This is a genomic window from Pseudomonas sp. NPDC098740 (assembly GCF_044760065.1).
GTDB classification, from domain to species: Bacteria; Pseudomonadota; Gammaproteobacteria; order Pseudomonadales; family Pseudomonadaceae; genus Aquipseudomonas; species Aquipseudomonas rossensis.
The window spans coordinates 1-57,671 of sequence record NZ_JBIWAM010000004.1 but is presented as its reverse complement, the minus strand read 5'-3'; the positions used below and the strand labels follow the sequence as shown (position 1 = coordinate 57,671).

At 58.0% G+C, this 57,671-nt stretch carries 47 protein-coding genes, 1 tRNA gene and 6 pseudogenes (1 of these 54 running past the window's edge); 23 read left to right on the top strand and 31 right to left on the bottom strand.

Features of this window, described 5'->3' with window-relative positions; translation table 11 throughout:
• The 11 genes from ACIQU2_RS06365 to ACIQU2_RS06315 form a co-directional block, all read right to left on the bottom strand.
• Positions 1 to 264, bottom strand: the beginning of a protein-coding gene (locus ACIQU2_RS06365) for a 3-hydroxybutyrate dehydrogenase (RefSeq protein ID WP_347804327.1). Its footprint begins 522 nt before the window's first position; only the first 264 of its 786 coding nucleotides appear in the window; it begins with the start codon at positions 262 to 264; its stop codon lies off the left edge, out of view.
• A 7-nt stretch (positions 265 to 271) separates the two neighbouring features.
• Positions 272 to 1,663, bottom strand: a complete 1,392-nt coding sequence (locus tag ACIQU2_RS06360; RefSeq protein ID WP_347804328.1) for a GntP family permease — start codon at positions 1,661 to 1,663, stop codon at positions 272 to 274.
• A 276-nt stretch (positions 1,664 to 1,939) separates the two neighbouring features.
• Positions 1,940 to 3,355, bottom strand: a complete 1,416-nt coding sequence (locus tag ACIQU2_RS06355; protein WP_403139452.1) for a sigma-54 interaction domain-containing protein — start codon at positions 3,353 to 3,355, stop codon at positions 1,940 to 1,942.
• A gap of 162 nt (positions 3,356 to 3,517) precedes the next feature.
• Entirely contained in the window at positions 3,518 to 5,092 is a 1,575-nt protein-coding gene (locus tag ACIQU2_RS06350) for an ABC transporter ATP-binding protein (RefSeq protein ID WP_403139450.1), read from the bottom strand.
• A gap of 14 nt (positions 5,093 to 5,106) precedes the next feature.
• On the bottom strand, positions 5,107 to 6,129 hold the full coding sequence (locus ACIQU2_RS06345) for an ABC transporter permease (protein WP_403139448.1): 1,023 nt from the start codon (positions 6,127 to 6,129) through the stop codon (positions 5,107 to 5,109).
• The gene (locus ACIQU2_RS06340; RefSeq protein ID WP_403139447.1) at positions 6,129 to 7,190 is read right to left on the bottom strand and encodes a microcin C ABC transporter permease YejB; all 1,062 of its coding nucleotides are present in this window, start codon (positions 7,188 to 7,190) and stop codon (positions 6,129 to 6,131) included. Before ACIQU2_RS06340 ends, ACIQU2_RS06345 begins: the two co-directional genes overlap by 1 nt.
• Positions 7,190 to 9,058: an extracellular solute-binding protein gene (locus ACIQU2_RS06335; RefSeq protein ID WP_403139445.1), complete on the bottom strand. Its 1,869-nt coding sequence runs from the start codon at positions 9,056 to 9,058 to the stop codon at positions 7,190 to 7,192. The genes ACIQU2_RS06340 and ACIQU2_RS06335 overlap by 1 nt, the downstream gene beginning before the upstream one ends.
• 135 nt (positions 9,059 to 9,193) lie before the next feature.
• On the bottom strand, positions 9,194 to 9,475 hold the full coding sequence (locus ACIQU2_RS06330) for a peptidylprolyl isomerase (protein WP_403139443.1): 282 nt from the start codon (positions 9,473 to 9,475) through the stop codon (positions 9,194 to 9,196).
• 108 nt (positions 9,476 to 9,583) lie between these two features.
• A complete protein-coding gene (locus tag ACIQU2_RS06325; protein WP_403139441.1) occupies positions 9,584 to 10,465 on the bottom strand; it encodes an esterase/lipase family protein in 882 nt (293 codons plus the stop codon).
• Positions 10,466 to 10,753: 288 nt separating this feature from the next.
• A complete protein-coding gene (locus tag ACIQU2_RS06320) occupies positions 10,754 to 11,842 on the bottom strand; it encodes a 3-deoxy-7-phosphoheptulonate synthase (protein ID WP_403139440.1) in 1,089 nt (362 codons plus the stop codon).
• Positions 11,843 to 12,178: 336 nt separating this feature from the next.
• The gene (locus tag ACIQU2_RS06315) at positions 12,179 to 12,307 is read right to left on the bottom strand and encodes a hypothetical protein (protein WP_347806549.1); all 129 of its coding nucleotides are present in this window, start codon (positions 12,305 to 12,307) and stop codon (positions 12,179 to 12,181) included.
• 160 nt (positions 12,308 to 12,467) lie between these two features.
• Between ACIQU2_RS06315 and ACIQU2_RS06310 the strand changes: the two genes are divergently transcribed.
• From ACIQU2_RS06310 to ACIQU2_RS06280, 7 genes are all read left to right on the top strand, one after another.
• Positions 12,468 to 13,226: a carbon-nitrogen hydrolase family protein gene (locus ACIQU2_RS06310; RefSeq protein WP_403139438.1), complete on the top strand. Its 759-nt coding sequence runs from the start codon at positions 12,468 to 12,470 to the stop codon at positions 13,224 to 13,226.
• On the top strand, positions 13,226 to 13,669 hold the full coding sequence (locus ACIQU2_RS06305) for a GNAT family N-acetyltransferase (protein WP_403139437.1): 444 nt from the start codon (positions 13,226 to 13,228) through the stop codon (positions 13,667 to 13,669). Before ACIQU2_RS06310 ends, ACIQU2_RS06305 begins: the two co-directional genes overlap by 1 nt.
• Before the next feature lie 126 nt (positions 13,670 to 13,795).
• A complete protein-coding gene (uvrY, locus tag ACIQU2_RS06300; protein ID WP_008015884.1) occupies positions 13,796 to 14,437 on the top strand; it encodes a UvrY/SirA/GacA family response regulator transcription factor in 642 nt (213 codons plus the stop codon).
• Between the two features lie 2 nt (positions 14,438 to 14,439).
• On the top strand, positions 14,440 to 16,263 hold the full coding sequence (gene uvrC / locus ACIQU2_RS06295; protein ID WP_129443717.1) for an excinuclease ABC subunit UvrC: 1,824 nt from the start codon (positions 14,440 to 14,442) through the stop codon (positions 16,261 to 16,263).
• 32 nt (positions 16,264 to 16,295) lie between these two features.
• Entirely contained in the window at positions 16,296 to 16,856 is a 561-nt protein-coding gene (pgsA, locus tag ACIQU2_RS06290; protein WP_008150904.1) for a CDP-diacylglycerol--glycerol-3-phosphate 3-phosphatidyltransferase, read from the top strand.
• Between the two features lie 62 nt (positions 16,857 to 16,918).
• Positions 16,919 to 16,994, top strand: a tRNA-Gly gene (locus ACIQU2_RS06285).
• A 225-nt stretch (positions 16,995 to 17,219) separates the two neighbouring features.
• A complete protein-coding gene (locus tag ACIQU2_RS06280; protein ID WP_403139434.1) occupies positions 17,220 to 17,363 on the top strand; it encodes an Arm DNA-binding domain-containing protein in 144 nt (47 codons plus the stop codon).
• 126 nt (positions 17,364 to 17,489) lie between these two features.
• Here the strand turns inward: ACIQU2_RS06280 and ACIQU2_RS06275 are convergent, their stop codons facing one another.
• The 14 genes and pseudogenes from ACIQU2_RS06275 to ACIQU2_RS06210 all read right to left on the bottom strand — a co-directional run bounded on the left by ACIQU2_RS06275 (position 17,490) and on the right by ACIQU2_RS06210 (position 30,712).
• Entirely contained in the window at positions 17,490 to 17,891 is a 402-nt protein-coding gene (locus ACIQU2_RS06275) for a type II toxin-antitoxin system RelE/ParE family toxin (protein ID WP_403139433.1), read from the bottom strand.
• Between the two features lie 2 nt (positions 17,892 to 17,893).
• Entirely contained in the window at positions 17,894 to 18,184 is a 291-nt protein-coding gene (locus ACIQU2_RS06270) for a type II toxin-antitoxin system ParD family antitoxin (protein ID WP_024698769.1), read from the bottom strand.
• A 203-nt stretch (positions 18,185 to 18,387) separates the two neighbouring features.
• Positions 18,388 to 18,602 (bottom strand): annotated as a pseudogene (locus ACIQU2_RS06265) (hypothetical protein).
• A gap of 32 nt (positions 18,603 to 18,634) precedes the next feature.
• Positions 18,635 to 19,177, bottom strand: coding sequence for a transposase (locus ACIQU2_RS06260; protein WP_403139430.1), 543 nt, complete (start codon positions 19,175 to 19,177; stop codon positions 18,635 to 18,637).
• 278 nt (positions 19,178 to 19,455) lie between these two features.
• Complete coding sequence (locus ACIQU2_RS06255) at positions 19,456 to 20,313, bottom strand: hypothetical protein (RefSeq protein WP_403139428.1); 858 nt, start codon at positions 20,311 to 20,313, stop codon at positions 19,456 to 19,458.
• Positions 20,314 to 20,397: 84 nt separating this feature from the next.
• Positions 20,398 to 21,564, bottom strand: coding sequence for an XdhC family protein (locus ACIQU2_RS06250; protein ID WP_403139426.1), 1,167 nt, complete (start codon positions 21,562 to 21,564; stop codon positions 20,398 to 20,400).
• Between the two features lie 89 nt (positions 21,565 to 21,653).
• Positions 21,654 to 23,042, bottom strand: coding sequence for an amidohydrolase family protein (locus tag ACIQU2_RS06245; protein ID WP_403139425.1), 1,389 nt, complete (start codon positions 23,040 to 23,042; stop codon positions 21,654 to 21,656).
• Between the two features lie 12 nt (positions 23,043 to 23,054).
• A complete protein-coding gene (locus ACIQU2_RS06240) occupies positions 23,055 to 24,422 on the bottom strand; it encodes a nucleobase:cation symporter-2 family protein (RefSeq protein WP_403139423.1) in 1,368 nt (455 codons plus the stop codon).
• 92 nt (positions 24,423 to 24,514) lie between these two features.
• Entirely contained in the window at positions 24,515 to 25,552 is a 1,038-nt protein-coding gene (locus tag ACIQU2_RS06235) for a CobW family GTP-binding protein (RefSeq protein WP_403139422.1), read from the bottom strand.
• On the bottom strand, positions 25,549 to 26,145 hold the full coding sequence (locus ACIQU2_RS06230) for a UbiX family flavin prenyltransferase (RefSeq protein ID WP_403139786.1): 597 nt from the start codon (positions 26,143 to 26,145) through the stop codon (positions 25,549 to 25,551). Before ACIQU2_RS06230 ends, ACIQU2_RS06235 begins: the two co-directional genes overlap by 4 nt.
• A gap of 11 nt (positions 26,146 to 26,156) precedes the next feature.
• A complete protein-coding gene (locus ACIQU2_RS06225; RefSeq protein WP_403139420.1) occupies positions 26,157 to 27,542 on the bottom strand; it encodes a UbiD family decarboxylase in 1,386 nt (461 codons plus the stop codon).
• Between the two features lie 134 nt (positions 27,543 to 27,676).
• Positions 27,677 to 28,582 carry an amidohydrolase family protein gene (locus tag ACIQU2_RS06220; RefSeq protein WP_133102824.1) on the bottom strand — a complete coding sequence of 302 codons (906 nt, stop codon included), beginning with the start codon at positions 28,580 to 28,582 and terminating at the stop codon, positions 27,677 to 27,679.
• A gap of 4 nt (positions 28,583 to 28,586) precedes the next feature.
• Positions 28,587 to 29,516 (bottom strand): amidohydrolase family protein, encoded by a 930-nt coding sequence (locus ACIQU2_RS06215; protein WP_150732737.1) that lies wholly within the window; start codon positions 29,514 to 29,516, stop codon positions 28,587 to 28,589.
• A 305-nt stretch (positions 29,517 to 29,821) separates the two neighbouring features.
• Positions 29,822 to 30,712 (bottom strand): LysR substrate-binding domain-containing protein, encoded by an 891-nt coding sequence (locus tag ACIQU2_RS06210; protein ID WP_347804930.1) that lies wholly within the window; start codon positions 30,710 to 30,712, stop codon positions 29,822 to 29,824.
• Between the two features lie 118 nt (positions 30,713 to 30,830).
• Here ACIQU2_RS06210 and ACIQU2_RS06205 point away from each other — a divergent pair, with 118 nt between their 5' ends.
• From ACIQU2_RS06205 to ACIQU2_RS06195, 3 genes are read left to right on the top strand one after another with little or no spacing between them, the layout of a single operon-like run.
• Positions 30,831 to 31,295, top strand: a complete 465-nt coding sequence (locus tag ACIQU2_RS06205) for a (2Fe-2S)-binding protein (RefSeq protein ID WP_403139416.1) — start codon at positions 30,831 to 30,833, stop codon at positions 31,293 to 31,295.
• The gene (locus ACIQU2_RS06200) at positions 31,295 to 33,508 is read left to right on the top strand and encodes a molybdopterin cofactor-binding domain-containing protein (RefSeq protein WP_403139414.1); all 2,214 of its coding nucleotides are present in this window, start codon (positions 31,295 to 31,297) and stop codon (positions 33,506 to 33,508) included. Before ACIQU2_RS06205 ends, ACIQU2_RS06200 begins: the two co-directional genes overlap by 1 nt.
• A 5-nt stretch (positions 33,509 to 33,513) precedes the next feature.
• Positions 33,514 to 34,452 (top strand): LysR substrate-binding domain-containing protein, encoded by a 939-nt coding sequence (locus ACIQU2_RS06195; protein ID WP_403139413.1) that lies wholly within the window; start codon positions 33,514 to 33,516, stop codon positions 34,450 to 34,452.
• Between the two features lie 36 nt (positions 34,453 to 34,488).
• Here ACIQU2_RS06195 and ACIQU2_RS06190 read toward each other — a convergent pair.
• From ACIQU2_RS06190 to ACIQU2_RS06180, 3 genes and pseudogenes are all read right to left on the bottom strand, one after another.
• A pseudogene (locus tag ACIQU2_RS06190) lies at positions 34,489 to 34,996 on the bottom strand (transposase); the annotation flags it as partial.
• Positions 34,997 to 35,301: 305 nt separating this feature from the next.
• Positions 35,302 to 35,745: pseudogene (locus ACIQU2_RS06185) on the bottom strand (transposase); the annotation flags it as partial.
• A 126-nt stretch (positions 35,746 to 35,871) separates the two neighbouring features.
• Positions 35,872 to 36,429: an ATP-dependent Clp protease proteolytic subunit gene (locus tag ACIQU2_RS06180; protein WP_347804934.1), complete on the bottom strand. Its 558-nt coding sequence runs from the start codon at positions 36,427 to 36,429 to the stop codon at positions 35,872 to 35,874.
• Positions 36,430 to 36,694: 265 nt separating this feature from the next.
• Here ACIQU2_RS06180 and ACIQU2_RS06175 point away from each other — a divergent pair, with 265 nt between their 5' ends.
• From ACIQU2_RS06175 to ACIQU2_RS06155, 5 genes are all read left to right on the top strand, one after another.
• Positions 36,695 to 37,126: a general stress protein gene (locus ACIQU2_RS06175; RefSeq protein WP_403139411.1), complete on the top strand. Its 432-nt coding sequence runs from the start codon at positions 36,695 to 36,697 to the stop codon at positions 37,124 to 37,126.
• A 972-nt stretch (positions 37,127 to 38,098) separates the two neighbouring features.
• Positions 38,099 to 39,835: a putative bifunctional diguanylate cyclase/phosphodiesterase gene (locus tag ACIQU2_RS06170; RefSeq protein WP_403139409.1), complete on the top strand. Its 1,737-nt coding sequence runs from the start codon at positions 38,099 to 38,101 to the stop codon at positions 39,833 to 39,835.
• Between the two features lie 42 nt (positions 39,836 to 39,877).
• Positions 39,878 to 44,428 carry a PAS domain S-box protein gene (locus tag ACIQU2_RS06165; RefSeq protein WP_403139784.1) on the top strand — a complete coding sequence of 1,517 codons (4,551 nt, stop codon included), beginning with the start codon at positions 39,878 to 39,880 and terminating at the stop codon, positions 44,426 to 44,428.
• Positions 44,428 to 45,381, top strand: a complete 954-nt coding sequence (locus ACIQU2_RS06160) for a PleD family two-component system response regulator (protein ID WP_347804936.1) — start codon at positions 44,428 to 44,430, stop codon at positions 45,379 to 45,381. Before ACIQU2_RS06165 ends, ACIQU2_RS06160 begins: the two co-directional genes overlap by 1 nt.
• A 357-nt stretch (positions 45,382 to 45,738) precedes the next feature.
• Positions 45,739 to 46,866 carry a GGDEF domain-containing protein gene (locus tag ACIQU2_RS06155; RefSeq protein ID WP_347804937.1) on the top strand — a complete coding sequence of 376 codons (1,128 nt, stop codon included), beginning with the start codon at positions 45,739 to 45,741 and terminating at the stop codon, positions 46,864 to 46,866.
• A gap of 311 nt (positions 46,867 to 47,177) precedes the next feature.
• Here ACIQU2_RS06155 and ACIQU2_RS06150 read toward each other — a convergent pair whose 3' ends face one another.
• Entirely contained in the window at positions 47,178 to 47,303 is a 126-nt protein-coding gene (locus ACIQU2_RS06150) for a hypothetical protein (protein ID WP_403139408.1), read from the bottom strand.
• A gap of 697 nt (positions 47,304 to 48,000) precedes the next feature.
• Between ACIQU2_RS06150 and ACIQU2_RS06145 the strand changes: the two genes are divergently transcribed.
• From ACIQU2_RS06145 to ACIQU2_RS06135, 3 genes are all read left to right on the top strand, one after another.
• A complete protein-coding gene (locus tag ACIQU2_RS06145) occupies positions 48,001 to 49,377 on the top strand; it encodes a cytochrome ubiquinol oxidase subunit I (RefSeq protein WP_403139406.1) in 1,377 nt (458 codons plus the stop codon).
• Between the two features lie 12 nt (positions 49,378 to 49,389).
• On the top strand, positions 49,390 to 50,391 hold the full coding sequence (gene cydB, locus ACIQU2_RS06140) for a cytochrome d ubiquinol oxidase subunit II (protein WP_347804940.1): 1,002 nt from the start codon (positions 49,390 to 49,392) through the stop codon (positions 50,389 to 50,391).
• Between the two features lie 310 nt (positions 50,392 to 50,701).
• Entirely contained in the window at positions 50,702 to 50,938 is a 237-nt protein-coding gene (locus ACIQU2_RS06135; RefSeq protein WP_403139404.1) for a hypothetical protein, read from the top strand.
• Positions 50,939 to 51,315: 377 nt separating this feature from the next.
• On the opposite strand, the pseudogene proP reads toward ACIQU2_RS06135, so the two are convergent.
• A pseudogene (gene proP, locus ACIQU2_RS06130) lies at positions 51,316 to 52,820 on the bottom strand (glycine betaine/L-proline transporter ProP).
• Between the two features lie 182 nt (positions 52,821 to 53,002).
• Positions 53,003 to 53,228 (bottom strand): annotated as a pseudogene (locus tag ACIQU2_RS06125) (LLM class flavin-dependent oxidoreductase); the annotation flags it as partial.
• Between the two features lie 92 nt (positions 53,229 to 53,320).
• Here ACIQU2_RS06125 and ACIQU2_RS06120 point away from each other — a divergent pair.
• The 5 genes and pseudogenes from ACIQU2_RS06120 to ACIQU2_RS06100 form a co-directional block, all read left to right on the top strand.
• Positions 53,321 to 53,631 (top strand): annotated as a pseudogene (locus tag ACIQU2_RS06120) (OprD family outer membrane porin); the annotation flags it as partial.
• Positions 53,632 to 53,651: 20 nt separating this feature from the next.
• The gene (locus ACIQU2_RS06115; protein WP_347805978.1) at positions 53,652 to 53,897 is read left to right on the top strand and encodes a hypothetical protein; all 246 of its coding nucleotides are present in this window, start codon (positions 53,652 to 53,654) and stop codon (positions 53,895 to 53,897) included.
• Positions 53,898 to 53,992: 95 nt separating this feature from the next.
• Positions 53,993 to 56,554: a nitrite reductase large subunit NirB gene (gene nirB / locus ACIQU2_RS06110; RefSeq protein ID WP_347805979.1), complete on the top strand. Its 2,562-nt coding sequence runs from the start codon at positions 53,993 to 53,995 to the stop codon at positions 56,552 to 56,554.
• Positions 56,554 to 56,931, top strand: coding sequence for a nitrite reductase small subunit NirD (gene nirD, locus ACIQU2_RS06105; protein ID WP_347805980.1), 378 nt, complete (start codon positions 56,554 to 56,556; stop codon positions 56,929 to 56,931). The genes nirB and nirD overlap by 1 nt, the downstream gene beginning before the upstream one ends.
• Positions 56,932 to 56,971: 40 nt before the next feature.
• Positions 56,972 to 57,412 carry a CBS domain-containing protein gene (locus tag ACIQU2_RS06100; RefSeq protein ID WP_129444742.1) on the top strand — a complete coding sequence of 147 codons (441 nt, stop codon included), beginning with the start codon at positions 56,972 to 56,974 and terminating at the stop codon, positions 57,410 to 57,412.
• Positions 57,413 to 57,671: the final 259 nt, after the last annotated feature.

The window sequence follows — 57,671 nt, the reverse complement described above, 5'->3', positions numbered from 1 at the left end:
GATGTCCACGCCGCCGAACTCGCGCTCGGCGTAGGCAATCATGTCGGCGATCTGTGCCGGGTCGCTGACGTCGGCCGGGTGATGGCCAACCTTGCCTCCGCTTTTGTTATTGAGCAGCTCGACCTCGGCAATCACTTTGGACGCATCACCGAAACCGTTGAGGATCAGATTGGCGCCAGCCTTGGCCAGGCTGAGGGCGATGCCCAGGCCGATGCCGCTGGTGGAACCGGTGACCAGTGCAGTCTTGCCCGAAAGAGTCGTCATGAATACCTCACACAATGCCAGTGGCGTAGAAAGTACCGATCACCACAAAAACCGCCAGGGTCTTGATCAGCGTAATACAGAAAATGTCTTTGTAGGCTTCGCGGTGGGTCAGGCCGGTCACCGCCAGCAAGGTAATCACCGCGCCGTTGTGTGGCAGGGTGTCCATGCCGCCACTGGCCATCGCGGCCACCCGGTGCAGCACTTCCAGCGGGATGTTGGCGGCGTGGGCCGCTGCGATGAAGTCATTGGCCATGGCCGCCAGCGCAATGCTCATACCGCCCGAAGCGGAACCGGTAATGCCGGCCAGCAGGGTTACGGTAATCGCTTCGTTGACCAGCGGATTGGGAATGCTCTTGAGCCAGTCGGCCAGCACCAGGAAGCCTGGCAAGGAAGCGATCACCGCACCAAAGCCGTACTCCGACGCGGTGTTCATCGCCGCCAGCAACGAACCGCTGACCGCACTTCTACTACCCTCGGCGAGTTTGCCGCGAATCGCCTGGAAGCCGAACACCAACACCATGATGATGCCGACCAGCAAGGCTGCCTGAACGGCCCAGATCGCCGTGAGCTTGGCGATTTCAGTGGTCACCGGCGCGGTCATGCCCGGCAGCGCGAGGCTATGGGTTTTGCCGTACCACTGTGGAATCCACTGGGTAAACAGCAGGTTCATGATGCCGACGGCCAGCAGCGGCGACACGGCGATCCACGGGTTGGGCAGTTTGATGTCGGCCGCAGTTTCCGGCTCGTTGCGCAGATCGGTGCCATACCCTTCACCGGCGTGCTGCGCTTTGTTGCGCTGGCGCTGCAGAAACAGCATGCCGGCGCTAAACACGAAGATCGCGCCGATCAGGCCCAGCCAAGGCGCGGCCCAGGCGGTGGTGTTGAAGAAGGTGCTGGGGATGATGTTCTGGATTTGCGGGGTGCCGGGCAGGGCGTCCATGGTGAACGAGAATGCGCCGAGGGCGATGGTCGCCGGGATGAGTCGCTTGGGAATATTACTCTGGCGGAACATTTCAGCAGCAAACGGGTAGACCGCGAACACCACCACGAACAGCGACACGCCGCCGTAAGTCAGCAGAGCGCAGACCAGTACGATCACCAGCATCGCCTGACTCGTGCCGAGGAGGCGAATCGCCGCTGCGACGATGGAGCGCGAAAAGCCCGACAGCTCGATCAGCTTGCCGAACACTGCACCGAGCAGGAACACCGGGAAATACAGTTTGATGAAGCCGACCATTTTCTCCATGAACACCCCGGTGAAGGCGGGGGCGACGGCGGAAGGGTCGGTGAGCAGAACGGCGCCGAGGGCGGCAATCGGGGCAAAGAGGATAACGCTGTAGCCACGGTAGGCCGCGAGCATTAGCAGCGTGAGGGCTGCCAAGGCAATGATCACACTCATGGTGTGTCTCCTGGATTGTTATTTTTTTAGGGTGGATCTGTTGTGGGAGAGGGCTATAGCGAGTTTCGTGCCAGACGGTTAAGGCGTTGAAATGTATGGATTTTTTTCAGATTTTCATGGCGCGTTTGAGGCTTGTGTCTCTCTTCGGAGACATGTGTAGATTTAGAAGGCCTCATCGCGAGCAAGCTCGCTCCCACAGGTTGACCGAGTTGCGGGGCAAAGGTGGGAGCGAGCTTGCTCGCGATGTTCTGTCTAACAATGGAGATTCATGTCTCTTTATAGAGACTCAGCAATCCCCAACGCCACCATCTTCTTGTACAACGTCGACCGCCCCAGCCCCAACCGCGCCGCCGCTTCAACAACCTTCCCGCCGCATTGCGCGAGGGTGGCCTCAATCAACTGTCGATCAAATCGCTCCCGAGCCTCACTAAAAGTCTGGTGCGCTACCGGCACAATCGTCACTGGTGCGATGCGCTCTACCGGTGTGAACGTACCAATCGCCGCGCGGATATCCGTGGCATTCAGCACCAAGTCATCACTGAGTAATGCCGCGCGCTCCAGCACATTGCGCAGCTCACGAATATTCCCCGGCCAGGCATGTTGACCCAGCAGTTCCAGCGCTTCACGGTTCAATTCGTGTTGACTGCGCAGTTCTTCCAGAATCGCTTCACTGAGGGCTGGCAGGTCATCGAGTCGATCACGCAGCGGCGGGACCTGGATCGGCAGTACGTTGAGGCGGTAATACAGGTCGGCGCGAAATTCGCCGCGCTTGATCGCGGCTTCCAAATCCGTGGAGGTCGCGGCAATCACCCGCACATCACTCTGGATCACTTCGTTGGAACCCACCGGCTCGAATTCTTTCTCCTGCAGTACCCGCAGCAGTTTGCTTTGCAGTGGCAACGGCATGTCGCCGATTTCATCGAGAAACAGTGTGCCACCCAGGGCGATCTGCAACTTGCCGGCACGGCCCTTGCGATCAGCACCGGTAAACGCGCCGGGCGCGGTGCCGAAGAATTCCGCTTCCAGCAACGATTCGGGAATCGCCGCGCTGTTGATGCTGACGAAGGCTTTGTGTGCGCGCGGCGAAGCGCCGTGGATCGCCTGGGCCAGCAGCTCTTTGCCGGTGCCGGTTTCACCGAGCAGCAACACCGGAGACTCGGCGCTCGCGCTGCGCCGGGCGCGGCGTTTGACTTCCAGGCTGGCGGCGCTGGTGCCGATAAAATGGGCGAAGTTGTATTTGGTCTGCCGCGCTCGCAGCAGCGAGCGGGTGGAGGCCAGTTCTTCCTGCATGCTCATGTAGCGCTTGAGCATCGGCGAGAGGCTGCGTAATTCATCGAACAGCGCAAACCCGATGGCGCCGATCACCACACCGGCGTCGTCATGAATCGGCAGGCGCATCACCACCAGTGGTTCTTTGGGGGTGTCTTGCATGTCGAGCAAAATCGGCCGACCGGTGCGCACCACCTCGCGCAAAAGACTGCCAGGGATCACACTTTCGCAGGCCTTGCCGATGGCCACTTCCGCCGACTCCAGGCCGAAGCGTCGGGCATAACGCTCGTTCATCCAGACGATGTTCGCATCGCGGTCGACAATCACCGTGCCTTCGCTGGACTGCTCGATGATCTCGAACAACGAACGGATCGCCAGCAGGCGAACGCTTTGGTAGTCCTTTAGGCTTTCGGTGGTGTTCATGGGCGTCATGTCCAAAATGTGTAGTGTCTGTGCGGGCCGCATCGCGAGCAAGCTCCCACATTTGATCTATGTCGTTCACAAATCTCCTGTGGGAGCGAGCTTGCTCCGGGCGGCGTTCCGACGATGGCCGTTACGCGGTCCAACTGCATAGCGCGATTATGACTATCGCGGATGCGCCGCCGCCAACAGCTCCTTGGTATACGGATGCTGCGGCGAATCGAACACGTCGTGGCTGGCACCGCTTTCCACGACTTTGCCGTCCTTGATCACGATCATGTCGTGAGCCAGCGCGCGCACCACCGCCAGGTCGTGGCTGATGAACAGGTAAGTCAGGCCGTGTTTTTCCTGAAGTTGGCGGAGCAGGGCGACCACTTGTTTTTGCACCGTGCGATCCAGCGCCGAGGTCGGTTCGTCCAGCAGGATCAGCGCCGGTTTCAGCACCAGCGCCCGGGCGATGGCGATGCGTTGGCGTTGGCCGCCGGAAAACTCGTGCGGGTAGCGATGACGACTTTGCGGGTCGAGGCCGACTTCTTCCAGCGCCCGAATCACTTCGGCTTTGCATTCGTCAGCCGTCAACTGGCTATGCACCTCAAGGCCTTCACTGATGATCTGCGCCACGGACATCCGCGGGCTGAGGCTGCCGAACGGGTCCTGGAACACCACCTGCATTCTCTTGCGCCACGGCCTCAGCTGTTTTTGCGTCAGGCCGTCCAGCGCTTCACCTTGAAAGCGAATGCTGCCTTCGGAGTCGAGCAGACGCAGGATCGCCTGACCCAGTGTCGACTTGCCGGAACCGGATTCGCCCACAATCCCCAGCGTCTTGCCGCGCTGAATATTCAGGCTGATGCCGTCCACGGCCTTCAGGTAGGTCTTGCGCTGAAACAGCCCGCCACCGAGGGCGAACTGCACCCGCAAGTCATCTACCTCAAGCACGTTCTCGCGCTCGTCCCGGGGCAGTGCTTCACCTTCAGGTTCGGCGTTCAGCAGCACGCAGCTGTAAGGATGTTTCGGTTCGGTAAACAGCGTTTCGCAAGGTGCCTGCTCGACGATCTCGCCGGCCTTCATCACGCAGACTCGTTGGGCAATGCTGCGCACCAGATTGAGGTCGTGGCTGATCAGCAGCAGCGACATGCCGAGTCGCTGTTGCAGGGATTTGAGCAGCAGCAGGATCTTGCGCTGCACCGTCACGTCCAGTGCTGTCGTCGGCTCGTCGGCGATCAGCAGTTCCGGTTCGCAGGCCAGCGCCATCGCGATCATCACCCGTTGCCGCTGGCCACCGGACAATTGATGGGGATAGGCCTTGAGCCGCTCTTTGGGCTTCTGAATGCCGACCAGATGCAGCAACTCGAGAATCCGCGCTTGCGCCGCTTTGCCGGCCAGGCCCTTGTGCAGCAGCAGGGTTTCGCCGATCTGCTTTTCGATGCTGTGCAATGGGTTGAGCGAGGTCATGGGCTCCTGGAAGATCATCGCGATGCGGTTACCCCGCAGTTCTCGCAACACCTTGGCCGGGGCGCCGACCAGCTCCCGGCCACGGTAGCGAATACTGCCCGTGGTTTCGGTGCCGGTCTCGGGCAGCAGTTGCAGGATCGAGTGAGCGGTCACCGACTTGCCGCAGCCCGACTCGCCCACCAGCGCCAGGCATTCGCCGGGGCGGATGTCCAGGCACAGATTGCGCACCACGGTCTGGCCGCTAAAGGCCACGCAGAGGTCACGGATTTCGATCAGGTTGTTACTCATATCAGCAGTCCGCTTCATGACCGAGGATCAAAGGCATCACGCAATGCCTCCCCGATAAACACCAGTAAAGAAAGAATCAACGCCAGGGCAAAAAATGCCGTCAGCCCCAGCCACGGCGCTTGCAGGTTCTGCTTGCCTTGGCCGATCAACTCGCCCAGCGAGGCACTGCCGGCCGGCATGCCGAAACCGAGGAAGTCCAGCGCCGTGAGGGTCGAGATTGCCCCGGTCAGAATGAACGGCAGGTAGCTCAGGGTCGCATTCATCGCGTTGGGCAGAATATGCCGGACGATGACTTTACGGTCGGTCAGGCCCAACGCGCGCGCAGCTTTGACGTATTCCAGGTTGCGTCCGCGCAGAAACTCCGCGCGCACCACGTCCACCAGGGCCAGCCAGGAAAACAGCGCCATGATCCCCAACAGCCACCAGAAATTGGGCTCGACGAAACCCGACAGGATGATCAGCAGGTACAGCACCGGCAGCCCTGACCAAACCTCCAGCAACCGTTGACCGATCAGGTCGACCCAGCCGCCGTAGTAGCCTTGCAGGGCGCCGGCCGCGATGCCGATCAGTGCGCTGACAAAGGTCAGTATCAAGGCAAACAGGATCGACACCCTCGCACCGAAAATCACTCGGGCCAACACGTCCCGCGCCTGGTCGTCGGTGCCCAGCCAGTTGACCTTCGTCGGAGGGCTGGGCGTGGGTTGATTGAGGTCATAGTTCGGCGTGTCGTCGCTGAAGGGGATTGGCGGGAACAGCATCCAGCCACCGTCCTGGTGAATCAGCTTCTGCACATAATCGCTGCGGTAGTCCGCCTGGAACGGCAGCTGCCCGCCAAATTCCTGCTCGGTATGACGCTTCAGGGCCGGGAAGTAGAGCGAGCCCTGATAACTGACGATCAGCGGTTTGTCGTTGGCGATCAGCTCGCCACCGAGGGTCAGCAGGAACAGCCCGACAAACAGCCACAGCGACCACCAGCCACGACGGTTTTTCTTGAAACGCTCAAAACGACGACGACCTAACGGTGAGAGCTTGAACATCAGGCGTTCCTCGCGGCGAAGTCGATACGCGGGTCGACGAGGGTGTAGCAGAGGTCACCGACGAGTTTTATCAGGAGACCAAACAGCGTGAAGATGAACAGCGAACCGAATACCACCGGATAGTCCCGTGACACCGCGGCTTCGTAGCTCATGCGACCCAGGCCGTCGAGAGAGAAAATCACTTCGATCAGCAGGGAACCGGCGAAAAATACGCTGATAAACGCCTGGGGAATCCCCGAGACCACCAGCAACATGGCATTGCGAAACACGTGACCGTAGAGCACTCGGCGTTCGCTCAGACCCTTGGCGCGGGCGGTGACCACGTACTGGCGCGTGATTTCATTGAGGAAGGAGTTCTTGGTCAGAATGGTCAGCGTGGCGAACCCGCCGATCACCAGCGCTGTCACCGGCAATACCAGGTGCCAGAAGTAATCGGCGATTTTGCCCGCGGTCGATAATGAATCGAAGTTGTCCGAGACCAGCCCGCGCACCGGGAACCAGTTCAGCGAGGTGCCACCGGCGAAGACCACGATCAGGAACATCGCGAACAGGAACGCCGGCATGGCGTAGCCGATGACGATCGCGGTGCTGCTCCAGATATCGAAATGGCTGCCGTGGTGCACGGCCTTGCGGATGCCCAAAGGAATCGACACCAGGTAGGTGATCAGTGTCGCCCAGAGCCCAAGGGAAATGGTCACCGGCATTTTTTCCAGGATCAGATCGGTGACGGTCGCACCACGGAAAAAGCTCTTGCCGAAGTCCAGGCGCGCGTAACTGGTGAGCATCAGCCACAGGCGTTCGTGCGCCGGCTTATCGAAGCCGTATTGCTTTTCGATGTCCTTGATCAGTTGCGGGTCGAGGCCGCGACTGGATCGGGAGGTGCCGGACATGCGTTCGCCTGAACCGCCGCCGACACTCGCGCCGCCGATGCCTTGCAATTGCGCGATGGCCTGTTCCACCGGGCCGCCCGGCGCGGCCTGGACGATGATGAAGTTGACCAGAAGAATGATCACCAACGTCGGAATGATCAGCAGCAGACGCCGCAGTATGTAAGCCCACATCAGTGCGGCCCTCCGGGTTTGCCACGGCTGATTTGCTCAGCGGTCATCTGTTGGTTGGTCAGTGGCGTGGTGCTGATTTCCCACCAGCTCTCGATGGCTTCGTCATTGCTCGCTTGCTCGTTGGGCCTGCCAAAACGATTCCACCACACGGTGGAGCTGCCCGGCGGGTAATAGTTGGGAATCCAGTAGTAGTTCCATTGCAGCACCCGGTCCAGCGCGTGGGCGTAGTGCAGCATTTCGGGTTGGGTGGTGGCGCGAACCAGCCCGGCGATCAGTGTGTCGACCGCCGGATTTTTCAAGACCATGTAGTTATTGGCGCCAGGGTCGTTGGCCGAGACCGAGCCGAAGTAATTGAGCAGTTCACCCCCGGGCGAAGTCGTCACCGGGTAGCCGGTGACGATCATGTCGTAGTCGCGGCTCATCAGGCGATTCACGTATTGGGACGAGTCGATACGGCGGATGTTCATGTCGATGCCGATCTGTTTCAGGGTGCGCTTATAAGGCAGTAGCAAGCGGTCCATGCCGTTCTGGCTGACCAGGAAAGTGAAACTCAACGACTTGCCTTCGGCGTTGACCAGTTGATCACCGTCGGGTTTCCAGCCAGCCTGTTCGAGCAAATCGAGTGCCTGCAACTGTTTGTCGCGTATCACGCCACTGCCATCGGTTTTCGGTGCCTGGAAAACCTGGGTGAACACCTCGTCGGGGATCTGCCCGCGCAGCGGTTCGAGAATCGCCAGTTCGCCGGCGTCCGGCAGGTGTCGGGCGGCGAGGTCGGTGTTGGAAAAGTAGCTCTGCTGGCGGATGTACATGTCGCGCATCATCTGCCGGTTGCTCCACTCGAAATCCCAAAGCATGGCCAGTGCCTGACGCACTCGACGGTCCTGGAACAGCGGGTTTTGCAGATTGAACACAAAGCCCTGAGCCGTTTGGGGAGCTTGCGTTGCCAGGTGCGCCTTTTGCAGTCGCCCGTCACTCAGGGTCGGGCCGTCGTAGCCGATGGAGTAACCGGTGGCGGAAAATTCTCGGTTGTAGTCGTAGGCTCCGCCGCGCAGGACCTGACGGGCGACGTCGGTATCGCCGAAGTACTCGATGCTGAAACGATCGAAGTTGTAGAGGCCGCGGCTGACCGGTAAATCCTTGCCCCACCAATCGGCATTGCGCTCGAAGGTGATGCTGCGACCGGAGTCGACCTTGCTCACCCTGTAGGGGCCGCTGCCTAAAGGTGGCTCGTAACCGCCACCATTGGCGAAGTCGCGAGTCTTCCACCAATGCTCGGGAAACACCGGCAAGGTCGCGATATCAAGGGGAAGGGTACGGTTTTCATTACTTTTAAAGTCGAACCGAACCGTTAGAGGTGATTCCACTTCGACGCCTTTGACGTCGGCAAATTGGGTGCGATAACGCAGGCTGCCCTGGGTCATCAACAGGTCGAAGGTGTAGCGCACGTCTTCAGCCGTGATCGGTTTGCCGTCGGCGAAACGGGCCTTGGGGTTCAGGTAGAAGCGCAGGAACAAACCGTCGTCCGAGCGCTCCATCTTCTGAGCCACCAGGCCGTACACGGTGTAAGGCTCGTCCAGCGAACGCTGGGCGAGGGGCGAGTAAAGCAGGCCGTCGATCTGTGTGACGCCAATGCCTTTATCGATGTAGGGCAACATATGATCGAAATGACCGATTTCGACGGCCGAGCGGCGCATCGTGCCACCCTTGGGGGCTTGCGGGTTTGTGTAGGCAAAATGACTAAAGCCGGCAGGATACTTCGCCGGTTCACCGTACACGGTCAACGCATGTTGCGGTGCTGCAATCACACCGGTGGCGCTCAACAACAGGGCCACGGCCGTGAACAATAAAGTAGGGAACGCCAGTCGCATTGTCAGCCTTAGAGCCGGGTGGTCAATAACCACAATTTGTACGCTAGCGGCGCGTCCCTCGCCACTCGTATCACGTAACTGAAACACAACGGCCCACCAAAAGGCGGGCCGCTGTGCAGAAAACTTAAAGGTTGATCAGTCCTGACGGCTGGTCACTTCCAGCAGGTGGTAACCGAACTGGGTCTTGACCGGGCCTTGCACCACGTTGATCGGTGCGCTGAAGACCACGGCGTCGAATTCCTTGACCATCTGGCCTGGACCGAACGAACCCAGATCACCGCCCTGGCGGCTGGACGGGCAAGTGGAGTTGGCTTTGGCGACGTCGGCGAAATCGGCGCCGCCTTCGATTTGGGTTTTCAATTCGTTGCACTTGGCTTCGCTGGCAACGAGGATGTGACGGGCAGTGGCTTTAGCCATGGTGAAATACTCCTTTCAATGTTCAGTAAAGTGCGGAGCCTACCGGATTCAGTGGTCTATTTCTTCTCAAAGTTCCGTACAGACTATGCAGGCCGGTACGGTTTTCCTTTATAGGCCGGCATTTCTCAGGCGCTCCGCATGTTGCACATACAGGGCAATCGGGTCGATGCCCTTGCGCAGCGGACCGGCGGTCTGGCTGAGGCTGTCCAGATGATCCAGCGGGTAGTCGGACCGGATGACTTTGCCCAAATGGGAGCTGTAGCGGCCAACCAGGCCATCGTTCTGCTCGGGTTCGGTGGTGAAGTAGTGGGAAAAGGAGCGGAGGAACCCGTGCAGCGGATTCAGTGCATCGAGCCCTTTGTCGAGAATGTCGCCCTGCAAGGTCCCGCTCCAGGAGTAATAGCGTACGCCGTCGACCAGCTCGCGACCCTTGCCACCCCAGGTTTTCGGCAACCCTTGGGGGTACTTGTCGTTGAACGCGCCTACACCTTCGGTGGTCAGGGCATTCAGAGCGGCGATGGCGTTCTGCGGCAGGTGACGGTGACCGCTGAGCAACGACAGAAAGTCTGCAAACAACGTTGCAACCGTCGTGGCGACGTGTTCCGGCAGGCGCCCGGGCGTCAGCGCCTTGCGCAAGAAATCGGCCAGTTCCGAGCCGTGATTGGGTCCACTGACGGATGTCACCGAAGCGATTACCTCCGGCGCTGTCGCTGCCGCGTAACGTGCAGCGAGTGCGCCTTGGCTGTGGCCGATCAGGTTGACTTTGTTCGCACCGGTTCCTTCCAGTACTCGTTCTATCTGCGCCAGCAGTTGGTCGCCTCGAACTTCATTGCTATGGGTAGCCGACAAGTGCGGGATAAACACTCTTGCGCCTGCACTCCTGAGGGCCTGCTTGACGTCATGAAAGAGTTCGATCTTGCCGATGCGATCGAAGCCGAAGAGCCCGTGGACCAACAGAATCGGATACTGAGTAGTTGCATTCCGTAGCATGTTCTTTCCTTTTTCGCAGTCGTTCAGAGGTGTGTTGATGGGCTCACTCTAAAGCACACCAGCTGTTCGGCGTTGTATGAAAAAGCCGCTGTAACCTGATGAAAACGGAATAGAAAATGTACGAAAGTTCGAAAGTAGATGAGGTCTTGTTCGGAATATTTGGACATCTTTTTATCTGTAACAGAGCGTTTTCTTGCGATGGCCTACTTCGGGAACATCCTTTGCCTGTTGATAGTGTCTCGATTCCGACGTCCAGTCCTCGATGGGAGGACTGGAAGAGGGGGTGACTCACGCCGATTGTTGATTCCTGCTCTGCGCTCTGAGCCGATCGGCTGTCTGGCGCAACAGTAATTCCGTCCCGCTCCAGCCAAGGCAGCCATCTGTTACTGATACGCCGTAACGCATTGATGGGCCCAGCGGTTGGCAGCCTTCGAACAAGTGACTCTCGATCATCATGCCGATCAGTGATCGATCACCTTGCAGGCGCTGTTCAAGCACATCGTTAAACACCGCTGGCTGACGCAACGGGTCTTTGCCGCTATTGGCATGGCTGCAGTCGACCATAATCCGGGCCGGAATCTTCAGTTTGGTCAAGTCACTGTTCACCTGGGCGACGCTGTCGCGGTCGTAGTTCGGCCCGCGGTGTCCGCCACGCAGCACCAGGTGGGTGTCGGGATTGCCCGGCGTCTGAATGATTGCCGGATGACCTTGGCTGTCGACACCGAAATGACGATGCGGATGGGCGGCAGAGCGCATGGCGTCGCTGGCAACACCGACACCACCATCGGTGCCGTTCTTGAAGCCGACCGGCATGCTCAGGCCACTGGCCATTTCCCGATGGATCTGCGATTCGGTGGTGCGAGCGCCAATAGCGACCCAGCTCAGCAGGTCGTCGAAGTAGCCGGAAGCCATCGGTTGCAGTAATTCGGTGGCAATCGGCAGTCCCAGGCGGAGCATTTCGCGCATCAACTCGCGGGACAGCGTCAAGCCGCCGGCCATGTCGTCGCTGCCATCAAGCTGCGGGTCGTAGGCCAGGCCTTTCCAGCCGATGGTGGTGCGGGGTTTTTCGACGTAGGCGCGCATCACCAGCAGCATTTCATCGCTGACCTCGGCGGCGAGGCGGGCGAGGTTGCCGGCGTATTCGAGGGCGGACTGAGGATCGTGAATCGAGCAGGGGCCGACGATGACCAGCAGACGGGAGTCTTCACCGTTGAGGATCGCGCGAACCGCTTGGCGGTGGGCGGCGACTTGCTGGCTCAGGGCATTGCTGAGTGGCAGTTGCTGTTTGAGTTGCAATGAGCTTGGCAGACGCAAGGTCAGCGCTTCATTGGCAGGGCTCAAGGTGGACAGCGGTAGAGCGGAGACGGACGAGTTCATATTCGGGCTTCCTGGGCAGGCGGCGGGTTCGTTCCCGCGCACTCGGCCCTACTGGGGTGTTCGACAATTGGCCGGATTGGCTGCGTGTGTGTGCTTGCCACCTGTGGGTGACCGATCGGAGGCGGCAGGCTGTCCCGAGCGGAAGCTGGTAAATCGCCAGGCGGTAAAACTGTCGTGACGGTAATAAGTGGCGTAGTTCATTTTTGAATCCTCTGGTTGTCTGGTGTGTCGCTAAAAATGTGCGGGGCTGAAAAAACAAAACCCCCGGTCGGGAAGCCGACCGGGGGTTGAGAATTCTCTGGTGGCGACCCGTTTAAAGTGGGCGCCGTGTGGGTATCAGGCGCGCCAGTGGCTAAACCAATACCCAAAATAAAAGCTGACCGGAGCACAAACGTCATTCACCCGGGCAGCCGCCACCGAGCGCAGGGCGCTGACGGTACGAAGCGGTGAGAGGGCGTTGAACATGGTTTGTCTCCGATGAGTGCGCCGAGCTTACTAGAGGCCAGTACACGGATTCAATCAGAAAATGCTATCGATCACCGACGGCATTTTCTATCGCTTGAGTGCGTCGCCGGTTGTGACACACTTTGTGTTCCGCTTACGTACAACGTCACAAGGACGAACCATGACGCCCCTGATCATCGCCGCTGCTCAATCGATCTCCATCGCCGGTGACCTTGCCGCAAATATTGTGTGGCATCAGCGCTTCATACAACTTGCCGCGGAGCAGGGCGTGCAGTTGTTGGTGTTTCCGGAGTTATCGCTGACCGGGTGCGAGCGTGGACTTGCGGCTGAATTGGCTATTGCGCCAGACGCCGAGGTTCTGCAACCGCTACGGGATTTCGCGCGGGAAGTCGGTGTGACGACAGTCGTCGGGATGCCGATTCGCCTGTCGCAGGATTCGCCCGTATTGATTGGGGCGCTGGTGTTGGGCGCTGATGGATCGCTCGGGATCTACAGCAAGCAACATCTGCATCCAGGCGAGGAGGTTGCATTTGCACCGGGCACCGGCGGTTCGACCCTGACCATCGGTGCCGATACGGTCGCGTTGGCGGTGTGCGCGGATTTCTCTCACGCCAGTCATGCCGCCGCGGCGGCGCAGCAAGGCGCCGATCTCTATGCGGCGGGCGTGCTGATCACGGAAAACGGCTACGCCCCGGATACCGCGTTGCTGCAAGGCTACGCCAGCGCTCATTCGATGACGGTACTGATGGCCAACCATGGCGGTGCAACGGGTGGCTGGGAATCGGCAGGACGCAGCGCGATCTGGGCGTCGGACGGCTCGCTGGTTGCAGCCGCACCGGGTACAGGCAACCTGATGGTCGTGGCTCGGCGCGATGCTGATGGCTGGAAGGGGCAAATAGTGGCTGTCGCGGAGGCATGATGGCATTTGAATTACGCCCGGCGGCGCTCCGGGACCTCGACTTCGCTCGTGAACTGACCCGCAAAAACATGCTGCGCTATTACATTCAGCACGATCTGCTGTGGCAGGACGAAGGTTTCGATGTTGGCTGGGCAGGGCGCGAGAACTGGTTGATTGTGCGCGGTGAGGCATTGGTGGGTTTCGTAAGCCTGAGTCGTGATGCCAAAGCCCTGTACATCCGCGAGTTGCATGTCATCGAAGCATTTCGAGGGCAGGGCGCCGGTTCCTGGACGATTGATCAGGTATTCGCCATGGCGTGCAAGGAACGGCGTCCGGCATTGCGTTTGACGGTTTTTGAAAATAATCCCGCGCAAGCGTTGTATGAGAGAAAGGGGCTCAAGGTGGTCGGCACAGACGAGTGTTTCCTGAGAATGCAGCGCGATATCGATGCCTCGCCTGGCTGAAACACGCATACGACAAGCCTTTCAAGATGTATTGAAACTTTTTATATGACGCTTGCCGCTAGGTCTGCCAGTCGCTTTTTGCTAAGGTGTCGGCAACCCAATAAGACCATTTCGCGAGGTGTCTGCTTGATTAGGGTGCTAGTAGTCGATGATCATGATCTCGTTCGTACAGGCATTACACGAATGCTGGCTGACATCGATGGCCTGCAAGTGGTCGGCCAGGCTGAGTCAGGCGAAGAATCCCTGCTCAAGGCGCGTGAGTTGAAACCCGATGTGGTATTGATGGACGTCAAGATGCCCGGCATCGGCGGTCTTGAAGCCACGCGCAAATTATTGCGCAGTCATCCGGATATCAAAGTCGTCGCGGTCACCGTTTGCGAAGAAGATCCGTTTCCGACTCGGTTGTTGCAGGCCGGTGCCGCGGGTTATCTGACCAAGGGCGCCGGATTGCCGGAAATGGTCCAGGCTATCCGCCTGGTGTTTGCCGGGCAGCGCTACATCAGCCCGCAGATTGCACAGCAACTGGCGATCAAATCCTTCCAGCCGACCAATGATTCGCCTTTCGATGCCTTGTCGGAGCGGGAAATCCAGATCGCGCTGATGATTGTCGGCTGTCAGAAGGTCCAGATCATTTCCGATAAACTGTGTCTGTCGCCAAAAACCGTGAACACTTACCGTTACCGCATTTTCGAAAAGCTTTCGATCAGCAGCGATGTCGAGTTGACGCTGTTGGCGGTTCGTCACGGCATGGTCGATGCTAGCCTCTAAAAATGACTGAAGTCTTCGATCCAAGCGCCTTTCTGTCGACGGTCAGTGGGCGTCCTGGTGTGTATCGCATGTTCGACAGCGAGGCACGCCTGCTCTACGTCGGCAAGGCCAAGAACCTCAAGAATCGTCTGTCGAGTTATTTCCGCAAATCCGGTCTTGCGCCCAAGACCGCGGCGCTGGTTGCGCGTATCGCTCAGGTCGAAACGACGATTACGGCCAATGAAACCGAAGCCTTGTTGCTTGAGCAGACTCTGATCAAGGAGTGGCGTCCGCCCTACAACATCCTGCTGCGCGACGATAAATCCTACCCCTACGTCTTTCTCTCGGATGGTCAGTTTCCACGCTTGAGCATCCATCGGGGTGCAAAAAAGGCCAAGGGCAAATACTTCGGCCCTTATCCCAGCGCCGGCGCCATTCGCGAAAGCCTGAGCCTGCTGCAGAAGACGTTTTTTGTTCGTCAGTGCGAAGACAGCTATTACAAGAACCGCACCCGTCCTTGCCTGCAATACCAGATCAAACGCTGCAAGGCGCCCTGTGTCGGGCTGGTGGAGCCTGAGGTATACGCTGAAGACGTACGGCACTCGGTGATGTTCCTTGAGGGGCGCAGCAATGCGCTGACGGATGAGTTGTCCGCAGGAATGGAAGAGGCGGCGATCAACCTCGAGTTCGAACGTGCGGCCGAGTTGCGGGATCAGATTTCATTGCTGCGCCGGGTCCAGGACCAGCAAAGCATGGAAGGCGGGACGGGCGATGTCGACGTGATCGCGGCGTTTGTCAATCCGGGTGGTGCCTGCGTTCATTTGATCAGTGTGCGCGGTGGGCGGGTGCTGGGGAGCAAGAACTTCTTCCCGCAGGTGGGTATTGAAGAGGACGTTTCTGAAGTCATGGCGGCGTTTCTCGGCCAGTACTTCATCAGCAGTCCTGAGCGCGACTTGCCGAGCGAACTGATCGTCAACGTGGTTCACGAAGACTTCCCGACCCTGATCTCGGCCATCGATGAGCTGCGCGGTCGCGAATTGACCATCAGTCATAGGGTTCGTGGTACGCGAGCACGCTGGCAACAGTTGGCGGTCACCAATGCCGAGCAGGCCCTGGGAGCGCGACTGGCTAACCGTCAACACGTTGCTGCACGTTTCGATGCCCTGGCGGAAGTGTTGAATCTGGATGAGCCACCACAGCGCCTGGAGTGTTACGACATCAGTCACTCCAGTGGTGAAGCAACCGTGGCGTCCTGCGTGGTGTTCGGCCCCGAAGGTCCGATCAAGTCCGACTACCGTCGCTACAACATTGAAGGCGTCACCCCGGGCGATGACTACGCCGCGATGCATCAGGCCCTGACTCGACGCTTCAGCAAACTGAAGGACGGGGAGGGCAAGCTACCGGACATTTTGCTGGTGGACGGTGGCAAGGGGCAGCTGTCCATGGCCCGCGACGTGCTCAATGAACTGGCCGTGCCTGACCTGATTCTGCTGGGCGTGGCCAAGGGCGCCACGCGCAAGGCCGGTTTCGAAACCCTGTACCTGAATGATGCTGCCCACGAATTCACCTTGCGCGGTGATTCCCCCGCGCTGCATTTGATCCAGCAGATACGCGACGAAGCTCACCGTTTCGCGATTACCGGGCACCGCGCCCGTCGCGGGAAAACTCGCCGCACGTCTACACTGGAGGGCGTCGCCGGTGTCGGACCGACCCGTCGCCGCGATTTGTTGAAACATTTTGGTGGATTGCAGGAGCTGTCTCGTGCCAGCATCGAAGAGATCGCCAAAGCACCCGGGATCAGTAAAAAGCTCGCAGAGTTGATTTATGCCAATCTGCACAGCGAGTAGAATGCCCCCTCACCTCGTAGCCAGTTGTGCCGATGAATATCCCTAATCTGATTACCGTACTACGCGTCCTGCTCATTCCGATCTTCATTTTACTGTTCTACCTGCCGTATCAATGGAGCTACCTGGCGTCCGCCTCGGTGTTCGCATTTGCCGCCGCCACAGACTGGCTGGATGGGTATCTGGCCCGCCGACTGGAACAAAGCACACCGTTCGGGGCTTTCCTCGATCCCGTGGCTGACAAGCTGATGGTCGCTGTTGCGCTGGTATTGCTGGTGCAAGAACATGGCAACCTGTGGCTCACACTGCCGGCCGCCGTGATCATCGGTCGCGAGATTGTCGTCTCGGCACTTCGCGAATGGATGGCCGAACTCGGCGCCCGCGCTCACGTCGCGGTGTCGAACCTGGGCAAATGGAAAACCGCCGCGCAGATGCTGGCGCTGGTGATCCTGCTGGCCAATCCGTCGGATTTCACGTTCTGGGTGCTGCTGGGTTACGCCTTGCTGCTGATATCCGCGGGCCTGACGTTGTGGTCCATGGTCCAATATTTGCGGGCTGCCTGGCCGCATCTGAAGACCGACGTGGAAAAGAAATAAACTTTTTTGAATCAAGGGGTTGACGGGGTACCTGGATTCTATAGAATGCGCCTCACCAAGACGCGGGAATAGCTCAGTTGGTAGAGCACGACCTTGCCAAGGTCGGGGTCGCGAGTTCGAGTCTCGTTTCCCGCTCCAATTATTGTTCTACAGGCTTCCATTGAAGTCTGTAGAGAATGAAAAAAGAGGCTTCGGCCTCTTTTTTAGTTCCAGTAAGTTCCACTCGAAAACACTACCATCCACGTTTTCTTAGTACATTTTTTAGTACATTAATCCGGCGCCTGGTAGATCACTTTTTCGTGGTACTTAACTCATCGGAAGCCGTACAAATTTCCTCTATTCAAACGAGACGGAGATTGTACGATGGCTCTCACCGATACTGCAGTCCGGCACGCCAAACCCCGCGCCAAGGACTACACCCTCCCTGACTACAACGGCCTCGCTCTTTTCGTGAATACGAAAGGCGCCAAGTACTGGCACTTCCGCTTTTGCTGGGCGGATAAGTAACCCCGTATTTCTCTCGGTACAGATCCTGAAATTAGTTACGAGATGCTCGCGCTCTGCGTGGTGCTGCCCGGGCGCTGGTCGCCAGAGGCATCGATCCGCGTGTCCATCGGCAGCTGGAGCGTAATGCTAGGCGCCTGGCCTCGGAAAACGCCTGAGAAGCGGTTGTTCAGCATTGAAAGTGGCACGCAAAGTTGAACATCGTGTTTCTGGTCGTGGGTCTCGATAGTCCGGTCGGACCCAGTCGTTTGCCACACGATAGAACACGATATGGCGTGGGCTTTTGACCGTCCCGTGGGGGTGTTTGGCCTGCTGGCGTGAATAGATGAGGTGGTAGCTGCGAAGGCCCGGTGCAAGCTCATCGCGGTCCTGGCTGCCAATACGATAAGGCGTGCCGGCAATAGCTTGCAGCGCCGCGAGGATCAGCGCCTGGTAGCGCTGGCGTGCTTGATCGCCGAACTGCGTCTGGGAGAGCCTGAGGATGTCGACAATGTCGGCGCGCGCTGCGTTGGAAATCCGATACTGCGGCATGCTCAGTGTTTCTCTCTCGCGGGGAGGGTTGCCTCCAGGCTCAAGCCCTCGAGGTAATGCTCCAGATCCCCTTCGTTCAACTGAGTAAAGCGCCCGTGCTCAAGGTCCATGATGCCGATCGAGGTCGCCTGACGCAGGGCCTCAATTTTGGCGGTGTCTTCGGCGACACGCTGTTCCAATAGACGCAAACCTTCTCGCATCACTTCGCTGGCATTTTGATAACGGCCGGACTGAACCAGGTCTTGGATAACCTGTTCCTGGTGAGGGGTGAGAACAACGTTTCGAGTCGCCATGGGTGGGCTCCAGATCAGCGCAAACAGGTTTCGATCGTTGGCATATTATGCCATTTTGCCCGCGAACATATAGATTTGGGTTTGTTTCTGACGAACTGGATCGTACGGGTTCATCCGCCGCGCCGAACAGAGCGTGCTGGCTCCGGAGTGTATTTGCAAATGCTCAAAAGGGTGTTGCAGGCGGGACGTCGGCGCCGTCTTGATCAGAGTGCGCCTTGGGCCCTCAGCCTGGCCAGGCCCTGTTTGATGAATCCGGCGTTCTCACGGATCGTGTGAAGCGCGCCGCGGACATTGTCGCCAGTATCCGTCGCACCTTGGCTCTCAACCCTCAACGTCAACTCCATCAGGGCCGCCTCTAAGCAAGCTGGTTTTGGTATAGACGTTCGAGAACATCGGGTAGCGAGTTTTCAGTGGGCATCGTTTCGAGGGGGGGCTCCCGGGATGAATGGGTCAGGCCGCTGTCCGATCCGGTTGGTAATCAGTGCCGTTGCGCAGCATCGCCCAAGCCATGCGTGCGGTTTTATTGGCCAGTGCGATAGCGGCCACGTTGGGAGGTGAGCGCTCGGCTAAACGGACAACCCACCGGCTGAGTCGATCGTCTTTGGATTTGGCCGTGCGCAGTACCGACACCTGAATATCCTGTTGTTCGATGGTTTTGATGGCGACGAAGCGCATGCTGCGACGGCTCATCGCCTCACAGATTGCCTCGGCATCGTTGGTGTCATGCTTGTTGCTCTGGACGTATGGCTTGACGAACTGCGGCGCGATCAGCCTCACCCGAAATCCACGTGCCTGTGGCTGCGGCGCCCAATAGTGCGCACCGCCACATCTTTCCATTCCGATCTCACAGCCGGGCTCGATCTTCTCCTGCACTGTTTGAAGCCAGCGATCACGAGGTAAACGCTGCTGCCAGACCGGCTGCTCATGACGATCCACGCCGTGAATCTGAAACACGTTCTTGGCCAAGCCGACCCCAAGGCGCATAAGCTTCATGTGTAGACTCCTACTCACGGTTGACTGCGGTTCGCACCTTCAGTCTGGCACTCGAGATGCCGAGGTGAGGAGGAGTTCCCACCGCTTATGGCCAGTAGCTGCCTGTCGCAGACCTCATTGAGGTTTAGCCGTATGAGTCCGGTCGGCACACCGCCCGGCTTCCGGCCCGAGGCTAAGTTGTAGGGTCAACTCCCACGCATTAGTGCGGACATTATCCATGGAGTCGGTAAGCTCAATGCAAATGTCCGTGTAAGACGGTGTACCTTCTGATTGGAGCATTACAGATGCCATTCCAGATTCAGAAACGGCGTATTGGCCTCGGTGCCAGGTGTGTTGGCAGAGTTGTTACCGAACTTGTTCTTCCAGTACTCGTAACCCACCCCGGCAAAGAAGGTATCTTTCTTGCCGACAGTGAGCTCGCCCACGTCCACCAGCAAGGTGAGGTGCACGAGCGTTTCACTGACGCTGTCGTTGCCGAAGCCGTCCTTGCCCTTGGGCGGGACGAAGTTGGCAAAACCCTTCCATTTGAGCGGTACCGAACCGAGCTGAAATGGAATGTCCCAGGCGGTTTCCAAGTAGTAAGTGTCGTTGAAGCGGATATCGTGCTCCTGGGCGAACGGCAAGCCATTGTGGTTGCGCTCGGAGCGGTACATCACACTGAAGTCCCAAAAACCTGTCACGTTGAAATTGATCGTCGGGCCGATGACGAGCATGCGTTTTGCTGGCGCGAAGGCAGTGTTTTTGGTGTTCCAGTCGACGCCACCCGAAAGTGACCAGTCCCGAACGGGTCCCCACTTGAAATCCTGGCCGGATATTTTATTCAGTGAAAGTTGATGGCGATATATCGCATACACCTCGGTAGCACCGTTGTCGCCGCCGGCGGCTGGATCGTCTTTATCGGAAAACAACACCTGCACGTCGAGGAAGTTGCTGCCGTATTTGTATCCGTCAACGTGAGTGAACTCAACGATGTGTTTGGCGATCGGGCCATCGATGCCCGGCTCAGCGAAGTGGGTGCCATACCAGTAACTGATTGAGTTATCGCTCCAGTCGGCAGCTTGCAATGAAGTGGCCGTCGTCAATAACAGAGTACTGATGGCAAAGGTCTGCCGAACGAGAAACGTGCGGTTCTGCATCTTTCATTTCCTTGAGTAGTCGTCCACTTCGGCTTGAGGGACTTTTTTATAGGTGCCGAGAAACTGTTGCCGTTTGAAACCAGCTCAATCGACCGCTGCCGCTGCCTCCAACTTTTCACACACCAGCAAATCCACGTAATGAATCGGTTTGCTCCGATGCTTGAGCATCCCGCCGTTACGCAGATTCAACGCCGCCGTCATCTCCGCCAGAATCGAGAGCGCGACGCTTCCGGGCGCATCGCAGCCAAGGTCCAGGCCCATTGGGTAGTGCAGCTGTAGCAATGCATTCAGGGCAGGATTATGTTGGCGAATGTCGGTCAACAAGCGCTCGGTCCGCTCGCGGGGGCCGAGTTGGCCGATGTAGGCCGGTGCGCCTTGCAGCAATTGGCCGAGCCAGTGTCGGTCCTGGCGGTAGCTGTGAGACATGACGGCTACCGCTGCGTCGTTGATCAACGGGGCGAGGTCAAAGGGGGCGTCGAGGTCCGCGACGATGACGGCATCGGCCTGCGGGAAGCGTTCAGGGCGGGCAAAGTGGCTACGGCTGTCGATCACGCTGACGTGCCAGCCCAGCAGTTTGCTCATGCGCACCAGCGGCTGTGCGTCGTGACCGGCACCGAAGATCACCAGACGCGGCGGCGGGGCCAGGTATTCGAAAAACACCTCGAACTCTCCATGGGCGCCGGTGTAGAGCCGCAGAGAGGATTTCTTCTCGCTGAGTGTTTTGCGCAGCTCGTTGCGGACCGTGCTGTCCAGCGCTGGATTGCGCAGCGCGGGGCCTGCGCCCGACACCACCTGATCGCCAACCCGCACTGACGAGCGACGTGACGTGGCAATGATGGTCGCCATGGCCGCCGGCTGCAGGCTGTCACGCACCTGCCGCAACAGTTCGATGGCTATCGACGGGGTTTTCACGCGCAGGCGTTCGAGCATGACGAACACCGTGCCGTTGCAGCCGAGGCCGAAGGTCAGGGCGCTTTGCTCGTCGTCTTCATCCTCGGTGGCGCCGGTGCTGTAGCGGCGCACCACCGGCTCGCCGGATTCGGTCAACCACCAGGCTTTTTTGGCCAGATCCTGTTCCAGGCAACCGCCGCTGACGGTACCGATGGTTCGGCCGTGGAAGGGGATGAGCATGCGTGCGCCGGGGCGGCGATAGGCCGAACCTTCGACCTTGACCACGGTGGCGAGGACGGTTTCTTCGCCTTGCCGCGCGGCAGTTTCGATGGCGTGGAGGAGGTCGTTTAGACCGGACATGGTTTGTTATCCCGAAAGTAGGTGCGGAACCTGTAGGAGCCGGCTTGCTGGCTAGCCAACTCCAACAGGGGGATGTGTGTGCGGCCAGATCAGTCGACGACATGCATCAACTGCTGCACCCCCTCCCACGCTTCAGCGCGCATGCGCTCCAGATCCAGCCCCGGAATCACGCCGTCGTCGACCACCAGCCGTCCCCCGACCATGCTGTATCGCACGGCAATCGGCTCACCCGCGACCACCGGCGCCACCGCGATATCGTGAAAGCCAAAGAACCGTGGATGATCGAGGCCATAGATCACCAGATCGGCGGCCTGACCAATTTCCAGCGTTCCGACCGAACCCAGCCCCAACACTTGCGCGCCGCCGGCCGAGCCCCAATGAATCACATCTTCGGCGGTGGTCGCTGAAGCCCCTTGTTCGGCCCGATGAATCAACCACGCCGTGTGCGCTTCACCGACCATGCTCCCGGATTCGTTCGATGCCACGCCATCGACCCCAAGCGATATCGGCACCCCGGCCTCATACATTTGTGGCACCGGCGCGACGCCGCTGCCCAGCCGCGCATTGCTCACCGGGCAGTGAGAAATGCCGGTACCCGTTTGCGCGAGCATGCGGATTTCCCCCGGTTGCAAGTGCACCGCGTGGGCGAACCAGACGTCCGGGCCGAGCCATTCGTGTTCGGCGACAAACTCCACGGGCAGGCAGTTGTACTTTTCGCGGCAGAAGTTGACGTAATTCTGAGTCTCCGAAAGGTGCGTGTGCAACCGCAGACCTAGGCCACGCGCGGTGTGGGCCAGTTCGCGCAGCAGCGTTGGCGGCAACGAGAAGGTCGGTGTGGTCGGCGCGACCACCACTCGACGCATCGCATCCGGCGTGTCCTGGTGATACAGCGACTTGAGCCGCTCGATATCGCCGACCATCTGGTCCAGCGTCTCCGGTTGCAGCGCGGTTTTCGAGAAGCCGGGGTGAGCGCTGGCCGATTCCAGTGCACCGCCCCGGCACAGCACAAAGCGCATACCAAACTCATCAGCCATGTCGAACAGCAGGTCGCCGGTCTCGGTGGTGCCGTTGGCGTGGTAGAGATAATGGTGATCGGCGCAGGTCGTAACCCCCGACAACAGCAACTCGGCCATGCCCAACCGCGCAGCGATCCGCGTCAGTTGCGGAGTAAAGCGGTTGAGACGCGGGTAGGGCACGCTGGCCAGCCAGCCTTGCAGATCCTGATTCAACCCTTCGGGCACGGCTTTGAGCAGGTTCTGGAACAGGTGATGGTGGGTGTTGATCCAGCCGGGATAGACCACCGAGTTTCGGGCGTCGATCACTCGCTCACCGGGTTGCGCAACCAAGCCTTCGGCCATTTCGGCAATGCGACCGTTGACGATGCGGATATCGACGCTACCGGCCCGTGCACGCGTGCCGCGCAAGCCGGTCATCACCGCCACCGGGTTTTTGATCAGGATGTTTTGAAGTTGAGTCATGTGCTACTCCAGTCAGAGGCTGTGGGGCGCAGGCTTGGTGGCTGTGCCATCGGGAGCACTGACGCCGTTGAGCGCCGCGTTGAGCAGCACCGACACCAGGCAGGCAATCACCACGCTGCTATGCAGGAACGGCTGGGACCACTCGGGCATTTGCTTGAACAGGGCTGGCGCTAACACCGGCACCAGGGCGGCGGCGATGGTGAAGCCGACGATCAATACGTTGAAGCGGTTGCGCTCGTAATCGACTTTGGCCAGGGTCTGAATGCCCGCTGCGGCGACCACCCCGAACATGGCAATCCCGGCACCCCCGAGGGCGGCGGTCGGCATCGACGCGATGATCGCCCCGGCCTTTGGCACCAGCGCCACGGAACACATCAGCAAACCGCTGATCGCCACTACCCAGCGACTGCGCACGCCGGTCAAAATCACCAGCCCGACGTTCTCCATGAAGGCAATGAACGGAAACGCAGCGAACATCCCGGCGATGGTGCTCGCCAGGCCATTGGCGCGCAGGCCATTGATCACCTGTTTTTCTTCTACCGGTTTGTCGACGATGTCGCCGATGGCCACGAACAGCCCCATGGACTCGACCATCTGCACGATCATCACCACCACGATGGTCGCAATCGGGATCAGGCTGAAGGTCGGCAGGCCGAAGTAGAACGGGTAAGGCACGGTGAGCCAGGGCGCTTCCTGCACGCTGTGAAAACTGCCCATGCCCAGACCGTAAGCCAGTCCCGCACCCACCAGCATCCCGATCAGCACCGCCATGTTGCGCATCATCGGCCCACCATAACGGTTGACCAAAAGAATGGTCGAGAGCACCACGGCGGCGACGGCAAGGTACGCCGGCGCCCCGAAATCGCTGGCGTTGCGGCCACCACCGATCCACTCATAGGCAATCGGGAACAGCTGCAAACCGATCACCGTGACAATGCAGCCGGTGACCACCGGCGGAAAGTACCGACGCAATCGGCCCACGAACGGCGCGACGAGCATCGTAAAGATCCCCGCGCCGATCACCGCCCCGCAGACCCCGGCGAACCCCACCTCCGGGTTGGTACCGATGGCGATGACCGGGCCGACACTGCTGAACGCCACGCCCTGCAAGATCGGCAAACGCACACCGAATTTCCAGAAGCCGACGGTTTGTAAAAGCGTGGCGATGCCGGAGCAGAACAGCGTGGTGCTGATCAGCACCACGGTGTCGGCCTGGGACATTTTCAGGGCGCTGGCGACAATCAACGGCACGGCGATGGCACCGATGTACGAGACGGCCATGTGTTGCAGGCCAAGGGTGAGCATTTGGCGGACCGGCAGAATCTGGTCGACCGGGTGGACGGTGGAAGGGGTTTTTGATGGGGATGTGGCTGACGACATGGGGAATCACCTCTTGCTGTTTTTATGCTGTAGAGAGGGGTATTCGTTCTGTGTGCCCGGAGCCGCCATCCACCGGCTCCGATGCCGTTTTTTCAGCCTGCCAGGCAGGCGGCAAAGCCTTGGTTCAACGCCGCGCGGTCCAGGTCGCGGCCGATGAACACAATCTTGCTGGAGCGTGGTTCCGTGCCCCATGAGGTGGAGGCACGGAACTCGACCAGGCTGTGAACGCCCTGCAGCACGTAACGCTGATCCTGATCCGCGACGGCCAGCACACCTTTCATGCGGTAGAGGTTGTCGGCCTGCTCATCGCGCAACTCGCTGATCCACTGGTGGAAGGCGAGCAGATTCACGGCGCCGTCCACGGCGATGCCGACTGACGACACGCTCGGATCGTGGTCATGATCCAGATCATGGTGGTGTTCGTCAGCGTGGTGATCGTGCTCAGAGCCGATTTCCATCAGCTTTTGCGTCGACTCGAACGCACCGATGCCGAGAATCTTCGACAGGTCGATCTCGGCGTAGCTGGAGGTCACCAGATCCGCCGTGGCGTTCAACCCGCGAATCTTGCCCCGCAGCGCTGCCACGTCGTCCTCGCTCACCAGATCGACCTTGTTGATGACGATGCGGTCGGCGCAGACAATTTGATCCACCGCCTGATTGTCCACGCCATCCAGTTGCAAATCCTCCAGATGCTGGGCGATGTGCTTGGCGTCGACCATGGTCACAATGGCGTCCAGTTCCACTTCATCGGCAATCGGGTCGTTGATGAAAAAGCTCTGGGCCACCGGATACGGATCGGCCAAGCCACTGGTTTCGATCAAGATGTGATCCAGCCGCACCGGGCGCGCCACCAGTTCGCGGACAATGCGCACCAGGTCCTCTCGAACCTCGGCGGTGCAGCACACGCAGCCGTTAACCATCTCGTAGATTTCTTCGGTCTCAGAGCTGAGCACCAGGTCGCCGTCGATGCCGACTTCGCCGAATTCGTTTTCGATCACGGCAATCTTGCGGCCGTGGTTTTCCCGGAGGATGTAGTTCAGCAGGGTTGTTTTGCCGGCGCCGAGGAAACCGGTAAGGATGGTCACCGGAATTTTGCGGTTCGGGGTAGGGGCGTTGAATGGGCTGTTCATGCGAGCTCCTTGGTTGTTGCGAAATGGCCGGTGGCCGATGGGCCGGGTTCACCCCAGCGCAGCGCGGTCCCGGCGTCGAGGCCGAACAGGTCGAGAACACGGCCGAGGCTGTGATCGACCATTTGCGAAAGGTTTTGCGGGCGGGCGTAGAAGGCCGGCACCGGGGGGGCGATGATCCCGCCCATTTCGGTGACGGTGGTCATGTTGCGCAGGTGGGCGAGGGTCAGCGGCGTTTCCCGGGCCATCAACACCAAGGTGCGGCGCTCTTTCAATGTGACGTCGGCAGCGCGGCCGATCAGCCCCGAGGAAGAGCCGGTGGCGATCTCCGCCAACGTGCGCATGGAGCACGGCGCGACCACCATGCCCAGGCAGCGAAACGAACCGCTGGCGATTCCGGCAGCCACGTCGTCGGCGCGGTGGTAGTGGCTGGCCAGCGCGGTGACGTCCGCCAGTTTGTAGTCGGTTTCATGGGCCATGGTCAGCAGCGCGGCCCGGCTGATGATCAGATGGCTTTCGATGTTCAGTTCAGCCAGCAACTCCAGCAAGCGCACGCCGTAAATGAAGCCGGACGCGCCGCTGATGCCGACCACCATGCGCTGGCGGTTCACGATTGATAGCTCTTGAGCAGATTGCGCGCACGCTCGACCACGTCCTGATCCAGCTGCGCCTTGATCCCGTCGAATCCCGAACCGCGCGTGGCATCCAGGCCCATGCGCGAGGTGGTGCCGTTGACCGAGGACGACGGATCGAGCGGACTGCCGGGTAAACCGTCGATGACGAAAATATCCTGATGCGGCTGAAAGTGTGTGGCCAGTGCCCACAGCACCTGGCTGTCGTCGCTGATGTCAATGTCGCTGTCCACCGCGATCACGGTTTTCAGGTACGGGTCCCAGCCGAGCAGGGCGAGCATGACCTGCCGCGCTTCGCCGTCGCGGGTTTGATCCAGCGCCACGTAGCAATGAAAGTGCGTGCCGGAGTTGGGGTAGTGCACGGCGGTGACGGCGGGGAAGCGGGCCTTGAGTTTCTCGCTCATTTCCGCTTCCCGTGGCAGGCGCGCCAGGGTCAGGTGTTCGGCGTACCGTCCGCCGACCACGTCCACCAGCCAAGCGTCCTTGCGCCGCATGAGGGTGTCGATGCGCAGCACGTTATTGGTTGAACGGTCTGAGGAATAGCCGCTGAACTCGCCGAACGGACCTTCCTCGGCATAGGCCGCCGGATCGATGGCGCCTTCCAGTACAAACTCGGCATAGGCCGGTACGCCGATGCCATAAAGCGGGGTCTTGACCAGTTCCAATGGGGCACCAAACAGGCCACCTGCCACTGCGCGTTCATCGCTGCCGAACGGCAAACGTGCTGCTGCGGCAAGCATAAACAGCGGATGGGCGCCGACCACCATGGCCACGCGCAATTCTTCACCGCGCTCACGAGCGGTTTGCAGCATGCGCCACAAGTGACCGCGCGAATGCAAGCTGGTGGCAAGGGTCTGTCGGGCATGGCGCATTGAGCGGTGATAGCTCATGTTGGCAATTCCGGTGACCGGGTCTTCGGCGATGATGATCGCGTTGGTGATGTACGGGCCACGGTCACTGTCGAAGTGCTTGAGCATCGGCAACAGTGCCAGGTCCACAGCTTCGCCTTCGAAGATCTCGTCCAGCACCGGACCGGTTTCGACGTAGCGGGGCGCGATCGGATGATTGGCGCGGGTCTGAAAGGTTTCGTGCAACTGCTCCGGGGTGACACCGAAGATACGTGCGATGCGGGTTCGGGAGGCGAACAGGTTGGTCGCCACCGGCACACCGAGGTTGCCGACTTTTTCGCAGATCAGCAGCGGGTCGCGGCCCTGGGTGGCTAGGGCATCGACCAGGGCGGTGACGTCCTGATCGGCGGAAAGAGATTCGTGGACGGTGAGCACATCGTCCGGGTACTGCCGGCGATAGGCGTCGATAAAATCGTGAAAATCCTGGGTATCGCCGAGCGTAGAGAGGGTCATGGTTTCACCTCGTAAAAAGCAGGCGCGCAGGGCTGAGGGCGACGTTTGATCGACAAGCCGTTGGCCTGCCGGTCGATCGAACGCCGGGCTCATCTGTACGCCTGTAAAGTCGCTTTGCTCTGGTTTTAAAACGCTTAGAGGTAGGTCGTGGTCAGACGAATGTCCGCCTCGATCAGATCCTTGGGTGGCGGTGTCGGTTCGATGCCGCACAACCGGGCAATGTTGTTGCCCAGGTAATCCTCAAGGTGATCCTCATCAATCCCCAGGCCTTGCGGCGCTGGCGAACACAGCACTTCCAGTTCCCGCAACCACATGCCCGGTTCGTTCGGCGGCGAGTCGGTGCCGAAGACGATCTTGTTGCGCGGCAGATCCTTGGCGAACTCGACAATCCGCGACTGGAAGCACCAGCCGGATTCGCAGTACACGTTCGGCGTGTCCATGGCCATCCAGAACGCTTCGAACGAGTAGTTGCCGCCGGTCTGGATGCCGAAGTGACCGATGATGAAGTTGACCATCGGGAATTCGCGGATGATCGGGTAGAACATCGTCGGGATGGTGTACGGACCGTCACCCGTGTGGATCAGCACCACGATGTTGTACTTGGCGCAGACTTTCATCGCCGGCCGCAGCCAGTCCAGTGCCCGGTCGGGACGATAGCCGTGCATGTTGGCGTGCAGCTTGAGCATCTTGAAACCGTATTCCTTGATATGAAACTCCAGCTCTGCCGCACCGTTTTCCGGTCCCCAGCGCGGGTTGAAGTTGAAGTTGCCAATGAACCGATCCGGGTACTTCATGCACAGCTCGGCGATGTACGACATGTAGTCGCGCACGCCTTCGCGGCCCCGCCGGTTGCCGTCGCGATAACCGGTGTTGCCCGGTGGCGGCTGGATGAAACCCATGTCGATGCGCCGCGGTTTGCCATTGATCATGTACGGGCCGTCCATCAGCTTGAGCATGCGCTCGCCGGTAAACGGTTCGCCGGTGTGGCGCCAGGCCTCATCGACCAGGTTGGTGGGGTGCAGATGGGTATCGATAATCATCGGTTCAACTCCTGGCCAGTTGGGTAGTGACAGGGCGCTTCAACTGCGCCTCGGCTTCGGACACGGAACGTGGCGGCGGGGTCGGTTCGAGGCCGATCATCCGTGCGGTGTTGTTGCCCAGGTATTCTTCGAGGGTGTCCTCATCGAGATTCAGACCTTGCGGCGGCTCATGGCAGAGCACTTCCAGCAGGCGCAGCCACATGCCCGGCTCGTTCGGAGGGGTGTCGGTGCCGAAAAGGATTTTGTGGGTCGGCAGGACCTTGGCGAACTCGACGATCCGCGATTGCAGGCACCAGCCCGATTCGCAGTAGACGTTGGGCAGTTCCATCGCCCATTGCATCGGTTCGAACACGTAGACGCCGCCGGTCTGCACCCCGAAGTGCGCCATGATGAAATCGACGTTGGGGAACTCCTTGATCATCGGCACCCATTCCGACGGGATGCTGTACGGCCCGTCGCCGGTGTGCAGTTTGACCGGGATGCCCAGCTCGGCGCATTTCTCGAAGGCCGGACGTACCCAGTCCAGCGCACGGTCCGGGCGATAGGCGTGCATGTTGGCCTGCATCTGGACCATCTTGAAGCCGTGTTCCTTGACGTAACGCTCAATCGCCTCGACACCGTTTTCCACGCCGCAGCGCGGGTTGTAGACGAAGCAGCCAATGAAGCGATCCGGGTAGGTCTGGACCATCTTCAGCGTGTAAGCCATGTAGGCATCGATGGATTCGCGTCCGCTGAGGTCGCCGTCGGTCCAGGTGTAAATGGTGTTGCCTTGTGGCGGCTGGATGAAGGCTTTGTCGATACGGCGAGGTTTGCCGTTGACCATGTACGGGCCATCCATCATCTCCAGCAGACGCTCGCCGGTGAACGGGTCACCGTCATGCCTCCAGGCGAGGTCCACCAGGTCGGTGGGATAGCAACTGATATCGATGATCATTGAAGTCGATCTCCTGATAGCGGGGAAGGGAACCTTGCGGTTCGCAGCAGCCACGTCCCGGGCAATCGGCCATTTCTATGCGCACTGCTGCGCATTCCCTCGCCTGGTCGCATCCGGCTCGGGACGCTGGCTGCTTGGGGAGGAGTATTGGAAGGGGGGATCGGGTTCGTACAATATTAATTGGGCGAGGGGTTGATACGCGTTCGATATGGGGCAGGATTTGTGGTGGGTGCGCGGGCCTCTTCGCGAGGAAGCCCGCAGGGGAATGCGCTCCAAATGTGGGAGCGAGCCTGCTCGCGAAGACGTCAGATCAGTGTTTGCTGAGCCAACTGCTTGATCACCTCAACCACCGGCGCCACCCGCTCAGCCTGTCCCGGCGGCCACACCGCATAGAGGTTGTAATGCGCCGCAATCTTCGCGTCGTTCAGTTTCACCAAGCGCCCCGAGCGCAATGCATCCGCTGCCAGCAACCCGCGCACCAGTCCCGCGCCAACCCCTGCTTCGGCGGCCGCAATCAGGTTGGCGGCATTATCAAAAACCACTCGCGCCGCTGGTTCAGTCGGCGCCATTGCGGCGGCATCCAGCCAGGGGATCCACGACCTGCGCGTGTACCCCAGCAAAGGCAATTCCAGCACCTGCGCCGGAGTAATGGGTACCTGTAAACCATATCGCGCCAGCAACGCAGGTGATGCGACGGCCCGGACGCTGTCGCCACAAATCTGCGTCATCTCGCAGTCTTCCCAATCGCCATACCCGTATCGCAACGCCAGGTCCACCCGCTCGAACGAACTTCGATCCGACCGCGGCATCGACAGCAACACCACTTCATGGTCAGGCAATAAATCGAGCAGTTCCGGTAACCGTGGATTGAGCCAGCTATGCGCCAATTCACTGTCGACATCGATGGTCAACCGTTGCGCGATGCTGCGGTTTTTCACCGAGGACAGCGCCCTGTCGATCTGCGCGAGGCCGTCGGACAGCACACTGGCAAACAACTGCCCGGCATCGGTCAGGTTGCTGCCGCCGCCTTCGCGTACGAACAGCGGCTGGCCAATGAAGTCTTCCAGGCTGCGGATCTGCTGGCTGATAGCACTGTGGGTCAGGTCGAGCTTGCGCGCGGCGCTGGAGAAGCTTCCGCTGCGAGCAGCCTGGATAAAGGCACTCATGGACTGCACCGACGGGTATCGCTTGTACATGCTGTTAGTCCTACTTACACAGGATGGCAGAAATCGTCGCTGGCCCGTTTTTGCGCAGGCTCCCAATAATCGGCGACCAGGCCTGCACAAAGACGGGCCGCTCTCTTGGAGCCTGACAATGATCGAATTCACGGTAAACGGCGAACGACACGAGCTGGTAGAGACATCGCCCTCCATGCCCTTGTTATGGGTGTTGCGTGATCACTTGAAACTCACCGGCACCAAGTTCGGTTGCGGCATGGGCCTGTGCGGTGCCTGTACCGTGCACCTGGACGGTGTCGCAGTACGTTCCTGCCAACTGCCGGTCGCCGCCGTGGCGGGGCACAGCATCACCACCATCGAGGGCTTGTCGCCCACCGAACAGCATCCGCTGCAACTGGCCTGGGTTGCCGAAGATGTCCCGCAATGTGGTTACTGTCAATCCGGACAGATCATGTCCGCGGCCGCGTTGCTCAATACCGGTGCGACAGTCACCGATGACTCGATCCGCAACGCCATGTCCGGCAACGTGTGCCGCTGCGGCACTTACGGGCGAATCAATAAAGCCATCAAGCGCGCAGCTGCTGCGCCGAAGGAGGCGTGATGACGTTTATCGACGACACACAGATCGAACTGCCGCGCCGCATTTTTCTCAAGCAAGCCGCCACCGTTGCGTCCGGTCTGGCCATTGCGTTTTATCTGCCCACGGGCTTAGCGGCGACGGATCCAAAAGTGCCTGCGCCTGCAGGTGAATTCGAGCCCAACGCCTGGGTTCGGGTATTGCCCGACGGCACGGTGAAACTGGTGGTGCACAAACACGATTCCGGCACAGGCACCCACACCGCATTGGCCGCTTGCGTGGCCGAGGAACTGGACGTCAACCCGATGACCGTGCAGGTGATATCGCCGGAAAATCCGTTCTTTGAAACCTACATTCACCCGATATGGAAAGTCTTCTCGACGGGTGGTAGCACCAGTGTTTCGCTGGAATACGATCGCCTGCGGATGGCCGGTGCCACGGCGCGCGCACTGCTGATCACTGCGGCGGCCAAGCAATGGAAAGTCAGTCCCGACAGTTGCACAACCGAAGAGGGCAGGGTGGTGCATTCCGCCAGCAAACGCAGCCTGGGTTACGGTGAGCTGGTGAGTGTTGCCGCGAAATTGCCAGCACCGGCCAAGGTCACTCTGAAGGACCCCGCGCAGTTCAAGTACATTGGCAAACTGCGGCACAAGCGCGATGCGGCGGCCAAGGTGTGCGGGCGCTTCAAGTACAGCATCGACGTGGAATTGCCAGAAATGCTGGTGGCGGTGATTCAGCGCACGCCGGTGGTCGGCGCCAAGGTTGTCTCGGTGGATTCCAGTACGGCGTTGCAAGTACCGGGTGTGCGTAAGGTGATCACGATTCCCGGCCGGCCTGATGTGCTGGGCGGCAATCAGGAAGGCGTCGCAGTGCTCGCGGACAACTACTGGGCAGCCCAACAGGGTCGTGCGTTGCTCAAGGTGCAATGGAGCGATTCACCCCTGGCCGGTTTCGACAGCGATCAACTGGCGACGGCGCAAGCGGCGGCCATCCACGACAAAAATGCACAACGGGTGTCCGCCATGGTTGCAGGTGACGTGAGCGCTCAGTGGCCGAAAGCCGCGAAGCTGCTCGAAGCCGATTACCTCATGCCGTACAAGGTGCAGAACCCGCTGGAACCGATCTGCATCACCGCCGAGGTGAAGAATAACGCCATCACCTACTGGGGCGGCGTTCAGGTGCCATCCTCGGCGCTGGAAGCTGCGCAAACGGTGTGCAAGATCGCCAAGGACAAGGTCACCATCAACGAGTTGGTGTCCGGTGGCAGCTTCGGGGCGCGGGAGGCCAAGTACTGGTTGTTCGAAGTGGCATACCTGGCGCAGCAGGCCAAGGTGCCAGTCAAGTTGATGAACAGCCGTGAAGACGAAATGCGTGCGCTGTTCATGCACCCGGCGACTCTGCATCGAGTCAAAGGTGCGCTGGATGCTCAGGGCAAACTCACGGCGTTGAAACTTGACGCTGTCTCACCGGCTTCGCCGGAACAGTGGGAACCTGGCTATTTCGAACGCCCCGACCACATGGACTACAGCACGACCGAGGCTATCACCGCGTGGGACTTTGCTTATCGTCCTGCGAATCTGGACCTGGTCTGGGTCAGGCACGAAAGCAACGTGCCCAGCGGTTGGTATCGCTCCGTGAGTTTCATTCCCAATGTGTTTGCCGTCGAAAGTTTCATGGACGAATTGGCACACAGCTCGGGACAGGATCCGTTGGCCTTTCGCCTGGCCAACATGCAAGGCCGGCCCCGGCACGTCGCGGTGCTGAAGAACGCCGCCGAACGTGCCGGTTGGGGCCAGCCATTGCCGGAAGGGACAGCCTTGGGGGTCGCCACCAATCAGGGTTACACCAGCTTCATCGCGGTGGTCGCCAGACTTTCGAAAAAAAACGGTGTGATCAAGGTCGATAAGCTCACCTGCGTGGTCGATTGCGGCCTGGCGGTGTCGCCGGGCGGTGTCGAAGAGCAGATCTATGGCGGCTTGATGTGGGGCCTCGGCCACGCGCTGTTCGACCGCATGGACATCAAACAGGGCAGGGTGGTGCAGAGCAACTTCCATGATTACCGGGTGCCCCGGATGTCGGACATGCCGGCGATAGATATTCTGGTACTGGACGGCGAGCCGAGCAAACCTGGAGGTGTCGGTGAACTGGGCAGCACGTCGGTGGTCCCGGCCATCGCCAATGCGCTGTTCAGCTTGACCGGTGTGCGCCAGCGCTCGACGCCACTGACCCTGGGATAGCCGTCATGGACTTGCGATTGCTGCGGTATTTCATGGCCCTTGCTGAAGAGCTGCATTTTGGCCGGGCTGCCACGCGTTTGCACATTTGCCAACCGCCGCTGAGCCAGCAGATTCGTCTGCTGGAAGAGGAACTGGGTACACCGCTGTTCGAGCGCAGTCATCACCGGGTCGAACTGACGGCGGCCGGGCAGATGCTCAAGGAACAAGCGCCGCTGGTGTTCGAACAACTGAACCGCGCGCTAGACCTGACTCGTCAGACCGGTCGTGGCCAGTTGGGCGAGTTGGAAATCGGCATGATCAGTTCGGTGATGGTGGGCGTGCTGCCGCGGGCCTTACACCTCTTCCGCGAGCGCTATCCTCAGGTGTCCTGGCGCCTGCATGAAATGACGCCGGCGGCACAGGTCATGGCGTTGAAGGAGAAACGCATCGATGCCTGTGTGTTCCGGGTCGGCTATGACGATCCGCAGTTGCGCAATGAACTGCTGATCTACGAGCCGATTCGCGTGGTGATGCCCGTTGATCATCCGTTGGCCCGACGCGAAAGCCTGGCGCCTTCGGACCTGGCGCAGGAACCATTCGTAGCGTTGGAACTCAAGCAGTCGCGGTTTGCCGATTTTCTCTACCAGTGCTGCATCAAGTCCGGATTTACTCCGCAGATTCGTCAGGAGGTGATCGAGGTGCAAACCCTGCTGAGCCTGGTGCGGGCCGGTTTCGGTGTGGCGCTGTTGCCAGCGTCCATTGAGCAGATGGCGCCAGCCGGGCTGGTGTTCCGTCGCCTGACACCGGCATTGCCGGAAGTGCCGTTGTACGCCACTTACCGCGCGGACGATGACTCGCCGGTGCTCAAGCTGTTTCTTGATACATTGCGCGAGTTAGTCCTCGGTGAAGGGGGGGGCGAGCTTAAAAGATCGCACCTGGAGCTGCCGAAGGCTGCGATCTTTTGATCTTGCCCCAGACCATTATGAACCGTCACAAGACCTCTGCTGCATGCGTGCCTTCACCTTGCCCTGAGTGAAGTTGCGGTCGCGATTATTGACGGCTTTGAATTTGCTGCCGTCGATGGCGATGATCGACTGAGAGAAGAGAATGAGGTTGCGGCAAAGAACTACGAACTGGCGGCATACGCGGCGAATGGCTTTGCCGTTGTCTTTGCGAAAGTCGGCAATGGTTTTGAAGTCCGGAGCTAAACGCCCCGTAGCCACATCGACTCGACGTTGCGCTCGGCCTCACGTTCAAGCCGGCGGCTGGACTGAATCCGATTGAGGTAGCCGTAGATATAGATCTTCAGCAACACCGCTGGGTGGTAGGCCGGACGACCCGTTGCGGCAGGATCGACGCCCTCAAAACCAAGAGCGCCCAGGTCGAGTTCATCGACAAAAACATCGACCACGCGGACTGGGTTTTCTTCGGCTACGTAATCGTCTCGTCCAGACACTCCGGCAGCAAGGTGACTTGCGTCCGAGCCTCACCTTCAATAAATCGCTTCATGACCACCCCCGCTAAGATCTCGGCGATCAGAAGATTAGACAATTGCAGGTGTTTTCACACAGCCTGGACCCAGAGCGGAAGATCGGTTTGACTGCATGAGTGGCGTATGGCAGTGCAAACAGCCTTCAAAGTCGCGCCCCCTCCCATGATCGGTGCATGATTCGATGCCGAGGCGCCGACTGTGGCACCAAGGCGGTTTTATTCTAAGTATCGCCGTACTCATCCCGCATCGCTGTCCTGAACCATGCCTTACCGGTGTGAGCTGGTTGGCCTGTCATTTGCCAGAACCATCGCACAAGCACGCACACCCGACTGCGCAACCGAAGCCGTTCGACATCAGGCATCCGGCGCTTGAGGCGGTGGGCGTAATAAATTGATCGATTGATCTCAAACACTTTGCACAGCCAATCAATCGGCTCATGGACGCTCAGCTGATTGATCAGCGCGTACGCTCGTGATCTTCCGACATCAAGAGCGCGGTAGCCTTTTTTTAATATGGATTTTTCCCGTTCAAGGCGAACGATCCGAGCTCCCAGCTCCTGGATTTTCTGCTGTTCCGGTGTCAGCGCTTTGCTTTGCGGGGTGACGCCTTGGCGTTCCTGCTGAATCTGGTCGACCCAACGACATAGTGCCGACTCGCCCACACCGAGTGAACGGCTGGCTTCGATGTAGCTATAGTTTTGCTTGAGCGCGAGGTTGGCAGCCTCGCGTTTGAATTCAGCAGAAAAGGAACGGCGTTGTTTGGTCATCTGACACCTTGATTTGGCGAGCATTTTCGCCTAAATGGGTGTCCGGTTTCATTAGACCACTACACACAGGAGTGTGGATGCGTTATGGCGTTTTCACGTTGTCTGCTCATGACGACAGCTTCGACCTCATCCACCACTTACTTTCCAGTGTTTGACATCATCCGCAAATACCATCTGCTTCATCTCATGTGCAATACCGTAGGCCAGGGATTCGTGTGCAGCGATGACCTTCTCTTCCGCTGAAAGGCAATGGAAAATATCGAGTTTGGTCGTTGCGTCAGCGGTTTCGAGTGTGAAAATTTGCACGTAGCGCGCGAGGTCGTTGTCGAGGCTCAACAGGTACTCGCGCAAGCGTTGATGGTCGACCGATTTTTGACTGAAGTACCAGTTCATCGGGTGAATCAGGAAGCGCGCGTGAGGCGACGTGATGCGACGACTTGCCGCCAAAAACATGATGATGCCCATCGATTCGATGTTGCCGGCATTAATCGCGCAAAGCGGCACCGGCAATGACTTCAGGAAGGTATAGAGCGTGAAGCCGAAATTGGTGCTGCCACCGCAGGTGGACAGATTTAGTAACAGCGACGTAGCACCTTGGTCGATGGCTTCGAGGCAAACATCCCTGAAACGCTCAGTCGTTCCCTGATCGATCTGGCAGTGAAAATGGACGATGTGTTCGGTCATCGACTTACCTCCCCTGCACGACGCTCGGAGGACTTAAGAGGATTTATATCCTAGTAAAAATTTGGACTCTTTTGAAAATAATCCAAGCGCAGGGTGATCGGCGGTACTTCCGCCGCCAGTCGATTAGGCCAAATTTGCGGGGAACTATCTTCCCTATTCCGCTCGTCCTGAGATGGCATTTCAGCTCAAGCTTTCGATTTTTCATGACCTATAATTAGAGACGAGCACATGAGCTCGCCCCTGAGAAAGGAAGAGGTGAACAGAAATGGCTAACACCGGAAATAAAACCCCCGGAAACTTTGCCAATGACCGGGATAAGGCCTCTGAAGCTGGCAAGAAAGGCGGAGAGGCATCAGGCGGCAATTTTGCTAACGATCCACAACGAGCTTCTGAGGCGGGCCAAAAAGGTGGTCAGGCTTCAGGGGGACAACAGTCAAAAGATGCTGATCGTATGTCTGGCGGCGGGCAGGGAGCCGGGCGCGGTGGCAACTTTGCCGAAGACAAAGGAAAAGCCTCTGAGGCGGGCCAGAAAGGCGGTCAGGCTTCAGGCGGACGGCAGTCTAGCGATGCAAATCAGGCGACCAGCGGTGGCCAGGGAAGTGGTCGCGGCGGTAACCTTGCAGAAGACAGGGAAAAAGCTTCTGAGGCGGGCCGGAAAGGAGGTGAACACAGCCCCGGTGGCGGACGTAAATCCTGATGCCGTGTGATACATCAAGCCCCGTATTTTTCTCGGGGCTTGATCTTTTTCGCTGGGTGTACGCCGGAGACGAGTTGCCAGGTTAATGGGAATGATCGGCGTCAAAAAGAATCAACTGACAAACATCTCCGCGGAACAGTCATAGTTCTATCCCCCCAATGCCATTGACCAAATCAAATTCGCGATCATCGAGCGAAATGCAAGATCTCGGCGAGAACTCGAGAGCCTTCTCTTCAGCGTACAAAATCTAAGACGGAGCGACGTCCATGTACCTCGTCGAAATGTGCCCAGCAGCTGAGGCTATACAAGACCGACAAACGACAGAATAACTAGGACGATCACAACTGCCCCGACGATGTAGATAATATTATTCATGAAAACGATCTCTCTATCTCAATAGGGTTGGGACACCAAGGTGTCTAATACAAATGACACCTTCACTCGCAATTCCGTTCCGCAAACCGATCTGAAAGTCGGCGCAATCGCAGCAAAATTTCGCATTTGAGATTTTCAAACACTCTCTTGTCGCCACTTCATGCACATGCTGTTTTTGATGTACCGTTAGGAGACTAATTACATAGAGATTGCCCATCTAAGCTTTTGCTGTACCAAACACAGAAATGGGAGAACCACGGGAATACCGTGAATCAAGAAGTGCTCCTGCACGCTGTCCGTGATTTCGCAGCCCCTTTTGCAGTTCGCTTGAAAGCATGCTGGGGACTGCCTATGGCACTACGTGAATTGATAGGTGCTATCTACTCCTTGCCTCCCATGCAGGCGCCGCGAACAAGTGGTCATGCGCCTTGCTGCAGCCATGACCAATGGCGAACCCGAAGCAGACCTTGAAAGACTTCAACGGTTAGCGGGCCTGGCCTGAACATATTCGGGACTTGCAGGTCGGGCATCCCACCGAAGAAAAGCTGGTCTAGGATTGCTTGTTATTAATGCAAGGGATTTGCAAGGAGCAATGGAATGCGCGACAAGACGTTTGGCCTCAAACCAGTCCTCCTGATAGTCGATGATCAGGTCACTGACCTAAGAGTTCTGAGCATCGCAGTGCGAGATTTAGCCGAGGTCTATGTCGCCAGAAGTGGTCAGGAGGCGCTTGAGATTGCTCGTCAATGCAGGCCCGATGTGGTTTTGCTCGACATAGAAATGCCAGGAATGAGCGGCTTCGAGGTCTGCCGGGCGCTGAAATCCGATCCGGAACTTTTGGACGCTGCGGTCATTTTTGTAAGCTCTCATACGCAGACAGACGATGAGCTTCGCGCTCTCGAGTGCGGCGGAGTGGACTTCATTCAAAAGCCGCTGAATATTCCAGTTGCCAGAGCCCATATCAAGGCTCATATCGCCTTGCGAAATGAGGCCAAGAGGCTCGCCAATCACGATGCATTAACTGGACTACCCAACCGAATACTGTTGCAGGATCGTACCGAGCAGGCTTTACAAAAGGCCCGTCGCAACCATAGCCGTGTGGCGATGCTACTGCTTGATCTGGACAACTTCAAAGTGATCAACGATTCGATGGGCCACTCTGTCGGCGATTTGGTGTTGCAAGAGGTTGCATTGCGATTATCGCGATCTTTGCGCGTAGTGGATACCCTCAGCAGGCAAGGAGGAGACGAGTTCATCCTCCTCCTGCCAGAGGTGATAGGTTTCGACGCAGTGGGCGACTTCGCTGAAAGGGTACTCGCAACAATCTCCAGTCCATTTTCAATCCAGGCAAACCGATACGACCTTTCCGCAAGCATCGGTATTAGTGTGTTCCCTGAGGATAGCGACGATCTGGAGTCACTTTACCGGCATGCCGACTCGGCCATGTACCAGGCGAAACTTTCAGGTCGCAATCGCTATTGTTTTTTTTCTCTGCATATCGAGAGCAGCATGCGTGCCAGGCATCTGCTTGAGCGCCATATGCGCACTGCTTTGGAAGATGGCGTTTTTGAGGTCTTTTACCAGGCGAAGGTCGATGCCCGGCAGAACCAGGTTATTGGGCTGGAGGCGCTCATCCGGTGGCGCAATCATGACGGTGTTTTGGTTTCGCCTGTCGATTTCATTCCACTGGCGGAAGAAACAGGGCTGATCATTCCGATTGGCAAATACGTTCTGCTCCAGGCCTGTAACGACGCGAGAGTGCTTCGTGAACTGGGTCATGACATTTCCATTAGCGTTAATATCTCCGTCGTGCAATTTCGCGAGGAGTCCTTCCTGGACATGGTGAAAGGCGTCTTGGCCGAATCTGGACTAGAAGCAGAATCCCTGGAGTTGGAGATTACCGAAGGAGTGCTGGCAAGAGATATTGATAACGCCCGCGAAACCCTCTTTCATCTCAAGGCGTTAGGGGTCCGCATTTCGATCGACGATTTTGGCACAGGTTATTCGAGCTTGGCTTATCTCAAGCGGTTTCCAATTGATGTTCTGAAAATAGATCAGAGCTTTGTACGAGATATGCTCACCGATAAAAGCGATTCGGCGATCATTGAGGCGATCATAAAGTTAGGCCAGGCGCTAGGTCTTGAGTTGGTGGCCGAAGGCGTAGAAACTCAGGAACAGGCCAATGCGCTTCTGAGGCAAGGCTGCCAGATCATGCAAGGTTATCTTTATTGCCGTCCTATACCCTTCGCTCAAATATGCTCATTTTTATCCTCGGGGCTGAAGGTTAATGTTATGCATGCGGATAAGTTGCAGACGGTCCCCCAACAGGGTTAGAACTTTTATAGTGAAGGCTTGAAGGCCTTCTGTAATGGGGCAATGCGGGTGAGAAAACAAAGGTTTTTTGCATTGAACTGGGGAGCAGCGATCACTCTGGTGGTGGGGGTAGGGGTAAGCATTCTAGGCGCCTGGATCCTTGAACGCATCAACGAGCAGCAGGCACAAGAAAGGGTCGCAGCGGCTACCGAGGAAGCCGCAGAGTTGGTTTTAACTCGCCTCAATCTTTACCAATACGGATTGCGAGGCGCTCGTGGAGCTGTGCTGACAGCGGGTGAGCATGGCATCAGTCGCGAAGTTTTTGACCAATATCACCAAACGCGCGACCTTGCTGCCGAGTTCCCCGGCGCAAGTGCCTTGGGCTTTATCAGGCGTGTACCGGAGCGCGATGAACGCGAGTTTCTCAAATACGCTCGGGCCGATGGCAAAGCTGATTTCTCCATTCGTCAATTCTCACCCCATTCAGGCGAGCGTTACGTTGTCCAGTATGTCGAACCGGTTGAGGGTAACCAGCCTGTAATTGGCTTGGACATAGCTTCGGAAACATCGCGGCAGGAGGCTGCCCTATCTTCGATGCAGAGCGGTGTGGCACGGATAACCGGGCCCATCACTTTGATACAGGACACAGCGAAACCGCAGCAGTCTTTCCTGGTTTTGATGCCCATCTTTCGCGGCGGAGAGACTCCGGCGACCGCTGTTGAACGCGAGGCCGCAGCGTTTGGCTGGAGCTATGTCGTGTTGCAGACAGAGCAGGTACTCAGAGGCCTGCGCATAGAAAATGAGACGGTGCATCTGCGATTAAGGGATATCACTGTCCCTGGGCAAGAGAAGCTGTTTTATGAAAGCACCGACGACTCGGCCAGCCATGAAACGCTAATGACCCACCAGGTGGAGCGCGAGGTATACGGGAGGCGATGGCAAGTTGAACTCGGCGCGCATCCATTGTTCATCCAGCGCCTGCATCAGGTTTCACCAACGGTGGTTCTGTTGATGGGTGGTTTGCTCACTCTACTTCTGGCTACTCTGGCGGGTGTTGTGAGTGTCAGCCGTCAACGCCGGCGGCAGATATTCGCCGAGCAGGCAAGGCTGGCCGCCATCGTTGAAAGTTCGGCCGATGGCATTATCGGAAAAACACTCGATGGCATCGTGACCAACTGGAACAAGGGAGCCGAGCACCTTTTTGGCTATACCGCCGAGGAGGCTGTGGGCCAGACGCTGGTCAGTCTGGTTGTTCCTGAGGATTTTGTAGCTGAAGAAGCCCATATCCTTGCGCGCATAAGGGCGGGGGAGCGTATCACCGGCTTTGATACCCAACGTCGCTGTAAAGATAGTCGGCTGATCGATGTCTCCGCCAGCATCTCACCCATTTATGGCGAGGGTGGTCGCGTCGTTGGAGCCTCCAAGACGTTAAGGGATATCTCGGCGAAAAAAGCAGCAGAGGCCCGAATTCTCGAACTCAATTCCAACCTGGAGGAGCAGGTTGCGCAGCGAACGTCCGAGTTGCGGCATCTCAATCTGTTGTTGGGTACTGTGCTGCGCTCGGCCACTGAGGTCTCGATCATTGCGACAGATCTCGATGGTGTTATCCGTGTATTTAACAAAGGCGCCGAGCATTTGTTGGGTTATGACGCCGATGAGTTACTGGGAAAACACACACCAGCGCTGATCCATGTACCCGAAGAAGTTGCTGCTCGTGGCGTAGAACTGAGCGAGGAGTACGCTCAGGCGATCGACGGCTTCCATGTGTTTACCCATAAACCTGAGATTGAAGGCGCAGAAACACGTGAGTGGACTTACATACGTAAGGACGGCTCGCGGTTTCCTGTCACGCTGGTGGTCACCTCCATGCGCGATGACGATGGGAAATTGAGCGGCTACCTGGGCATCGCGGTAGACATCACCGAACGGAAAGCGGCAGAAAAGGAGCTGGCTGCGAGCCTGGAGACGACGCAGAAACAACGTAGTGAACTGATGGCGGTGCACGACCAGTTAGTGATGGCTGCTGAGGTAGCCGAACTGGGCATTTGGTCATGGACGTTGGCGGACAATAACTTGCAGTGGAATGACCGCATGTTCGAGTTCTACGGTCAGTCACTGACGTTGCGCAATACTGGTCTGAGTTATAAACACTGGTACGCGCGTATTCACCCCGAGGATGCTGTGGCGGCGGCTGCAAAGCTGAATGCCGCCGTCGAGGGGAATGGTGTGTACGACACAGTTTTCCGTGTCGTTCACCCGGACGGTCAGATCCGCTTCATACAGGCAGGCGCGCAGGTCGAACGCAGTCCCAGCGGTACGCCCCTGCGCGTGACGGGTATCAATCGGGATATCACCTCCCAGCGCGAGCTGGAATCACATCTACTGTACGCCAAGGAACAGGCCGATACCGCGAGTGCGGCAAAATCGTCGTTCCTGGCCAACATGAGCCACGAAATACGCACGCCGATGAACGCCGTGCTGGGCATGTTGCAGTTGGTGCAGAACACTGACCTGAATGGTCGTCAACTCGACTATGTGACCAAAGCGCAGACCGCTGCGAAATCACTGCTGGGTTTGCTCAATGACATCCTTGATTACTCCAAAATTGAGGCCGGCAAGCTACAGCTGGATGTGCACCCGTTCGAACTCGAACCGCTCATGCGTGATCTCGCCGTTGTGCTGGCAGGTAATCAGGGCCAGAAAGAGGTCGAGGTCATGTTCGATCTGGACTCCAATCTACCCAACGACCTGATAGGCGATAGCCTGCGGCTGCAACAGGTGCTGATCAACCTGGCGGGTAACGCCCTCAAGTTCACCATGGAAGGCCAGATCGTGGTCAGCGTCGAGCAACTGATGCGCACGGAAAACTCTTTGAAATTGCGCATCGCCGTTTCTGATACCGGTATCGGTATCAGCCCGGAGCAACTTCAGCACATTTTTGAAGGATTCACTCAGGCCGAGGCTTCAACCACCCGCCGCTTTGGCGGTACCGGGCTGGGCTTGGTGATCTGTAAGCGGTTGGTCAGCTTGATGGGCGGTGAACTTCAGGTGGAGAGCCAGCAGGGTGTGGGAAGTCGCTTCTGGTTCGATATCACGCTGGATGTAGCGCCGAATTCGCTGCTGAGATCTGACAGCTCTGGAGTCGATGCGTCCATACGGATACTGGTCGTCGACGACAACGCCATGGCGGGTGAATTGCTGTTGCGAACGGTTCATGCATTGGGGTGGAAGGCCGACCACGTGTGTGGCGGCACGCAAGCAGTGGAATGGGTGAAGAACGCCCAGGCGAGAGGCGAAGCCTACGACGTGGTACTGATGGACTGGCGGATGTCCGATATGGATGGGCTGAGCGCTGCGCAATTGATCCGTCAGCAGGGCAACGGCGTACCTCCTCCAATGGTCATTATGATTACCGCTTACGGCCGTGAAGTGCTGGCTGACGCATACGAGATGGGAGACGCTCCCTTCGTGGGGTTTCTGACCAAGCCTGTTACTCCCAAGCAGTTAGCCGACGCTGTTCAGCGAGCACTCAACGGCAAAGGCCTTGCGCAGTCACTCCCGTCCAAGTCAACAGTTGAAAGGCCGCAGCGTCTGGCCGGGCTGCGGCTATTGGTGGTGGAAGACAACATGCTTAATCGGCAGGTTGCCGATGAGTTACTGACAGGGGAAGGCGCTCAGGTGACGCTGGCTGAGGGTGGGCTGGAAGGTGTGAGCAGGGTGATATCTGAGATGGTGCCGTTCGACGCGGTGTTGATGGATATCCAGATGCCGGATATAGATGGCTTGGAGGCGACCCGTCGCATACGATCGGATCCACGTTTTGCAGCGCTGCCAATAGTTGCGATGACAGCAAATGCCTCCAATACCGACCGTGAGGCCTGTCTTGCTGCGGGGATGAATGAGCATGTCGGCAAGCCCATAGATCTGGAACAACTCGTCGCAACATTGCTTTTTCAAGCGGGCCGTGAGGATCGCCAGGCATCTCCAGCTCTGGGCCAAGCCAATGCAGGAGAAGGCGTCATCGAGCCTCGTGAATCGATCATTAGCCGCTTTGGTGGTGACCTCGATTTGATCCGCAACGTGCTGCGTAACTTTGGTCCCGAGCTAGAAAAACAGCTTGTCCGGTTGCACGATCAGATCCAGCGGCAAGACGCATCGGGGGCGGCTTTCGTGCTTCATACAATTAAAGGCAGCAGCGGGACCATGGGTGCCAAGGCGATGTCGCTGCTGGCCGGCGACCTGGAGCAAAAGCTGAAATCCGCAGATGCTGAGTCTGTAGCGAGCATCTTTGCTGACGCAACATGGTTTGACGAATTGAGCAGGTTACTGCAACAAAGCCTTGAGCAGATGAATGTCGACTTTGGTCAGAGCCCACGAGCAAAGATCAGTGCAGGCAAGGAAACAATGGAGCCGACGCAATGGAAAGAATCCCTTAAAGAGATTTTGCTATTGCTGGAGGCTGGTAACCTTCAAGCCATAGAGCTGGCAGACGCATTGGCGTCAAAAACGCCGCAATCCCTGCGCCCACAGTTCGATGAACTGGTTGTCATGGTGCAGTCGCTAGACTTTTCCGCTGCGATGCCGATTGGTCGTGAACTGTTGAGATCTGCCTGATGGAACAATCGATGCAAACCTGGTTACCACATCCCCATAACCGTCCAAAACTCCTCATTGTTGACGACCAACCGATTAATATCCGGGTACTCCATGAGTTGTTTCGTGAGGACTGTGATGTGTTCATGGCCACCAGCGGTGAGCAGGCGATCACCCTGTGTCGGAGCCAGCTACCCGATCTGATTCTGCTGGACGTGGTCATGGAGGGCATGGACGGGCATGAAGTATGCCGTCGACTCAAGGCTGACCCTGCGACCCAGGGCATCCCCATCATCTTCATTACCGCACAGCAGCAGGAGTCAGATGAGGTGCTAGGTCTGGAGCTAGGCGCGGTGGACTTCATCAGCAAACCGATCAATCCCACCATTGTTAGAGCACGTGTGCGAACACATCTGACCCTGAAGCTACAGAACGATCTGCTGCGCTCCATGGCGTTGATGGATGGCCTTACTGGAGTGGCCAATCGACGCAAATTCGATGAGGACATATTGGCGGATTGGCGCCAGTGCTTTCGAGAGCAAAAGCCGCTGTCGCTCATTTTAGTGGATGTTGACTTTTTCAAACGCTACAACGACCAATATGGGCACCAGGCTGGAGATGGCTGCTTGAAATCTGTTGCCCAAGCGTTATCTGAAACGGTTAGACGCCCCTACGATCTGGTCGCTCGGTATGGTGGCGAAGAGTTTGCCTGCGTTCTGCCCAATACAGATCTTTGCGGAGCGGTCCAAATTGCGGAAAAAATGCAAGAGCATATCCGGGCGCTGGGTATCGAGCATTCTGCTTCTGATGTCGATCATGTGGTGACTATTTCTCTAGGCGTCGCAACATTGACGCCCACTGATGACCTTGAATTCCAGGCGTTGATAGAAGCTGCGGACAAGCAACTCTACGAAGCGAAGAAAGCGGGCAGGGCCAGGGTATGCTCATCTGTAATGTCATCCGGGAACCGATGACGACTAGCAATGCGACGAAGCCTCTCAAGGTCATTTTGGGTTTCCTCACCAATTCAGTCGAGTTTAAATCGCTGTGTCCTGCTTCGGCTGTAGACATGGTGAAAGACCTTCGTCATTGCGCCAAATGAACTCAGGATGATAAGAGTTTTGAGCAATCTTGTCGCAGGACAAGGGGCGAAGAATGAGGCTAGAAAGAAGAAATTCAGGTATTCCGAGGTGGTATCCGTCAAACCTGTCCCTTAGCCGATGCGATTAACAGCGAGTTTTGTAGTCAGCAATGCTTGTGAATCGGTTGTTTGCTTTGGTGGCAAGGTGCCACAATAGTTTCTGACGCAGCATCATGATCAGGCGGATCAAATGGATGTCCCAACATCTCGGAATAACCAGGATTTTTTCATAGTAGAGCAGGTGCGAACTGACCGATTGCATCAGCTGTTCCGCCAATCAGTTTCTGCGGTTTTCGGTAGTTACCTAGCTGCCGTCATTCTGTGTTGGATGTGCTGGGATCGTTTTGAGCACAGCGTCGTTGTTTGGTGGATACCCATACTGACGGGATCGACGTTGTTGCGGATCTCGATGTTCATTGCCTATTTTCGCAGCCAGGAAAGTGAGCGCACACCTCAACGATGGGAGTGGAAATACTGGAGCACGCTAGTGTTATCTGCCGGTATCTGGGGCGCAGGGGCATTAGCTGTAATGCCACCAAACGACCTTTTGTCGCAGACCTTGGTCATGCTCTTTACCGTCGGAATGTCGGTCAGTGCGGTGTCCTGCTACTCCGCCTATCGATACATGACGTTAGTGTCCATCGGCTTGGTTTTGTTGCCGTGCACCACATGGCTGCTGTTTCAATCGTCAGCGATGCAGGTCGGTATGGCACTGGCCGTTTTAGTGTTCACGTCATTTGTGGCCAGCGCTACACGCAGTCTATCCGATGCATTGGAAACAGCCTTCCGTCTGACACGTGAAATCGAGCGGGCGCATAGCATTTCCACCCGTGCAGCACAGACCGATGAGCTCACTGGCCTGAAAAATCGTCGAGCTTTCTTTGACCATGCCCAGCAGTTGCATGATTACTGTAAGAATAACCGGTTGCCTTTGTGCGCCGTGATGTTGGATATGGATCACTTCAAGCATATCAACGACACCTATGGTCATCAGGTCGGGGATCAGGTTCTGCGTCAGATGGGTGTGGTCATCAGTACGTCCTTTCGTGAAACTGACGTCCATGGCAGGCTGGGTGGCGAGGAGTTCGCTGTTCTGCTCCCGGACACCTCCATTGAGGTTGCCGTTAAGATTGCTGAACAACTCATCCAGACTATCGCCGGATTGATGACTGAGCCTGTTCACTGCATAACAGCCAGCCTCGGCGTAGCGTCAACGGATACCGGTGATAACGATCTGCACAGCTTGATGAACAGTGCCGATAAAGCACTGTATCGAGCAAAAGCGCTTGGACGTAATCAAGTCGCTGTCGCTGAGTAAATCTGGTGTGTGTCAATTGTCAGAAACGGGGTCGATGGATTCATCGGTCGGGGTAGGGGTAGTGCTCCTAAATCGAGCATTTCCCTCCGAAAATTTTCCGGGGGCAACTACAGCCAACTCTGGGGGAAATGCCCTGTAAATGGGGCGACAGTATGGGGTGGGTGACTCGACTCCGGGTATTTAGCTTTTCTGGTGGACGCAAACTCAAACTCCCGCACCTCTGGCGGCTGGTCAGCGCAGATCATGAACCTCATTTGTCATCGCCCGTTCACTGGCAATGTGGTTAACACGATCATCTCCTGGGTAGCCGCCTACATGGTTGCTGTGATCATCGCTAGATTCACTTCGAAAATGACCTGCGTGATCGCCGCCAACGCCCCCAACTGCATGAACGCCATGGTAATCGCCTGGCTCGGAGTGAGCGCCAGAGCGGTCATAGGATAAATTCCTGGAGTGACCCTATCCGGAATGCCCATCGTAATGGCCGCTGCCGCAGCGCCCACTGCTGCTATTACCGCCGCCAAGATCACTGCCAGCGCGATTCGCAGTCGTTACTACTGTCACCGTCGCTTTCATTACCATGAACACCTCCGTTGTTGATTCCGCTGCCGGCCGTTTATGCCCTCCTAGGCATGAACACAGTCTCAAAAGATGGGGACTGTAAAAAGTGCCAAAGCAAGGCCAGGGCCAATAGCAAGAATCTCGACGAGAACATTCACTCGTGGAAATTTTACGAGCGGAATGAGGTAAGTTCAGCAGGGAAAGCTATTGTCTATTTGTTCACCTTGCCAGCTGCAGCCCAATCAGCTCGTCCCTGAAGTGGCTGGCAGGGTGAACTCTCTGTTTATCGTTTTGCATCGTATGATCTAAAAACATGAACACCTATCGAGAGGGAAGCATTGAAACCAGTCGACCATTTTTGGCCGATGCCTCCCGCATGATTCTGCCTGTCCAGAGGGGAAGATTTTGAGCTTTGACTTTCGGAATCATTGCCACCCAAGAGAATCAACCGACCAATACATTGGACATGTGCCATGCCTCTTCCCGCCAACACCTTAGGCTGTCTTCCTAGCCATCGTTCGCTGCTGCTAATTGCTGATTCCTACGCTCATTGGCTAACGGTGCGTGTACAGCATGGACGCGGTTGATTCTGCGCTAATAGCGGCGCGTGCCCAGTTCGCGATCACCATAAGTTTTCATATCGTGCTGGCGGCCTTCACCATCGGCTTGGCCAACTTTCTGGTCGTGCTCGAAGCACTGTGGCTGTGGCGCGGGCGAAGGATCTACCTGGACGTCTACCTTTACTGGCTAAAAGTGTTTGCCCTCAACGTCGCGGTAGGCACCGCCTCGGGTCTGATTCTGGAATACCAGTTCGGGCTAAATTGGTCGCGGCTTTCGACTCAGGCAGGAGATATTCTCGGCCCGTTGATGTTCTATGAAGTGCTGGCGGCGTTTTTCCTGGAAGCTGGTTTTCTTGGCATCATGTTATTCGGATTGAAAAAAGTTGGCCCTCGTCTGCATTTCTTTGCTACCTGCGCGGTAGCCCTCGGATCGCTGATCAGCGCGTTTTGGATTTTGTCGGCCAATTCCTGGATGCAGACACCCGCCGGTTACTCCATTGGCGCCGATGGCCGCTTCATTGCCGAAAACTGGTGGGCGATCATCTTCAATCCGTCGTTCCCTTACCGGCTTGTGCATATGACGTTGGCCGCGCTGATCGGCAGCGCCACGCTGGTGGCCGGTGTCAGCGCCTGGCAGCTATTACGGGGGGCCGAGAACCCGCGAGCTCGGCTTGCATACTCCATGGCGCTGTGGGTGATTGTGTTGCTCACACCTGTGCAAATCCTGGTGGGAGATCTTCATGGTGAGCACAGCCTTAAAGTACAGCCGCAAAAGGTCGCTGCCATCGAAGGCTCCTGGACTCGCCCGCCTGATGGCGCAGGCGAACCATTACGCTTGTTCGCACTTCCGGACATGGCTGAGCGACGCAATCATTGGGAAGTGGCGATTCCGCGCATAGGGTCGCTCTACTTGCGGCATGACCTGAGTGGCACCATCGCCGCCCTGGATGAATTTCCGCCTGAGGACATCCCGCCTGTACCAACGGTGTTCTTCGCCTTCCGTTTCATGGTCGGCTTGGGCCTGTTGATGGTGGGACAGGGCTTGGCCAGTCTGGTGTTGCGCTGGCGACAACGGCTGTACGCAGCGCGTTGGATGCTCCGAGTCTGTGTGCTGATGGCCCCGGCTGGATTTCTGGCGATGTTGAGTGGTTGGGTGGTAACCGAAGTCGGACGCCAACCCTTCACCGTCTATGGTTTGCTGCGCACGGCTGACAGCCTGTCTTCGGTGTCTCGACAGCAGGTGGTAGGGTCAACGTGGACGATCCTGTCGTTTTATGTGGCGATCTTTGGCGTGGGTCTATGGGTGTTGCTGCGACTACTGCATGAGCCTCCTCACGAGGGCGAGCCCGGGCCGCAACCTACTCTGGCTGACGAGACGGGTAAACCTTGAGGGAATACATCCATGTTGGAGAATGACTGGATAATCCTGCTGTCCGCTGCGGCCCTGGCGTTCTCGGTATTGAACTACGTGCTGTTGGACGGCACTGATCTTGGTGTTGGCGTACTGCTCGGCCTTACCCGATGTAGTCAGCACCGTCGTACCATGGCCGTGACCATCTTGCCGATCTGGGACGCCAATGAAACCTGGCTGGTGCTGGGAGGCGGGGGGTTACTGGCCTTGTTTCCGCTGGCTTACGCCACCTTGCTGCCGGCGCTTTATCTGCCGTTTATCGCGATGTTTTTGGCGCTGGTTCTTCGCGCGGTAGCGCTAGAATTTCGAGACTACTCGCCCAGCTATCGTATCAAACGCATGGTCGACGGCTTGCTGCTGGTCGGTTCGCTGCTGGCCGGGGCAACTCAGGGGATTGTGTTGGGTACGCTTGTACAAGGCGTGCCTAATCAGGGCGGGCAGTACAGCGGGGACGGCTGGGAGTGGTCAGGTCTGTTTCCGCTGTATTGTGGCGCGGTGCTCGTGGCGGGCTACACGTGGTTGGGCGCCTGCTGGTTGTATTGGCGCACTGTAGAAGATCTGCAACGACGATCAGGTCGACAGGCGAGGGCGCTGGCCATCGTAACCCTGGTGCTTCTGGCCGTGTTGGTTGTCTGGACAGCGACACTGGACACTCAATATGCGCATCGGCTTTCCAATCGTCTTGTCTGGCTGCCGGCCGCAACACTACTCATTGCACTGCTGATCGGCTTCATTTTGGGTTTTCGAAGCCGCCGGCAGTATCTGCCGCTGTTCGCAGCATTGGGGATCTTCGTTTTGGCGTTCGCATTGATGATCGCAGCGCTATATCCGTTGATTGTCCCGCCGCACCTGACCTTGCAAGCTGCCGCCTCCAGTCCGAACAGTCAGGTTTTCATGTTGGTGGGTTTCGCCGTGCTGATACCGGTGACGCTCATCTACAACACCTATGGCTTCAGAGTTTTCAGCGGAAAGGTTCGTGCCGCTCGTGATTGACCGCAGCCTTTCAACGCTGGCCAACCCAATACTGGTGTACGGCGCTCTGCAAGCCTTGCACCGGGGCTATCTCCTTTAACGTCAGGGATTTAAGGCATAGTTTCTGTGCTCACCTATGCGCTAGACGGTAGCCATGACAGGAGAGTTAAACGCCAAGTGCTGACAGCTCCCAGAAGTGCAAGTGCAGGTCGATTTACCGAGGCGCATATATAGCTCCTCGATAACCAATCTTGGGGTCTGCAGTTGAGCTAAAAGCTGATCAGTAGGTCAGAATAATCAGCTGCATTTGTCCCCATACAAGGATCCCACCATGCGCAAATACATCCTGGAATACCTGTTCAACGGCGAATCCCGCACACGCATATTTGAACTCAAGCAGTCTCAGCTGCCCTTACATGAGGCGGCGATGCACCTGCTACAGCTGCATTTTGGGGATGGGGAGAACAGCCTGATCATGCCCACTGCGGACGCGACGCCGGAGGAGATTTTAGAGCAGGCTGAGCTGGTGGGGCTGACGCAGATTAAGGTCGTCGATCAATCCAGTTGATGCCAGGTGCAGCGTCCAGCAAAGCGCGCCTCGGCATATAGGGCTGCTTTTGGCCGATTGCTGTCCGTCACGATGGGCTGAATACGACCCATAGGAGACTTTCAAACCAGAGAAAACAGATCCGTGTCTGCCTGGTGATTGCCCTACAACTAAGCGTCAGACTGTTTTTTTGCCAGCCCGATGGCTGTAGTCATATGAGGTACCGCGTAGGCCTTGTACCAATGATTCATTCCCGCAATAGCTTTCTGAGCAGGTGCCGTGTCGGCTGCCCCGATCAATTCCGCGCAAGCCTGCGCTTCAATGGTGTTCTTCAGGTTACGTCGAGTGGGTCTCTGTGGACAGCATTGAACGGCAGCTACTGGACAATAGTGCCCCCGTTATCCGATTCGCGGATGCTGCTGCACGAGATGCTCACGTTTAGCTTCCAGCTCGGCGATTTCTGCGTCGATGTTCTCGATCTCCTGCTCGATGTTGTCGTGATGCTCCTGCAGCAGTTCGTGCGCTTCCTCAATGTCGGAAGCCGCCGGAGCTGCACCACGCAACGGTTTATTCGCCGTTTCTTTCATCGTCACACCGGTAATCAAACCCACCACGGCAATCACCATCAGGTAGTAGGCCGGCATGTACAGATTTTGCGTGCTTTCCACCAGCCAGGCCACGGCGGCAGGGGTCAGACCCGCGATCAACACCGAGACGTTGAAGGCGCTGGCCAGGGCGCTGTAGCGGATGTGAGTGGGAAACATCGCCGGTAGGGTGGAAGCCATCACGCCGATGAAAAAGTTGAGCAGCACCGCCAGCACCAGCAAACCGGAAAAGATCAGGCCGATCTTGCCACTGTTGATCAGCATGAAGGCCGGGATGGCGAGGAAGAACAGACCGACGCTACCGCAGATAATGAAGGGGCGGCGGCCAATCTTGTCGCTGATGAAACCGATCATCGGCTGGACGAATAACATGCCGACCATGATCGCGATGATGATCAACACGCCGTGATTTTCGCTGTAGTGCAAGTTGTGTGTCAGGTAGCTCGGCATGTAGGTGAGCAGCATGTAGTAGGTGACGTTGGTGGCCGCCACTACGCCGATGCAGGTCATCAGACTGCGCCAGTGCTGGGTGGCCACCTCCTTGAAAGACACTTTCGGGCCTCTGGCAAGGCCTTCGCGCGATCACCCTGTTCCAGTTGTTCGACATGCTGCTGGAACGCCGGTGTCTCCTCCAGCGCGTGACGCAGGTAGAGCCCGATCATGCCCAGGGGCAGGGCGAGGAAGAAGGGCAGGCGCCAGCCCCATGCCTCAAACTGCTCTTCGCCCAGAATGGTGGAAATCAGCACGACCAGGCCTGCGCCAAAGACGAAGCCGGCGATCGAGCCGAAGTCCAGCCAGCTGCCAAGGAAACCGCGCTTGCGATCTGGGGCATATTCGGCGACGAAGATCGAGGCGCCGGTGTATTCACCGCCCACTGAAAAACCTTGGGCCATTTTAGCGAGCAGCAGGAGGATCGGCGCCCAGATGCCAATCGAGGCATACGACGGAATCAGCCCGATGGCGAAGGTGCTGAGCGACATGATCACGATGGTGGCCGCCAGGACTTTCTGCCGACCGTACTTATCGCCCAACGTACCGAAAAACAAACCACCCAGAGGCCTGATCAGGAAGGGAACCGAGAAGGTGGCCAACGCAGCAATCATCTGCACACCGGGATCAGCGCCTGGGAAAAATACCTTGCCGAGAACATAGGCAACAAAACCATAGACGCCGAAATCGAACCACTCCATCGCGTTGCCGAGTGCAGCGGCCGTGATCGCCTTGCGCATTTTCGCGTCATCGACAATGGTGATGTCTTCCAATCCGATCGGATTGACGGTTTTCTCACGTGATTTCATGCGAGCCACTCTGTAACTGATCTGTCCTTATGCAAACCGCTGAGCTTCGGTGTGGCGCAGGCCAGACGAGTTTGCCTTTACCGATGCCATCTTTTTGATAGCACGGCTTCTTTCTGATCAGATACAAGAGAACACGAAAGAATTCACATCTCGCCGTTATTTTTTGCTAGCGGCAACAGCTGTCAACGCGTCTGGTCGAAACGAAACGATGCCCCATATGCCGACGCGGGCAAGCGACTCGCACGATCGACGCGCAACCTTGAGCGGAAAGTGCCGCCCTTAGGTTCGGTGCGAAAGAAGCCGCGCTTCTGCAACTCGGGAATGATCAGTTTGACAAAGTCTTCAAAGCTACCGGGGCTAATCAGGGGGGTTGAGCATGTAACCGCTGGTACCGGATATCCGGGCGTGCATGAGACCTATGTTGGATTGCTGTGGATACTGAAGATCGGCCTCAAGATTTCGATATTCGGCTGCGCTGGCCGTATGCCTTGCCAGGGAACGCGCGCTATGACCTGAACATGGCCGGTTACGGCATTCCCCGCCTGACCTTCGGCGCCCTGTACGTGCGCGGCAGCGGCATCGACGGTACGCACATGGACCCCAACTGTGGTTACAAGTGGTTGGGTTACGGGCAGGGCGGCAAGCACTGGGAACGTGATCTGCAGGCCAAATACGTGGTGCAGTCGGGCGTCGCGAAAAACCTCGCGTTCAGCCTGCGCCATGCGGTTCATCGCGGGAATGCGGTGCAAGCGGAGCTGGACGCCAATCAGACCGCCTGGCGATCGAATACCCGCTGGGTGGTAAATTCTGAACCGGAACGGGATCGCCTTTGTGCACTTTTATAAGGCCGCGCAACACGCCTCTGCACTATGCGAAGGCAAACATCGGGCTTTGATGGGCGCCCGTGGTCAACGTTTACTGGCGCAAGGACTGCCAACGGCCAACTGGCACAAAGTCTGCAAGACACTGTTCAGGCCCACTGTGAATGCAGTCGAGTGGGCAGCCCCCTCGGTCAACGACGATCGATTGGCCGAACAGGTCGCGGGCAACATCGGTGGATCCGGCATAGATGCCTGACCTGGCACCGTAAACGAACAGGCAAAGACGCCTGGAACCGCAAGGTTTCAGGCGTTTTTTTTTGCTTTTTGAACAGCTATCGACGGGTGTCTCTTATGAATTCCAATGTTGCCACTTTGAACAAGCTGCAAACGCTGATCGTGATCGGCAATGGCATGGTCGGACATCATTGTGTCGAACAGCTGATCGAACGCGGTGCCCTTGATCACTATCGACTGCACGTGTTCAGCGAAGAGCCGATGCGTGCCTACGACCGCGTGCACCTGTCCGAGTATTTCTCCGGCCGTGATGCCGAGTCGCTGGCCCTCGGTGAAGCCTCGCTGTACCAGACCCCGGGCGTCACGCTGCATCTGGGGGTGCCGGTCCTGGAAATCGACCGTACACGCCGTCAGGTGATCACCGCGCAAGGCTGTGTCTCCTACGACAAATTGGTGCTGGCCACCGGGTCCTATCCGTTTGTGCCGCCGATCGAAGGCGCCGAGGGCGATTCGCGTCTGGTGTATCGCACCCTTGAAGACCTCGACGCCATTCGTGCCGCGGCAAGCAACGCCCGACGCGGTGTGGTGGTCGGCGGTGGCTTGCTGGGCCTGGAAGCGGCCAACGCGCTGAAAACCCTGGGGCTGGAAGCCCATGTGGTGGAATTCGCCCCGCGCCTGATGCCGGTGCAGCTGGACGAGTACGGTGGCCTGGCGCTCAAGGCGCAGATCGAACGCCTCGGCGTCGGCGTGCATTTGTCGCGCGGCACGCAATCGATCAGCGCAGGCGAGGAATACCGCTATCGGATGAACTTCGCCAATGACGAATTCCTTGAAACCGACCTGATCGTGTTTTCCGCCGGTATCCGTGCGCAAGACGCACTGGCCCGTCAATGCTCGCTGGAAGTCGGCCCGCGCGGCGGTGTGGTGATTGACGATCAATGCCAGAGCAGCGATCCAAACATCTATGCCATCGGCGAGTGTGCCGCGTGGAACGGCAGCATTTTTGGCCTGGTCGCCCCGGGCTACCAAATGGCGCGCGGTGTTGCCGCATTGCTGTGCAACGAAACCGCCGAGCCGTTCATGGGCGCGGACATGTCGACCAAGCTCAAGCTGCTGGGCGTCGATGTCGGCTCCATCGGCGACGCCCACGGCAGCACACCGGGCGCGCGCAGCTATCAGTTCATCGACGAAACCACGGCCAGCTATCGACGCTTGGTGGTGGACGCGACCGGCAAGCACGTACTCGGTGCGGTGTTGGTCGGTGACAACAGCTATTACGACACGCTGCTGCAATACATGCAGAACGCGATTGCGCTGCCGGCGGAACCCGCCAGCCTGATTCTGCCATCGTCCGAAGGCGCGCCGACCTTGGGTCCAGGCGCGTTGCCCGAAGCGGCCACGGTGTGCTCGTGCCACAACGTCACCAAGGGTTCCATTTGCTCGGCCATCGACGGTGGCTGCACCGACCTCGGCCTGCTCAAATCGCAGACCAAGGCCTGCACCGGTTGCGGCGGTTGTGCCGGGCTGCTCAAGCAGGTTTTCGAACATGAGTTGATTGCCCGAGGCGTCAGCGTCGACAAGAGCCTGTGCGAACACTTCGCCTATACCCGCCAAGAACTTTATGCGCTGGTGCGGGTAGAAGGGGTGATCACTTTCGAAGAACTGCTGGCCAAGCATGGCCGTGGCCACACCGGTTGCGACGTGTGCAAACCGGCGGTGGGTTCGATCCTCGCGTCGTGCTGGAACCAGCCGATCATGGACGCCTCACTGGTGCCGCTGCAGGACACCAACGACACCTTCATGGCCAACATGCAGAAAAACGGCACCTATTCGGTGGTGCCACGCATCCCCGGTGGTGAGATCACCGCCGACAAACTGATCGCGATCGGTGTGGTGGCGAAGAAGTACGACCTCTACACCAAAATCACCGGCGGCCAGCGTATCGACCTGTTTGGCGCGCAGTTGCATGAACTGCCGGACATCTGGGCCGAGCTGATTGAGGCCGGTTTCGAAACCGGGCACGCCTACGGCAAATCGACCCGCACGGTGAAGTCGTGTGTCGGCAGCACCTGGTGCCGTTATGGCGTGCAAGACAGCGTGCAAATGGCCCTGACCATCGAGGACCGCTACAAGGGCCTGCGCTCGCCGCACAAACTCAAATTCGCGGTGTCCGGTTGCACCCGGGAATGCGCCGAGGCTCAGAGCAAAGACGTTGGCGTGATCGCCACCGAGAAAGGCTGGAATCTTTACATCGCCGGCAACGGCGGCATGCGTCCACGTCACGCCGAGCTGTTCGCCACCGACCTCGACGATGCGACCCTGATCCGCTACATCGACCGCTTCCTGATGTTCTACATCCGCACCGCCGACAAATTGCAGCGTACCTCGGTGTGGCGCGAAAGCCTGGAAGGCGGCCTCGATTACCTCAAGGACGTGATCATCAACGACAGCCTCGGGCTCGGTGAAGAGCTCGAATCGCAGATGCAGTTGGTGGTCAATCGCTATGAATGCGAGTGGGCCAACGCCCTCAAAGACCCGGAAAAACTCAAGCGCTTCCGTACCTTCGTCAACGATAAACGCCCGGACCCGGACATCCACTTTGTCCAGGAACGCGGCCAGCGGCGCCCGATCATGGCCGCCGAACTCAACCTTATCCCTGTTACCGAGGAGATTGTCTGATGAGCCAGTCCAATACCCAACGCATCGATTCCCTGGAAAGCACCGAGGCCTGGCAAACGGTGTGCGAGCAACAGGACCTGGTCAGCAACTCCGGCGTTGTCGTTTGGTTCGACGGCGCGCAAGTGGCGCTGTTCTACCTGCCGGGTGCCGAGGGTCGGACCCTCTACGCCATCGACAACCATGACCCGCAATCCGGGGCGAATGTCATCGGTCGCGGGTTGGTGGGCAGCATTAAGGGGGATCTGGTGGTTGCATCGCCGATCTACAAACAGCATTTCCGCCTTGAGGACGGCAGCTGCCTGGAGTACCCGCAACAGCGACTGCGTGTTTGGCCCGTGCGGTTGAACAGCGGCGTGGTGGAAGTCGGGGTGGCTTGAGCCTGTTCAACAGCATCGCGTATCCGCATCGGAGGCATTTATGAAAACAGCCGCACAATTGCTGAAACTCAAGGTCGTGCAAAACCGTCAGGTGCACAGCATCGCGCCCGATGAGATGGTGCTTGAAGCGCTGAGGATCATGGCTGAAAAGAACGTGGGCGCGCTTCCGGTGATCGAGGCCGGGCAGGTGGTTGGCGTGATCAGCGAGCGCGACTATGCGCGCAAGGTAGTTCTGCAGGGGCGCTCTTCGGTTGGTACGCCGGTGCGCGACATCATGAGCGCGCCCGTGGTGACCGCCGACAGTCAGCAGAGCATCGAGCGTTGCATGGCGGTCATGACCGACAGCCATTTGCGTCACTTGCCGGTGGTGGATGGTGGCGAACTGATTGGTCTGTTATCGATTGGGGATTTGGTCAAGGAAGCCATCGTTGAACAGGCTGATCTGATTCGGCAGCTGGAGCATTACATTCGTGGGCACTGAACAGGTCGGTGCCACGGTGTTCACTTAAGGTTGGGGGACATATCCGTTTCTGCGGTGATGGCTGCTGGCGGTTTCGCTTTTACAGCCATCCCTTTCAAGGTCTTTTGGCTTTGGCGGCCTTGAGTACCCGATCTGTCGACACGTGGGCATTTACTGCCTTGCCCTCAAGCCACTCCTTTGATTTGGGCACCTTCGGACCTCGTTTGCTTTTGGCGACGGTTTTTGGCGGGACGTTTCTGGCCAGCGCCAGCAAGTGCTG

Coding starts and splice junctions, on each gene's coding strand:
- ACIQU2_RS06145 (WP_403139406.1), top strand. CDS start 48,001: ATGGACGCGGTTGATTCTGCGCTAATAGCGGCGCGTGCCCAGTTCGCG.
- ACIQU2_RS06175 (WP_403139411.1), top strand. CDS start 36,695: ATGGCTAACACCGGAAATAAAACCCCCGGAAACTTTGCCAATGACCGG.
- ACIQU2_RS06150 (WP_403139408.1), bottom strand. CDS start 47,303: ATGACCGCTCTGGCGCTCACTCCGAGCCAGGCGATTACCATGGCGTTC.
- ACIQU2_RS06170 (WP_403139409.1), top strand. CDS start 38,099: ATGCGCGACAAGACGTTTGGCCTCAAACCAGTCCTCCTGATAGTCGAT.
- ACIQU2_RS06240 (WP_403139423.1), bottom strand. CDS start 24,422: ATGTCGTCAGCCACATCCCCATCAAAAACCCCTTCCACCGTCCACCCG.
- nirB (WP_347805979.1), top strand. CDS start 53,993: ATGAATTCCAATGTTGCCACTTTGAACAAGCTGCAAACGCTGATCGTG.
- ACIQU2_RS06210 (WP_347804930.1), bottom strand. CDS start 30,712: ATGTACAAGCGATACCCGTCGGTGCAGTCCATGAGTGCCTTTATCCAG.
- ACIQU2_RS06335 (WP_403139445.1), bottom strand. CDS start 9,058: ATGCGACTGGCGTTCCCTACTTTATTGTTCACGGCCGTGGCCCTGTTG.
- ACIQU2_RS06270 (WP_024698769.1), bottom strand. CDS start 18,184: ATGGCGACTCGAAACGTTGTTCTCACCCCTCACCAGGAACAGGTTATC.
- ACIQU2_RS06275 (WP_403139433.1), bottom strand. CDS start 17,891: ATGCCGCAGTATCGGATTTCCAACGCAGCGCGCGCCGACATTGTCGAC.
- ACIQU2_RS06325 (WP_403139441.1), bottom strand. CDS start 10,465: ATGCTACGGAATGCAACTACTCAGTATCCGATTCTGTTGGTCCACGGG.
- ACIQU2_RS06160 (WP_347804936.1), top strand. CDS start 44,428: ATGGAACAATCGATGCAAACCTGGTTACCACATCCCCATAACCGTCCA.
- ACIQU2_RS06305 (WP_403139437.1), top strand. CDS start 13,226: ATGGCATTTGAATTACGCCCGGCGGCGCTCCGGGACCTCGACTTCGCT.
- ACIQU2_RS06250 (WP_403139426.1), bottom strand. CDS start 21,564: ATGTCCGGTCTAAACGACCTCCTCCACGCCATCGAAACTGCCGCGCGG.
- ACIQU2_RS06235 (WP_403139422.1), bottom strand. CDS start 25,552: ATGAACAGCCCATTCAACGCCCCTACCCCGAACCGCAAAATTCCGGTG.
- ACIQU2_RS06260 (WP_403139430.1), bottom strand. CDS start 19,177: ATGAAGCTTATGCGCCTTGGGGTCGGCTTGGCCAAGAACGTGTTTCAG.
- uvrC (WP_129443717.1), top strand. CDS start 14,440: ATGACTGAAGTCTTCGATCCAAGCGCCTTTCTGTCGACGGTCAGTGGG.
- ACIQU2_RS06345 (WP_403139448.1), bottom strand. CDS start 6,129: ATGTTCAAGCTCTCACCGTTAGGTCGTCGTCGTTTTGAGCGTTTCAAG.
- ACIQU2_RS06225 (WP_403139420.1), bottom strand. CDS start 27,542: ATGACCCTCTCTACGCTCGGCGATACCCAGGATTTTCACGATTTTATC.
- ACIQU2_RS06320 (WP_403139440.1), bottom strand. CDS start 11,842: ATGAACTCGTCCGTCTCCGCTCTACCGCTGTCCACCTTGAGCCCTGCC.
- ACIQU2_RS06200 (WP_403139414.1), top strand. CDS start 31,295: ATGACGTTTATCGACGACACACAGATCGAACTGCCGCGCCGCATTTTT.
- ACIQU2_RS06100 (WP_129444742.1), top strand. CDS start 56,972: ATGAAAACAGCCGCACAATTGCTGAAACTCAAGGTCGTGCAAAACCGT.
- ACIQU2_RS06155 (WP_347804937.1), top strand. CDS start 45,739: ATGGATGTCCCAACATCTCGGAATAACCAGGATTTTTTCATAGTAGAG.
- ACIQU2_RS06245 (WP_403139425.1), bottom strand. CDS start 23,042: ATGACTCAACTTCAAAACATCCTGATCAAAAACCCGGTGGCGGTGATG.
- ACIQU2_RS06280 (WP_403139434.1), top strand. CDS start 17,220: ATGGCTCTCACCGATACTGCAGTCCGGCACGCCAAACCCCGCGCCAAG.
- ACIQU2_RS06180 (WP_347804934.1), bottom strand. CDS start 36,429: ATGACCGAACACATCGTCCATTTTCACTGCCAGATCGATCAGGGAACG.
- nirD (WP_347805980.1), top strand. CDS start 56,554: ATGAGCCAGTCCAATACCCAACGCATCGATTCCCTGGAAAGCACCGAG.
- ACIQU2_RS06340 (WP_403139447.1), bottom strand. CDS start 7,190: ATGTGGGCTTACATACTGCGGCGTCTGCTGCTGATCATTCCGACGTTG.
- cydB (WP_347804940.1), top strand. CDS start 49,390: ATGTTGGAGAATGACTGGATAATCCTGCTGTCCGCTGCGGCCCTGGCG.
- ACIQU2_RS06355 (WP_403139452.1), bottom strand. CDS start 3,355: ATGAACACCACCGAAAGCCTAAAGGACTACCAAAGCGTTCGCCTGCTG.
- ACIQU2_RS06205 (WP_403139416.1), top strand. CDS start 30,831: ATGATCGAATTCACGGTAAACGGCGAACGACACGAGCTGGTAGAGACA.
- ACIQU2_RS06135 (WP_403139404.1), top strand. CDS start 50,702: ATGCGCAAATACATCCTGGAATACCTGTTCAACGGCGAATCCCGCACA.
- ACIQU2_RS06165 (WP_403139784.1), top strand. CDS start 39,878: ATGCGGGTGAGAAAACAAAGGTTTTTTGCATTGAACTGGGGAGCAGCG.
- ACIQU2_RS06310 (WP_403139438.1), top strand. CDS start 12,468: ATGACGCCCCTGATCATCGCCGCTGCTCAATCGATCTCCATCGCCGGT.
- pgsA (WP_008150904.1), top strand. CDS start 16,296: ATGAATATCCCTAATCTGATTACCGTACTACGCGTCCTGCTCATTCCG.
- ACIQU2_RS06220 (WP_133102824.1), bottom strand. CDS start 28,582: ATGATTATCGATACCCATCTGCACCCCACCAACCTGGTCGATGAGGCC.
- ACIQU2_RS06195 (WP_403139413.1), top strand. CDS start 33,514: ATGGACTTGCGATTGCTGCGGTATTTCATGGCCCTTGCTGAAGAGCTG.
- ACIQU2_RS06330 (WP_403139443.1), bottom strand. CDS start 9,475: ATGGCTAAAGCCACTGCCCGTCACATCCTCGTTGCCAGCGAAGCCAAG.
- ACIQU2_RS06350 (WP_403139450.1), bottom strand. CDS start 5,092: ATGAGTAACAACCTGATCGAAATCCGTGACCTCTGCGTGGCCTTTAGC.
- ACIQU2_RS06360 (WP_347804328.1), bottom strand. CDS start 1,663: ATGAGTGTGATCATTGCCTTGGCAGCCCTCACGCTGCTAATGCTCGCG.
- ACIQU2_RS06255 (WP_403139428.1), bottom strand. CDS start 20,313: ATGCAGAACCGCACGTTTCTCGTTCGGCAGACCTTTGCCATCAGTACT.
- ACIQU2_RS06215 (WP_150732737.1), bottom strand. CDS start 29,516: ATGATCATCGATATCAGTTGCTATCCCACCGACCTGGTGGACCTCGCC.
- ACIQU2_RS06315 (WP_347806549.1), bottom strand. CDS start 12,307: ATGTTCAACGCCCTCTCACCGCTTCGTACCGTCAGCGCCCTGCGCTCG.
- ACIQU2_RS06230 (WP_403139786.1), bottom strand. CDS start 26,145: ATGGTGGTCGGCATCAGCGGCGCGTCCGGCTTCATTTACGGCGTGCGC.